Annotated in this window: 53 protein-coding genes and 2 pseudogenes (1 of these 55 running past the window's edge); 41 read left to right on the top strand and 14 right to left on the bottom strand. The window is 34.5% G+C overall.

The features are described 5' to 3' along the window. Nucleotides 1–549: the end of an MFS transporter gene (locus tag WAZ07_RS21090; RefSeq protein WP_336474002.1), read on the top strand. 726 nt of this gene lie to the left of the window's left edge; only the last 549 of its 1,275 coding nucleotides appear in the window; its start codon lies off the left edge, out of view; it ends in the stop codon at nucleotides 547–549. Between the two features lie 144 nt (nucleotides 550–693). On the opposite strand, the gene WAZ07_RS21085 is transcribed toward WAZ07_RS21090, so the two are convergent. Further along, a complete protein-coding gene (locus tag WAZ07_RS21085; RefSeq protein WP_336474001.1) occupies nucleotides 694–1,095 on the bottom strand; it encodes an SMI1/KNR4 family protein in 402 nt (133 codons plus the stop codon). 281 nt (nucleotides 1,096–1,376) lie between these two features. Here WAZ07_RS21085 and WAZ07_RS21080 point away from each other — a divergent pair, with 281 nt between their 5' ends. Together WAZ07_RS21080 and WAZ07_RS21075 are read left to right on the top strand one after the other, a co-directional pair. Beyond that, nucleotides 1,377–1,889: a protein kinase gene (locus tag WAZ07_RS21080; protein WP_336474000.1), complete on the top strand. Its 513-nt coding sequence runs from the start codon at nucleotides 1,377–1,379 to the stop codon at nucleotides 1,887–1,889. A gap of 651 nt (nucleotides 1,890–2,540) precedes the next feature. Next, nucleotides 2,541–2,981 carry a GNAT family N-acetyltransferase gene (locus WAZ07_RS21075; RefSeq protein WP_336473999.1) on the top strand — a complete coding sequence of 147 codons (441 nt, stop codon included), beginning with the start codon at nucleotides 2,541–2,543 and terminating at the stop codon, nucleotides 2,979–2,981. A gap of 296 nt (nucleotides 2,982–3,277) precedes the next feature. On the opposite strand, the gene WAZ07_RS21070 is transcribed toward WAZ07_RS21075, so the two are convergent. Both WAZ07_RS21070 and WAZ07_RS21065 read right to left on the bottom strand, forming a co-directional pair. Beyond that, nucleotides 3,278–3,742, bottom strand: coding sequence for a hypothetical protein (locus WAZ07_RS21070; protein ID WP_336473998.1), 465 nt, complete (start codon nucleotides 3,740–3,742; stop codon nucleotides 3,278–3,280). Nucleotides 3,743–4,176: 434 nt separating this feature from the next. After that, a complete protein-coding gene (locus tag WAZ07_RS21065; protein WP_336473997.1) occupies nucleotides 4,177–4,638 on the bottom strand; it encodes a hypothetical protein in 462 nt (153 codons plus the stop codon). Between the two features lie 355 nt (nucleotides 4,639–4,993). Between WAZ07_RS21065 and WAZ07_RS21060 the strand changes: the two genes are divergently transcribed. Next, nucleotides 4,994–6,046, top strand: coding sequence for a ParB/RepB/Spo0J family partition protein (locus WAZ07_RS21060; RefSeq protein WP_336473996.1), 1,053 nt, complete (start codon nucleotides 4,994–4,996; stop codon nucleotides 6,044–6,046). A gap of 377 nt (nucleotides 6,047–6,423) precedes the next feature. On the opposite strand, the gene WAZ07_RS21055 is transcribed toward WAZ07_RS21060, so the two are convergent. Beyond that, nucleotides 6,424–6,945, bottom strand: a complete 522-nt coding sequence (locus WAZ07_RS21055; RefSeq protein ID WP_336473995.1) for a DUF4367 domain-containing protein — start codon at nucleotides 6,943–6,945, stop codon at nucleotides 6,424–6,426. Between the two features lie 234 nt (nucleotides 6,946–7,179). Next, nucleotides 7,180–7,653, bottom strand: coding sequence for a hypothetical protein (locus WAZ07_RS21050; protein ID WP_336473994.1), 474 nt, complete (start codon nucleotides 7,651–7,653; stop codon nucleotides 7,180–7,182). Between the two features lie 402 nt (nucleotides 7,654–8,055). Between WAZ07_RS21050 and WAZ07_RS26315 the strand changes: the two are divergent. Then, a pseudogene (locus WAZ07_RS26315) lies at nucleotides 8,056–8,262 on the top strand (DUF3888 domain-containing protein); the annotation flags it as partial. A gap of 301 nt (nucleotides 8,263–8,563) precedes the next feature. Here WAZ07_RS26315 and WAZ07_RS21045 read toward each other — a convergent pair. Further along, the gene (locus WAZ07_RS21045; protein ID WP_336473993.1) at nucleotides 8,564–10,387 is read right to left on the bottom strand and encodes an APC family permease; all 1,824 of its coding nucleotides are present in this window, start codon (nucleotides 10,385–10,387) and stop codon (nucleotides 8,564–8,566) included. A gap of 497 nt (nucleotides 10,388–10,884) precedes the next feature. On the opposite strand from WAZ07_RS21045, the gene WAZ07_RS21040 reads away from it, so the two are divergent. From WAZ07_RS21040 to hflX, 5 genes are all read left to right on the top strand, one after another. After that, nucleotides 10,885–11,460 (top strand): RNA polymerase sigma factor, encoded by a 576-nt coding sequence (locus WAZ07_RS21040; protein WP_336473992.1) that lies wholly within the window; start codon nucleotides 10,885–10,887, stop codon nucleotides 11,458–11,460. Next, on the top strand, nucleotides 11,445–12,563 hold the full coding sequence (locus WAZ07_RS21035; RefSeq protein ID WP_336473991.1) for a DUF4179 domain-containing protein: 1,119 nt from the start codon (nucleotides 11,445–11,447) through the stop codon (nucleotides 12,561–12,563). The genes WAZ07_RS21040 and WAZ07_RS21035 overlap by 16 nt, the downstream gene beginning before the upstream one ends. Nucleotides 12,564–12,813: 250 nt before the next feature. Continuing rightward, nucleotides 12,814–13,608, top strand: a complete 795-nt coding sequence (locus tag WAZ07_RS21030) for a polyphosphate kinase 2 family protein (protein ID WP_336473990.1) — start codon at nucleotides 12,814–12,816, stop codon at nucleotides 13,606–13,608. 235 nt (nucleotides 13,609–13,843) lie between these two features. After that, complete coding sequence (locus tag WAZ07_RS21025) at nucleotides 13,844–14,395, top strand: cobalamin biosynthesis protein CbiN (protein ID WP_336473989.1); 552 nt, start codon at nucleotides 13,844–13,846, stop codon at nucleotides 14,393–14,395. 480 nt (nucleotides 14,396–14,875) lie between these two features. Further along, a complete protein-coding gene (gene hflX, locus WAZ07_RS21020; protein WP_336473988.1) occupies nucleotides 14,876–16,138 on the top strand; it encodes a GTPase HflX in 1,263 nt (420 codons plus the stop codon). Nucleotides 16,139–16,193: 55 nt separating this feature from the next. Here the strand turns inward: hflX and WAZ07_RS21015 are convergent, their stop codons facing one another. Then, nucleotides 16,194–16,754, bottom strand: coding sequence for a GNAT family N-acetyltransferase (locus WAZ07_RS21015; RefSeq protein WP_336473987.1), 561 nt, complete (start codon nucleotides 16,752–16,754; stop codon nucleotides 16,194–16,196). A gap of 258 nt (nucleotides 16,755–17,012) precedes the next feature. On the opposite strand from WAZ07_RS21015, the gene WAZ07_RS21010 reads away from it, so the two are divergent. Continuing rightward, entirely contained in the window at nucleotides 17,013–18,230 is a 1,218-nt protein-coding gene (locus tag WAZ07_RS21010; RefSeq protein WP_336473986.1) for an MFS transporter, read from the top strand. A gap of 51 nt (nucleotides 18,231–18,281) precedes the next feature. On the opposite strand, the gene WAZ07_RS21005 is transcribed toward WAZ07_RS21010, so the two are convergent. Then, nucleotides 18,282–19,916, bottom strand: coding sequence for a putative polysaccharide biosynthesis protein (locus WAZ07_RS21005; protein ID WP_090912096.1), 1,635 nt, complete (start codon nucleotides 19,914–19,916; stop codon nucleotides 18,282–18,284). Nucleotides 19,917–20,382: 466 nt separating this feature from the next. Here WAZ07_RS21005 and WAZ07_RS21000 point away from each other — a divergent pair, with 466 nt between their 5' ends. Next, nucleotides 20,383–20,646, top strand: a complete 264-nt coding sequence (locus WAZ07_RS21000) for a CD3324 family protein (protein ID WP_090912094.1) — start codon at nucleotides 20,383–20,385, stop codon at nucleotides 20,644–20,646. Nucleotides 20,647–20,791: 145 nt separating this feature from the next. Next, nucleotides 20,792–21,430 carry a FusB/FusC family EF-G-binding protein gene (locus tag WAZ07_RS20995; protein WP_336473985.1) on the top strand — a complete coding sequence of 213 codons (639 nt, stop codon included), beginning with the start codon at nucleotides 20,792–20,794 and terminating at the stop codon, nucleotides 21,428–21,430. A 71-nt stretch (nucleotides 21,431–21,501) separates the two neighbouring features. On the opposite strand, the gene msrA is transcribed toward WAZ07_RS20995, so the two are convergent. Continuing rightward, nucleotides 21,502–22,038 (bottom strand): peptide-methionine (S)-S-oxide reductase MsrA, encoded by a 537-nt coding sequence (gene msrA, locus WAZ07_RS20990; RefSeq protein ID WP_336473984.1) that lies wholly within the window; start codon nucleotides 22,036–22,038, stop codon nucleotides 21,502–21,504. A 92-nt stretch (nucleotides 22,039–22,130) separates the two neighbouring features. Continuing rightward, on the bottom strand, nucleotides 22,131–23,264 hold the full coding sequence (locus tag WAZ07_RS20985; protein WP_336473983.1) for a CapA family protein: 1,134 nt from the start codon (nucleotides 23,262–23,264) through the stop codon (nucleotides 22,131–22,133). Nucleotides 23,265–23,569: 305 nt separating this feature from the next. On the opposite strand from WAZ07_RS20985, the gene WAZ07_RS20980 reads away from it, so the two are divergent. After that, nucleotides 23,570–24,274 (top strand): CPBP family intramembrane glutamic endopeptidase, encoded by a 705-nt coding sequence (locus WAZ07_RS20980; RefSeq protein WP_336473982.1) that lies wholly within the window; start codon nucleotides 23,570–23,572, stop codon nucleotides 24,272–24,274. Between the two features lie 450 nt (nucleotides 24,275–24,724). Here the strand turns inward: WAZ07_RS20980 and WAZ07_RS20975 are convergent, their stop codons facing one another. Further along, nucleotides 24,725–25,486, bottom strand: coding sequence for a DODA-type extradiol aromatic ring-opening family dioxygenase (locus WAZ07_RS20975; RefSeq protein WP_336473981.1), 762 nt, complete (start codon nucleotides 25,484–25,486; stop codon nucleotides 24,725–24,727). A gap of 217 nt (nucleotides 25,487–25,703) precedes the next feature. On the opposite strand from WAZ07_RS20975, the gene WAZ07_RS20970 reads away from it, so the two are divergent. The 9 genes from WAZ07_RS20970 to WAZ07_RS20925 all read left to right on the top strand — a co-directional run bounded on the left by WAZ07_RS20970 (nucleotide 25,704) and on the right by WAZ07_RS20925 (nucleotide 35,791). Then, nucleotides 25,704–26,627, top strand: a complete 924-nt coding sequence (locus WAZ07_RS20970) for an alpha/beta hydrolase (RefSeq protein ID WP_336473980.1) — start codon at nucleotides 25,704–25,706, stop codon at nucleotides 26,625–26,627. A 255-nt stretch (nucleotides 26,628–26,882) separates the two neighbouring features. Continuing rightward, nucleotides 26,883–27,329, top strand: a complete 447-nt coding sequence (locus WAZ07_RS20965; RefSeq protein WP_336473979.1) for a GNAT family N-acetyltransferase — start codon at nucleotides 26,883–26,885, stop codon at nucleotides 27,327–27,329. Nucleotides 27,330–27,379: 50 nt separating this feature from the next. Next, a complete protein-coding gene (locus WAZ07_RS20960; protein WP_336473978.1) occupies nucleotides 27,380–27,727 on the top strand; it encodes a YunG family protein in 348 nt (115 codons plus the stop codon). Nucleotides 27,728–27,838: 111 nt separating this feature from the next. Next, nucleotides 27,839–29,146, top strand: a complete 1,308-nt coding sequence (locus WAZ07_RS20955; RefSeq protein WP_336473977.1) for a bifunctional S-methyl-5'-thioadenosine deaminase/S-adenosylhomocysteine deaminase — start codon at nucleotides 27,839–27,841, stop codon at nucleotides 29,144–29,146. 157 nt (nucleotides 29,147–29,303) lie between these two features. Continuing rightward, nucleotides 29,304–30,938 carry a peptide ABC transporter substrate-binding protein gene (locus tag WAZ07_RS20950; RefSeq protein WP_336473976.1) on the top strand — a complete coding sequence of 545 codons (1,635 nt, stop codon included), beginning with the start codon at nucleotides 29,304–29,306 and terminating at the stop codon, nucleotides 30,936–30,938. 351 nt (nucleotides 30,939–31,289) lie between these two features. Next, nucleotides 31,290–31,988 (top strand): response regulator transcription factor, encoded by a 699-nt coding sequence (locus WAZ07_RS20945; RefSeq protein ID WP_336473975.1) that lies wholly within the window; start codon nucleotides 31,290–31,292, stop codon nucleotides 31,986–31,988. Next, a complete protein-coding gene (locus WAZ07_RS20940; protein ID WP_461781911.1) occupies nucleotides 31,978–33,048 on the top strand; it encodes a sensor histidine kinase in 1,071 nt (356 codons plus the stop codon). Before WAZ07_RS20945 ends, WAZ07_RS20940 begins: the two co-directional genes overlap by 11 nt. Nucleotides 33,049–33,132: 84 nt before the next feature. After that, on the top strand, nucleotides 33,133–34,035 hold the full coding sequence (locus WAZ07_RS20935) for a M23 family metallopeptidase (protein WP_336473974.1): 903 nt from the start codon (nucleotides 33,133–33,135) through the stop codon (nucleotides 34,033–34,035). Between the two features lie 826 nt (nucleotides 34,036–34,861). Continuing rightward, entirely contained in the window at nucleotides 34,862–35,791 is a 930-nt protein-coding gene (locus WAZ07_RS20925) for a patatin-like phospholipase family protein (RefSeq protein WP_090912066.1), read from the top strand. Between the two features lie 376 nt (nucleotides 35,792–36,167). Here the strand turns inward: WAZ07_RS20925 and WAZ07_RS20920 are convergent, their stop codons facing one another. Further along, nucleotides 36,168–37,463 carry an Nramp family divalent metal transporter gene (locus WAZ07_RS20920; protein ID WP_336473973.1) on the bottom strand — a complete coding sequence of 432 codons (1,296 nt, stop codon included), beginning with the start codon at nucleotides 37,461–37,463 and terminating at the stop codon, nucleotides 36,168–36,170. Between the two features lie 506 nt (nucleotides 37,464–37,969). Further along, nucleotides 37,970–38,191 (bottom strand): annotated as a pseudogene (locus tag WAZ07_RS20915) (sensor histidine kinase); the annotation flags it as partial. A gap of 97 nt (nucleotides 38,192–38,288) precedes the next feature. On the opposite strand from WAZ07_RS20915, the gene WAZ07_RS20910 reads away from it, so the two are divergent. The 3 genes from WAZ07_RS20910 (at nucleotide 38,289) to WAZ07_RS20900 (ending at nucleotide 40,865) form a co-directional block, all read left to right on the top strand. Further along, the gene (locus tag WAZ07_RS20910) at nucleotides 38,289–38,492 is read left to right on the top strand and encodes a hypothetical protein (RefSeq protein WP_336474014.1); all 204 of its coding nucleotides are present in this window, start codon (nucleotides 38,289–38,291) and stop codon (nucleotides 38,490–38,492) included. Nucleotides 38,493–39,102: 610 nt separating this feature from the next. Then, entirely contained in the window at nucleotides 39,103–40,167 is a 1,065-nt protein-coding gene (locus WAZ07_RS20905; RefSeq protein ID WP_336473972.1) for an ABC transporter permease, read from the top strand. Beyond that, nucleotides 40,167–40,865, top strand: a complete 699-nt coding sequence (locus WAZ07_RS20900; RefSeq protein ID WP_336473971.1) for an ABC transporter ATP-binding protein — start codon at nucleotides 40,167–40,169, stop codon at nucleotides 40,863–40,865. Before WAZ07_RS20905 ends, WAZ07_RS20900 begins: the two co-directional genes overlap by 1 nt. Nucleotides 40,866–41,863: 998 nt before the next feature. On the opposite strand, the gene WAZ07_RS20895 is transcribed toward WAZ07_RS20900, so the two are convergent. After that, nucleotides 41,864–42,088, bottom strand: coding sequence for a hypothetical protein (locus tag WAZ07_RS20895; RefSeq protein WP_336473970.1), 225 nt, complete (start codon nucleotides 42,086–42,088; stop codon nucleotides 41,864–41,866). A gap of 212 nt (nucleotides 42,089–42,300) precedes the next feature. Here WAZ07_RS20895 and WAZ07_RS20890 point away from each other — a divergent pair, with 212 nt between their 5' ends. The 15 genes from WAZ07_RS20890 (at nucleotide 42,301) to WAZ07_RS20820 (ending at nucleotide 57,326) form a co-directional block, all read left to right on the top strand. Continuing rightward, a complete protein-coding gene (locus WAZ07_RS20890; protein ID WP_336473969.1) occupies nucleotides 42,301–42,612 on the top strand; it encodes a metal-sensing transcriptional repressor in 312 nt (103 codons plus the stop codon). 11 nt (nucleotides 42,613–42,623) lie between these two features. Continuing rightward, nucleotides 42,624–45,020, top strand: a complete 2,397-nt coding sequence (locus WAZ07_RS20885; protein ID WP_336473968.1) for a heavy metal translocating P-type ATPase — start codon at nucleotides 42,624–42,626, stop codon at nucleotides 45,018–45,020. Nucleotides 45,021–45,044: 24 nt separating this feature from the next. Continuing rightward, nucleotides 45,045–45,248: a copper chaperone CopZ gene (gene copZ, locus WAZ07_RS20880; protein WP_336473967.1), complete on the top strand. Its 204-nt coding sequence runs from the start codon at nucleotides 45,045–45,047 to the stop codon at nucleotides 45,246–45,248. Nucleotides 45,249–45,679: 431 nt separating this feature from the next. Continuing rightward, nucleotides 45,680–46,603 (top strand): CobW family GTP-binding protein, encoded by a 924-nt coding sequence (locus WAZ07_RS20875; protein ID WP_336473966.1) that lies wholly within the window; start codon nucleotides 45,680–45,682, stop codon nucleotides 46,601–46,603. A gap of 265 nt (nucleotides 46,604–46,868) precedes the next feature. Then, nucleotides 46,869–48,086, top strand: coding sequence for a substrate-binding domain-containing protein (locus WAZ07_RS20870; RefSeq protein ID WP_336474012.1), 1,218 nt, complete (start codon nucleotides 46,869–46,871; stop codon nucleotides 48,084–48,086). Between the two features lie 232 nt (nucleotides 48,087–48,318). Next, nucleotides 48,319–49,092 (top strand): ABC transporter ATP-binding protein, encoded by a 774-nt coding sequence (locus tag WAZ07_RS20865; RefSeq protein WP_336473965.1) that lies wholly within the window; start codon nucleotides 48,319–48,321, stop codon nucleotides 49,090–49,092. Continuing rightward, on the top strand, nucleotides 49,070–49,774 hold the full coding sequence (locus WAZ07_RS20860) for a branched-chain amino acid ABC transporter ATP-binding protein (RefSeq protein WP_090912042.1): 705 nt from the start codon (nucleotides 49,070–49,072) through the stop codon (nucleotides 49,772–49,774). The genes WAZ07_RS20865 and WAZ07_RS20860 overlap by 23 nt, the downstream gene beginning before the upstream one ends. Nucleotides 49,775–49,951: 177 nt before the next feature. Continuing rightward, nucleotides 49,952–50,812: a branched-chain amino acid ABC transporter permease gene (locus WAZ07_RS20855; protein ID WP_336473964.1), complete on the top strand. Its 861-nt coding sequence runs from the start codon at nucleotides 49,952–49,954 to the stop codon at nucleotides 50,810–50,812. Nucleotides 50,813–50,912: 100 nt separating this feature from the next. Continuing rightward, complete coding sequence (locus tag WAZ07_RS20850; protein WP_336474011.1) at nucleotides 50,913–51,818, top strand: branched-chain amino acid ABC transporter permease; 906 nt, start codon at nucleotides 50,913–50,915, stop codon at nucleotides 51,816–51,818. 149 nt (nucleotides 51,819–51,967) lie between these two features. Further along, a complete protein-coding gene (locus WAZ07_RS20845) occupies nucleotides 51,968–52,249 on the top strand; it encodes a YciI family protein (protein ID WP_336473963.1) in 282 nt (93 codons plus the stop codon). A 233-nt stretch (nucleotides 52,250–52,482) separates the two neighbouring features. Next, a complete protein-coding gene (locus WAZ07_RS20840) occupies nucleotides 52,483–53,430 on the top strand; it encodes a sugar-binding transcriptional regulator (protein ID WP_336473962.1) in 948 nt (315 codons plus the stop codon). 133 nt (nucleotides 53,431–53,563) lie between these two features. Further along, nucleotides 53,564–54,235: a deoxyribose-phosphate aldolase gene (deoC, locus tag WAZ07_RS20835; protein WP_336473961.1), complete on the top strand. Its 672-nt coding sequence runs from the start codon at nucleotides 53,564–53,566 to the stop codon at nucleotides 54,233–54,235. A 117-nt stretch (nucleotides 54,236–54,352) separates the two neighbouring features. Next, nucleotides 54,353–55,534, top strand: a complete 1,182-nt coding sequence (locus WAZ07_RS20830) for a NupC/NupG family nucleoside CNT transporter (protein WP_336473960.1) — start codon at nucleotides 54,353–54,355, stop codon at nucleotides 55,532–55,534. 55 nt (nucleotides 55,535–55,589) lie between these two features. Then, a complete protein-coding gene (locus WAZ07_RS20825; protein WP_336473959.1) occupies nucleotides 55,590–56,891 on the top strand; it encodes a pyrimidine-nucleoside phosphorylase in 1,302 nt (433 codons plus the stop codon). A gap of 39 nt (nucleotides 56,892–56,930) precedes the next feature. Continuing rightward, the gene (locus tag WAZ07_RS20820; RefSeq protein ID WP_336473958.1) at nucleotides 56,931–57,326 is read left to right on the top strand and encodes a cytidine deaminase; all 396 of its coding nucleotides are present in this window, start codon (nucleotides 56,931–56,933) and stop codon (nucleotides 57,324–57,326) included. Nucleotides 57,327–57,671: the final 345 nt, after the last annotated feature.

The raw sequence follows: 57,671 nt of genomic DNA, 5'->3' as shown, positions 1-57,671 counted from the left end.
GGCATTACAGTTGGGGCAATCGTTATGATACTTACGCAAGTTGTCATGGTTGCTATTATGACGATGACTCCCTTACATATGAAACACCATGGTCATGGCTTAAGTGAAGTGGGTCTTGTCATTGGGTTTCATGTAGGCGCAATGTATCTTCCATCACTCGTTACAGGAATTCTTGTTGATAAGATTGGTCGAATGGCAATGAGCATTGCTTCCGGAGTTATACTACTTAGTGCTGGGGTGTTAGCTGCTATTGCACCGAGCGATTCTTTAATACTTCTGGTTGTTGCCCTTTCTTTACTAGGATTAGGATGGAATCTCGGTTTAATAAGTGGAACGGCTCAAATTGTTGATTCAACAGAACCTGTAACACGTGCAAAGACGCAAGGAAAAGTGGACGTTTTTATTGCATTGGCAGGGGCTTCTGGTGGAGCGATGTCCGGCATGGTGGTAGCTAATTCAAGTTATGCAGCATTATCATTAGCTGGAGGAGCTTTAGCCTTATTGCTTATCCCTGTTGTGATATGGTCTAGAAAAGGTGGAGAACATTAAATAGAGTAGAGGGCCAGAAAGTTTTGTAGATGGACATAAAAAGAGAGAAGAGGCAGAGAATAAATTGGGTTAATTAAAAAGCATCTCACAAAGTTATTAGTGGAATGCTTTTTCTGTTTTAAATAAAGTGATCATTAAACGGATCTATAATTCTCTCAAAAATATTCTTTCAGCTAATTCTCTAAAACTTTTTTCGTCTCTTGGTATAATTGATAAGTCCTCATGCCAGATTTCAACAATTGACCAGTTATTTGTAGTTTGAAAGCCTATTGCATCACCAGAAAAGTTATCACCAAATAATAAAATATCTTTTATTTCTGGGTTGTCATCTGCATCATATATTTCATCAGCTTCGATTAGTCCTCCATAGAACATAAAATATCCATCAGAAACGAATCCATATCCAACTTCTTTTAAGAAGTCAATATAATCTTGGGGAATACCATCCAACATTGAGTCTTCATCAATAACGGAATCAATTAATTTATCAAATTTATAATCAGTAGGTGTATCATGGATTTTTTTTAGGATCTCTTTGTATACCACATCTCAACACTCCAAATAATTTTTTGAAAATCCCATATTATATTTCTACATGCTTTCGCTGACTTTAATTTTTCTTATAAACCACAAATATTATGTAATTTTTGTAGTTACCTATATATATTAATTCTAGAAATACAGGCTTACTATATACTTCATTTTTTCTTATAGCAACATTGACTTGTTGTTCTGATTCTCTAAAATCTGTAATTCTTAATGAACTCATCCCATTTTAAAGTTAAAATTAAATAAAGATGCGTATGAAGAATTGAAGGTGAGAAGCTTTGGATTTAGTTCAAAAATTAACCCGTATTTATGGCTTAGGGCTTTGCTGTGGGTTGTGGAGTAAAGCTGAAGTAATTCAATGGTGTGATAAAGTGATTGAAGCAAGTGACAGTCCGCCATATGAAATAATTGAGATATCCTTAATGTCTAAAGCAAAGATAGATGATATTGAAGGGAAGTTATTTGAGTTTAGTAGCACAGTTGATGAAGAATACACTGTTAAATTAACTCTTTCCGTCATTCATGAAAAACTAAAAGAAAATAAACTGACGATTGAAGAATCAATTAAATGCACCACCAGACTTTTAGTTAACAGGGGATTGTATTGGGAAGATGAATATTTTGATTTATATAGTCTGGATGATAGCTATGACTTAGCTAAAGATGGTGTTCATTTTGATTTAAGTGAAGTTATTAATACATATATTGAAACGTTAGGCGTTTACAGTAAGTATTTTAGGAGATTTGAAAAGCTGTATTTCAAAGTAATGAAAAATGAGTGGGTTAGATAAAAAGAATTGAAGAAAAATTATTTGGTAACAAGAAGGTTTGTCCGTAATCATATTAACAATGTGATGTATAGTGATTACAAAGAAAAGAAGTGCGTTTCGCGCTTCTTTTTGAGGTCTCGCCAACAAAACGTGGATTTTATACGCTAAGGATATGCATGATTTCATGTAGGCTACGAGAACGGTTTGAACTGCCAAATGCTGTTGTGACAGGGATGTATGAAATCCTGCATACAGCGGAGGGAAAGAAGGCTGGCAAACTCTTGGTATGAATGGATTTCTGGGATTTAGCTACTGCTGATAATGATGCGTCATGTTAACCGAGCATGTATAGGGTATGAAAAAAAATTTATCCCTGACTCCTTTGTTAGTGGTGATATTTAGAAAACAAGTTAGGAGGCGGGAAGGATATTGCTAAAGATTATCTTTCAGGCATTTCCCAATGCAGTCCTTGTGCTGATTGTCTTATACCTTACAGTCAAGTTTTCTTTGCCTTGGAGCATAGCAATTGTAGTTGGCATAATCGGAGGAATTATCCTTTTTGTGATAACAGAAGCAATAAAATTATTTAGATTTTGGTTTAAAAAGCGGAATTCATAACTCCCTCTGAACTGGAGGGGTTTGCTATATTTTTAGAATAGAGGAGAGATAGCCTTGGATTTTCATTATGTTGAGTTTAACGAAATTCCTGATAATAAGATATTAGATAGGATTGTAAAATTACATACAAGTATCTTTGGTCATGCAAATGATTTAATCACTCAAATGAAGAAGAAACCGCAATTACGGATTGATGCTGTATTGGATGGTCAAAAAGTGATTGCATATAAGATTGGATACGCTCTTAGTCATGAAAAATTTTATAGTTGGTTGGGTGGAGTAGATCCTGATTATAGGAATCATGGTGTTGCCTCCAAATTAATGGAGCGACAACATCGATTTTTAAAAGAACAAGAATATAAGACAGTTCAAACAAAAACAAAAAACAAATGGCGTAATATGCTAATTTTGAATATTAAAAATGGATTTGATGTCATTGGAACGTACACCGATAACAAGGGCGAACCCAAAATTATTCTTGAAAAAAGGTTATAAAGGTAATTAAATCGGACTGTACTTCCGAGAACGGGACTTACGTTAATTAAACAAACAAAGAGTCCTAATATAACGGGTTCGGTTGTGAAGTGCAAAACAGTAGTTCACAACCGAATTCGCATATCAATTCGCATATTTTTTGAAAATCAAATTAGCACAAAAAAAGGCAGTTGATTTCGAATCAAGTGCCTTTTTTTGTTTTGGTATAGAATCATATTGTTCATTAACTTTAGTCAATAACTTTAATAAATAAGAGTGTCACTATTAAAGATTACACTTAATACTTATACTCTTATTTAAGGACGTACCTTATGGTAAGAATTAATTAGTTTTATTTCTTTTTCAGATTTACCCGATTCAGGGCAAAGTGAAAGTAAATTTGCATTAATTGCATAAATAAATGTATCTGCTGCCTTTATTTCCTTTTTATCGTCAATAATTACTTTTTCATAGGGCAAGGAGACTCTTACAGTATGTGTGTGTGTTCTATCGACTGAACCTGGTTTAATTTCCTTTATCCAGATGCGGATTTTATCTGGATTTGGACCTTCCCATCCTACTGATTTTTTTGCATTATATTTTTTGTGGTAATATTCTGACATATCATGTGTCATCCATACGTGTAGTGACTGATATATAAACATCTTTGGTGCGTAATCTTTTACCTCTACTTCTTTTCCTGCCTCAATAAAATTAGAAGCATATGCATTTCCGACAATAAAGAAAAACACTATAACTAACATTAACGTTATTTTCTTCATAGGATTCACCCCATACTTTTTATATGGTTAGGGTTGCCTATATGGTATTTTTATTGCATTGCATATTTAACGATTTTTAGTATTCTTAAAAAATTGACCACTCAATTAGCACACTTTTTAACACCCATTTTCGCATTCCTTTTGGAGCTTGTCTGCTGTCCAGCAGATGCTTGCTAATTGGTATGTTAATTGCTTTGTTATTTTGCTTGATAAAACGGAGGAAACCCTTATATATCAATATAAAAAGCAGTGCCAATTCAAATGATAATTGCACTGCCAATTGTATTGTTTTTTTAGATTTTGTACTCCAAAAGAGAACCCGTTAGTCTTAATAGACCTCTTTATTTTATTCATCACTCAATAGTATTTGCAATTTGGACTAAGACTTTAGATAAAGCTTTATCTAATCCTCTACTATCAATAATCAGCATATATTACCAACCATTCCTTTCAAATGTAAGAGTATCAAGACTTGAACTTTCCCTTATACGAAATAATATTGCTTTCGATTTATCCTTCAGTGTATATACACCCTTAGTCAGTTCTTGTTTAATTGGAATTTTATACTTTAAAGGGTGGACTCTTATCATATAATGTTTCGTACCCGTATGCTCATTTATATACTCAATTTCAAAACTGTCATTTACATTATATTCACTGTTATTACAACGTCCAAATTGATGAGTAAATTCTACTGATGGTATCTTTGTCGGCAATGTAATGCCTCGTTGAAATAATTTTTCGCATTCAGTTATTGCTTCTCCGACAGGTTTATAACTAATCTTATACCAAAACTTTTCAAAAGACTGCTGTTCTTGAGCTTTAGCAGGAGTATTAATAACACTGATAATTAAAGCGAAAAGTATTGATATCAATATTTTATGTCTTTTACTCATTAATGGGTTCTCCTTAAAAATACTTGCAATATACTGTATTGTTTATCATGTCCTTTAATCTCAATATCATTTTTCACTTCCGATAACATTGAGGATAGCCCTTAAGTGTTTTGCATATAGTGAGGATGAGGTGATGATTCCCCACTTAAACTCGGAAATGAATCATACGGCACAATAAAAACTGAAGAAGCTCATTAGAAGTGTATTTTATAAAGAAGAAGGATAGTAAATCTCCTGGTTGAACAGGAGATTTTTTTATTATGTGTGGTGCAGCGTCGGCTGGTGAAGTAAGAGGTCTAGGACAATTTGAAAACTACATATTAGTAGGAAAAAGGCAAAAGGGTGGTGGGAACGAGTGGAATATAAAAAAGTTGCATTAAAAGAAATCAAGTGCGATGTAACAGCTCGAACACATCCAGATGATGAACGATTGTGTAATAGTATTGAACTAGAAGGAATAAAGGAGCCTTTGCGTGTAGAAGGACCAAATCAAGAAGGGAAATATTACATTATTGATGGGTATAGAAGATGGACTGCTTTAAAGAAATTAAAGAAAGGATCTTTTCTAGTTCCAGTCATTACTTCTGGAAAGTGTACGACTGTTCAACAACGTAATATCGCTCGTTTTAACTTACAAAATATAACGAGAAGAACGACTGGTATGGATAAGACTTTTTTAGTAGAACAAATTATGAAACAAGGAAATATGGAAGTCGAAGAAATTCGTATTGCATTAAATTTGACGAGAACACAAATGAATAAAATAAAGAAAGCGCTAGCGATTGCTGAAGAAAAGCGCCAAGCGGTAGCTAAAGTCAGGGGTAGTAACGAAGCACTAGAAATTATTGAGTCTGCGCCATTTTCAGCAGAGATTAAAGGTTGGCTATTTGATCTTTTGTTAGAGAGAGATTTAACAGGAGAAGGAGCACGAGCCATTAAAAAAATCGTTAGAATAGATATGTATAGTTTGCTATCTGAAGAACAAAAACGAAAGCTTATTGAAGATACGCTACGTTGTTATAAATTTGATGATAATAAGGCGTATTATCTTGTTATGGAAGAATTAATGAGAACAAATCCAAAACATCACAGTGAAATATTGGACGAATGGATAAATTATATTTGTTGGCAAGCAGATATATTAAATGAGCTTATCGATCCTAATTTAAAAAATATAATTAGTAGTAAGCACTTACAAAAATTACAAAAAAGCTTAAGTAAGCCGTATATAAAAGTTTATACATCAAAATCTGTGGAAGATGTATCAGAGAGAAAGCAGGATAAAACATTTGAGAAAAAAGATACATCAACAGGTTTTACGATTTATATGAATGCAGAATCTGTACGATCTTCCAAAAAACAAACAAAAATAGAAGAGAATAATCAGCAGCTTGGTTTTTGGGACTAAGCTGTTTTTTTTATTCTTGAGCTTTGTTAAAGTCTCATGCTTGAAAAGTATTAAGAAATATGACACACAAAAAGCTCAGCCAATCATACTTTTCAGCTGAGCTTTCATATGTTTGAAACAAGAGTGTCATCAAATGCGCATTTTGAATTTTAGCTAAGAAAGTTTTTCATATAACGTTTGTTATATGAGAGTTTTCCGATTTACTGACACATAAATGTTTTAGACTATAGGATAAGGTATTAGACTGTTAAAAAATAGGTGTAGATTGAAAAGGTGTTTTCTGTACGTGAAAACCCCTTTTTGTTCAATAACTAATTTTTCATGAAGCAATATGTAATTAGGGCGTTGAAAACTATGTCATAAATAAGTTTTCCATTCTATTCATTTTTATGCGCTTCCATTGAACGTGCTATTTCTAACATTTTCTCTTTCGATATCCTTGAACTATCCATTTGAATATATGTTCCTTTTTGTGTCCAGCTAAGTAAACCTCCAGTAACGAGTTCTCCTTTCTTATCTAATTCACCGCTGTTTCCCCATTCTTCAAAATATCCTTTATAACCATTGATATCTACTTGCTTCGCATGTGGATGTGTATCTTCTGTGTTCGAAGTTTTTTTTCGTTGCGCAATGCCGAGTAATAACTTCTCGTCTTTGCTATCCATATAATGCAGTCTAAAATAGGCAATGTTTTCTTTTTCTCTCCAAGGATACGTTTTAATTTCTAATGTCCAATTATTTGGTACTTGTTTTGGAACATATACCTTAAATCCTACTTTCTTTTTAATTTCAGATACAGTAATACTGTTGTGATTATATTTAATTTCTTTGGTTTGGACTAAAATTGGATTGATCGATATAAGAATGGAAGTAACTAGCAAATGCATCGGAAATTTCATGTTATCACCTCTACAGATTTTGTATTTGGATAGATAGTTTTTCCTGTCAAAATTGTTTTTAATAAGTTCCTTCAAGTTGTCTTTTCAACATGAAATCAATATATTGTATTTACTGTTTTGAATATCATACGTCCTGTGACAATGAGTTTTATTGTGATTTTTTCATTTGTTTGGAGAATACCAATAATATTATGTAACAAGGTCTAAATAAAAAGCCCTGCCTAACTGCAGAGCTTAATTTTCAGTAAATACAAATGTTTGTTTGTGCTGTTTTCCTGCGTACTCTGGATGTTTTTTGTGATTAAATTGTTTTTCTTCCCATTTTATAACCACTTCAATTTTTGTTGCCCTAACATCTATCGGAACATTTTCATGAGTGAAACGTGCTGTATGCTTAAAAAGTCCGTTTTTTGTATCACTAAAAAGGAAGTAAGATGTTTTTGCATCTGGTTCGTTTCGGTATATTTCAATAGTTGTATTTTGGACATCTTTTCCAATATTTTTTACAAATACACTATATGTGTCAAACACTCCTTTCTTAGGTTGCTGTGAACCAGGGGCAGTGTTTTTTGCTTTGTCTATTTTGACATACCATTGTTCTGAGTTCTTTACGGTCGGTAATTTTTCGAATGTAAGAGCTTGTGTTTGTAAAGGGATTCCTAATGAGAAAAACATGATACAGACTAGGATGGTTATCTTTCTTTTCATAATTTAATCTCCAATCAAATTTATTGTCATCAGCTGCTATTTTAGAACTAGTACAATTTTAATGTATCTAGAGGTATTTTTTGCGTCTTGTTAGTGAAGCATACATTCATTTGCAAACCATACACGTTTCAAAGTTTTTACCGCAACAAATTATCATATGTTATTCCACTGAGCTCCTCATTAGTTGAATAAGATTCTTTGAAAGAAGGATATTAGGTTTAGGTGATGCTTATGAAGAAAATCTTAGTTTTAATTAGCGTATCAATGTTTATTTTTTTTTCTTTTTTCTGCCCCTGTTCAAGCGAATGAAACAGAAACCACCAATGAAATGGTTAAATACGCACTAATTGTAAGCCTCGCACCTTCAATCAATAATATTTTGAAAAAAAATACAAGTATACTTCAAAGGGAGTTCCTCAATGGGGAGGATGGGAGACTGAGATTATAAATATAAAACAATTGACTGGTGTTGGATGTATTTATGAAGTAACAGTTAGAGTTCATTCTTATTATGGAGCCCATACAGGGAATGGAATTGATGAAATTACAATAAGAATTGCTCATGATGGTCAAGAAGTGACCGATTTTAAACATATTCAGGATGCTTAAAGAGATAAGGGAATTTTCCTTGTCCTGTTATCATAACCTCTTGTTCAACTAACCTAATAAAGCAGGCATTTATTTGTAAAAGCTACGCATCTCAAATGTGATGTGAAAACTAAGAAATAAGAAAAACTCACAACACTTACTCATTGATTTTACTTAGAACATTACTCCTGCTCCATATAAGGTATGAACACGGGCGGAGAAATTGAAGAATCAAATAAACAAAAACGCGACCCCTAACTTATTTATAGTTAGGGGTCGCGTCTTTATAGAGCAATAGAAACTTTTAATAGTTTCTATTGCTCTATTTTTTAAATCGATACGGAACAGTTGAAACAATAACATTCTTTTTATATAGAAGGTATATCCTTAATAAAACACTTGATTGGTTGTGTAAAAAGTTATGCCAACTTTTCTTTGTTATAAACTGCGGAATGAGAACAGTAACGGAATGATGATTTTCTTGTGCTTTCTCTTGAATCATTGCTACTAATTTTGTAATAGGTCTCATTAAGCTTCTATAAGAAGAAACAACTGTAATAAGACGAACATCAGGTTTCCATTCTTTCCATTTTTGCTGCATCTTTAATTCACTTTCTTTATCAAAGGCTACATATACAGCGATGACAGTATCACCGATAGCCTCAGCATAATTAATGGATTGTTCGACTACCTTTGTAATTCCAGCAACGGGTACGATGACAATGTTTTCTTCGATTTTGTGTGGAATTTCATTTGGATCGATACGTAGTTGTTCTCCAACTGCATCGTAATGTTTATAGATACAATGAAAGATGTACACAATAATTGGCAGGAATATCATAACAGACCATACATGTGTAAACTTTGTGATAAAGAAAATAAGTAATACAGATAATGAAATAAGTGCGCCCACTAAATTTGTTAGTAATTTCGGTAACCATCCTGCTGGCTTTTCACGCAGCCATTTTATAATCATTCCCGTTTGTGACAAGGTGAAAGGAAGAAATACACCAACTGCGTACAGCGGGATTAATTGTTCTGTTTTTCCTTGAAACGCAATAATTAAAATAATGGAAGCAATTCCTAGGGTCATAATTCCATTTGAATAGCCTAATCGATCACCGCGCATTAAAAACATGCGAGGCATATATTTATCTGATGCTAGGTTGTAAGCTAGTAATGGGAATGCGGAAAATCCCGTATTAGCAGCTAATACTAAAATAAGTGCAGTTGTTCCTTGAATAAAGTAATATACATAATTTCTTCCGAATATATCCGAAGCAATTTGAGAGACAACAGTCTCATCGTGTTTCGGAGCAATACCGTACCAATATGCTAAAAAGGTGATACCAGTAAATAAGACTGCAAGAATTGCTCCCATCATTACTAAAGTAGTGGCTGCATTTTTAGCAGCTGGCGCCTTAAAGTTAGGAATTGCATTTGAAATCGCTTCTACCCCTGTTAATGCAGAACACCCAGATGAGAATGCTTTTAATAAAAAGAATAATGTAATTCCTGGTGCTACCGTACCAATAGGTGTATGCAAAGTTGCTGGCGCTTGTCCAGTTGCAATTTTAAAGACTCCAACAGTAATTAATACGATAAGTGCTAATACGAAGAGATAGACAGGATAAGCTAGAATAGAAGCAGATTCTGTTACTCCTCTAAGATTCAGAATGGTAATAAAAATAACAAGTATTACAGCGATTAGAACGGTGTACTGATGTAAAACTGGAAATGCGGATGTAAGTGCATCTGTCCCTGCTGATACACTTACAGCCACGGTAAGAATATAATCTACCAGCAAGGATCCACCGGCAACAAGCCCAGCATTTATACCTAAATTCGTTTTGGAAACAACGTAAGCTCCTCCGCCATGTGGATAAGCATAAATAATCTGTTTGTACGATAAAATAAGTGCCGTTAACAAAACGAGAACTCCGATTGCGATTGGAATGGAATACCAAAAAGCGACCGATCCAATTGTTGCAAGAACTATTAAAATTTGTTCTGTTCCATAAGCAACAGAAGAAAGAGCATCAGATGAAAGAATGGCTAATGCCTTTAATTTATTTAATTTTTGTTCACCTAATGCATTTGATTTAAGAGGTCTACCAATTAAAAACCTTTTGAATACTGAAAACATGGATGCACCACCAATATGTAATTTTTCCAATGAAAAGAATATCACAATTGGTAGTGGGTGAATAGATATTTTTATTATGAATTCATTCTTTTTTTTTAGTAAATTGACAAAACAGTGACAGAATAACCTTTTTTACTAGATAAAAAGAATAGAAGTTTCACTTTGTTAAGTAGGGAGTTCAATGTTTCTAATCCTCATTTCTCCTGCTATTAACATGAAATCCCCCTTGTTTATTTTAAAGTGTCCATATCTAAAGAAATATGGACACTTTTTCTTGTCTTGAATAAAGGATGGTTTATCTATAAAAGGATGAATGTCTATTTCTTTGTATGGATAAAATTCACAAAAACCTTCTGGAGAATAGGGTGACAAAATGTGTTCTATTAAAATTTTAAACAAGAAGACGTAAATGTATTATGAAAAAATTGGGGAAAAGTGAACTTTTTTCTAGTTTGATGGTAATAAGTATATAGAATAAAAAATAAGGAGGGAAGAGTTTGGAGGAACAACGGTTAATTCAACAAGTCAAACAAGGAGACAAGGAGGCATTTAATCAACTACTACAACCGTATATACAAAAAGCATACCAAACATCTTATCTCATAGTGGATGATAAAGGGTTAGCGGAAGATGCGGTACAGGAATCGCTCATACAAACATATGAATCTATTCATCGTTTTAATGGAGAGATTGCTTCGTTTAAAACTTGGTTTCATCAAATTTTAATTCATACAACTTTAAAACAGAAACGAAAAAAACGTTTTGCTCTTTTGCAACCTGAAACATGGTTTCGTATAAAAGATGGGAAAACACCTGAACATAATTATCTCATACAAGAAGAGTCGCAGATGATTCTCGATGCAGTACAACAATTATCTTTCAAACATCAAATTGTTATTATTCTTTTTTACTATCAGGATATGTCTATTTTAGAAATTTCAGAAGTGTTACATGTGAAAGAAGGGACAGTAAAGTCGCGTCTTTATAAGGCGAAAGAAAAGCTAAAGGATCATTTAGCTCATACTGTTTTTTTAGACTATGATACGGAGGTGAGTCTATGGATCGACAAATAAAGAAGGCATTTCATGAGAAAGTGAATGGAACTTCATTTCCGCAGCGCGTAAATATTGAACAACTGTTATATAGTAAGAAGAACAAAATGAGCGGTTGGAAACAGCGTGTTACGATAGCCTCTGTTGCAATTTGTTTAGTGGCTACTATGTTTGGACTAACGCTTTCTGCTTCTGCGGGAAGTATTCCTGCTATAAGAGATATTTTTAGATTTTTTGATAACGAAAGATTTGAACTTCATGACGAAGTTAAAATAAATAAAGAGGAAGGAACGGGACTTCATCAAGAGTATAAGAAGTACTCGAATGAAATCAATCTTACTCAGGAGAGTAACGGAATTAAATTCACCGTACATGATGCAATTTATGATGGGAAGACAGTGTCTTTAACGTATTCTATTGAAAGTGATCAAGATTTAGGCGACAATCCATTTACTTTGGACTTTCTAAAAATAAAAGGGAGCGGATCCATGTCAGGAAGTAATGGGATTAAAAAAGTAGATGAACATAAGTATGTCGGTTTATTAACTGCTAGTAATTTGGAAGCAACTACAGAAGATAGTGTAAACATGCAATGGATAATAGATAGTATTACAATCTCAGATACGCAGAAAGAAATAAAAGGGAATTGGAACTTTGACCTCACCCTAAAGGCAACAGAGAGTAAAGAAAAATTCATTCATAGTAGTGTAGAACAAGATGGAGTAAAAGTATCTATTGAGAAGTTATCCATATCACCGATGTCATTTATCATTTCGTATAAACAAGAAGTTTCTGAGTATATGAAAAACAGGTGGGATGAAGTATATGTTGATTTGAGAATTAAAGATGATTTAGGGAATAGTTATGCTGGAGAAGGAAACGGGAGTATAAGTGATGAAGGTTCTAATATCTTGAATGGAAGTAAGACATTTCAAAAAATCAATCAGAATGCTACAAAACTTATTATAACTCCTCGTGTTATGTTAAGTAATTACAATGCTGATAACTATGGAGAAGCAGGAGGGACTGGAAGTGGAGAGAGAAAATTTAATATACTAAAAAAGATTGGTAGTCAAAAAGAAGATATCGTATTAAAAGATATTGTTATCGAATTAGAAAAATAAAATGATAATGTGAAGGACTGTTTTCTTTAAGTGAGCAGTCCTTTGTATGTTAGTAACAAGGTAGATAAGAGTGATGATGGAATACCTGGAGCCATAAGAAAAGCCTTGATTTACACAATAAAGTTCTTTTTAGATGTTATAAATAATTAAGATTATAGTTAATACGTTTTGATATTTGATATGTGTATTCGTAAAATACTGAAAATTATGTTAAAATAATTGTTAATTGTTTGAAAAGGAGGATTTTATTATGAAAAATGGTCGTCTTGCAAAAATAGATTTAACGAAAAGAATGGAATCAAAAAAAACATACAATAAGAAGCTCGAAAAATATCAAATGCGTTTACTGGCGTTGCAGCAGATTTTACGAAAAGAAAAAATAGCCGTTATTATGGCTATGGAAGGTTGGGATGCTGCTGGAAAGGGCGGAGCAATTAAACGAATTACCGAGCATCTTGATCCGCGCGGCCTGCAAGTAAATCCAATTGGTGCACCTGCTCCTCATGAAAAACGCTATCATTATATGCAACGATTTTGGCGGAAAATCCCGCAATATGGCCAAATTACTATTTTTGATCGTTCATGGTACGGTCGTGTATTGGTCGAACGCGTTGAAGGTTTCGCTATAAAGGAAGAGTGGACGAGGGCATACGATGAAATTAATGATTTTGAAAAATTATTAACAGACGATCGTTACATAGTAGCAAAATTCTTCTATCATATTAGTAAAGATGAACAGTTAGCACGATTTAAGGACCGAGAGCAAAATCCGCTTAAAAAATGGAAAATTACAGATGAAGATTGGCGCAATCGTGAAAAGTGGGATGAATATGTCGAGGCAATAGAAGATATGTTTGAAAAAACAGACAAACCAAATGCAAAGTGGCATATTATACCTGGCAATGATAAGTTGTATGCGCGTGTGAAAACATTGAGAGTGATCATTTCATTAATTGAAGATTATTTCTTAGAACATGGTATAGAACTGCCATCATATTATCATGAAATGAAAGAAGAAAAGCAAGAGAAGACAGAACAAGTATAAGATTTAAGTCGTTCCATTCGCCTGGAATGAATCTATTTTCTTTGTTTTTCTCTTAATGTTGAAGTTGGGATGCATATTACCTGGTATACAGAATAAAGTTTTTTTGAAGTGGCATGTTAGCACCTTTCTATTTTATTTATTCTTCCGAAAAGAGCAATTAAATGCATTTTGAAAAATTATTATGACTGCATCTTATATTTTTGGTGATAAGAGAATTGCGAAGGGGTAGATGGATTTGAATAGAATCATATATATTTTTGTATTTGTCATATCTTTTGGCAGTATTTTTAATTCTTTGGCACCTCATATTTATGCTTGTGACTGTAAAGGTTCAACAGTGGAGGGATCATTCGGAAAACATGATGCAGTATTTGAAGGGAAAGTAATGGAAATTCAAGAGGATAGTGAAAAGGGACAAGCTATATTATTTGAGGTGAAGGCAAATTGGAAAGGTGCAGATACATCTCAAATAATTATCTATACCAATCTAGGCTCGTGTATGGTTCCTTTTACAAAAGGAGAAAGTTATCTTGTATTTTCCTCAAAGAGGGGTACGAACGGTCAGTTGTATACGTCTGAATGTAGCGGTACGAAACAGCTGCAAAGAGCAGAGAATGATGTATCTGTTTTAAATCATATTGCGAAGGGACAAGTTCCAACGAAACAAGTGAATGTTGAACATGCTATGCCGAATAATCATAGAACAAGAAGTATCATCATGTTGGGTTTAGCTTTCTTTGTAATGGGTATAGGTGTATTGATAATAAGAAATAAACGCAAAAAATGATGAATAAAATAGAAAAATGGCGATTTTCTTTATGTTAATAAATGGAGTTTATTCTTGTATCAGCTACATAATTATGCTAAAATTTATGTAACTTTTAATGAACGGAGGGGTCTCCTTTGATCTTAATCAGATTACGTCTCAATACTTTGTGCCAATAATTGAATAGCGCTCAAAGGCTCTGTCTGTGTACAGAGTAAACGGGATTGGTCTGTCTTTTTAAAGGAACCCTATTGAACTTATATGTGAAAAGAGGGAAGGACGAATACGCCTTCTTTTTGTTTTACCTTTAAAACAGAATGATGCAATGCATGTATACAAACATTTTTTATGTTGTATGATGCTGGATTTGACGACCATTGAACACGCAAGAAGCGATGCTTTTTTATGTTTATTTGTTATGCTTTCATCCGTTTATGAAAAACACAGGCAGCAGCTTGTGTTTTTTTAGTTTGCGCGTAATCGAAATGGAGGAATAAATATATGGAACAGCTAGTACAAAGAGCAATATTAGTTGGAGTGAATTTAAATAGTGAAAGTGATTTCGAATATTCAATGGAGGAGTTAGCGAATTTAACAGAAGCGTGCGATGTTGAAGTGATAGGGAAAGTAACACAAAATTTACATCGTGTAAATCCATCTCATTATATTGGAACGGGTAAGATTGAAGAAGTGTCAGCGTTCGTAAAAGAAGCAGATGCGAATTTAGTCATTTTCAATGATGAGTTATCGCCTTCACAAATTCGAAATTTAGAAGCAGATTTAGATTGTAAAGTGATTGATCGTACGATCTTAATTTTAGATATTTTTGCGCAGCGTGCTAAGACGAAAGAGGCGCAACTACAGGTTGAAGTAGCACATTTGCAATATATGATGCCTCGTTTAATTGGCCTTCGTGAATCGTTAGGAAGACAAAGCGGTGGTGTTGGTACGAAAAACAAAGGGGTAGGGGAGAAGAAATTAGAGCTTGATCGCCGTAAGATTGAAGAGCAAATTGCTGTGTTAAATAAAGAGTTAGAAGCGCTCGTTGCACAGCGTCAAACACAGCGTAAACAGCGCAAGAAAAATGAGGTACCTGTTGTTGCGTTAGTAGGGTATACAAATGCAGGGAAATCAACAACGATGAATGCGATGCTTGAAATGTTTAACGGATCTGCAGAGAAACAAGTATTTGAAAAAGATATGTTGTTTGCGACGCTTGAAACAGCTGTGCGAAACATTCAATTGCCAGATAACAAATCGTTTTTATTAACAGATACCGTTGGATTTGTTAGTAAATTGCCGCATCATCTTGTGAAAGCGTTCCGTTCGACGTTAGAAGAAGTAGCGGAGGCGGATCTATTGATTCATGTTGTGGATTATGCAAATCCGAACTATGAGCATCTAATTGAGATTACAAATCAAACGTTAAAACAAATCGGTGTAGAAAATATTGCAACTATTTATGCCTATAATAAAGCAGATGTTATTGATATTGAAATTCCAAAAGTACAAGATAATCGCGTGTACTTATCTGCGAAACAAAAAGTAGGTATCGATGAACTTGTGCAAATGATTCGCACGCAAATTTATAAGGATTATACAAAGTGTGAAATGTTAATTCCTTATGATCAAGGACAGTTAATTTCGTATTTTAACGAGCATGCTCATGTTTTATCGACAGACTATGAAAATGAAGGTACGAAGATTACCGTGGAATGTAAAATGAGTGATTTGGAAAAGTATAAAAGGTATGTAATAAGTTAAAGAGTTCACTTGAAAGAAGAAAAGAAGAGCTGCTGGATAGTAGCTCTTCTTTTCCTTATCTTTTCGTTGCATATATACATGTATCTCTTAATTCCGTCCCATCTACTGAAACGCTGTTATTCTCTAAAATACCTTCTAATTTAAAACCTAATCTTTCAGGTATGGCACGACTTTTTACATTTTTTGAGTCACAGCGAATTTCTACTCGATTTGCTTGTAATTCATGAAAAGCGAAATTTACAATTCCTGTAACAGCTTCTGTCATGTATCCTTTTCCGCTAAAACGGGAGTCAATCCAATACCCAATTTCAAATTTCGGAATATCCCAGTTAATGCGGTGTAACCCTGAAGAGGCAACAAATTCACCTGTGTCTTTAAGGAAAATGAGTAATCGTAAATCTTCACGCGCTAAAAATTTTACGTGAGAATCTCTAATATTTGCTTCTACTTCTTGTTCCGTTTGTTCTTTTTGTGCAAAAGGCATCCAAGGTTTTAATTCTTCAATAGATTCATTGATAGCGTTATATACTTCTTTTCCATCTCCAGGTCTTGGCATCCTTATGAGAAGTCTTTCCGTATAGAACTCCGAAGGGAAATTTAATAGTAGTGGATTCATGAGAAACGCTCCTTACTTGTTATTTTATATTATGATACATGAATGGATGTATATGGTAAATGTTTTTTCTGAATTTTAATAAAAATGAAGTTTTATTAGGTTTTGGGGGTATATTCATTTTGCATGGTAGTAAGCAAAGAAGTGGAAAAAGATGAAAAAGAGGTATAGAATATATTTTGTTTAAAAAGTCAGAAAAGTAAATGTGTGTGAAACATATGCAGAGGTTGTTTTGAACACAAAAGGAGAGGAGCGTGTAGCATGCAGACAATAGCAAAGCCGAATGCGATGAATGCACCAACGATTTACCGTATTTTATTTGCGATTAGTTTAGGGCATTTTCTGAATGATTCGATGCAGGCAGTTGTACCGGCACTGTTTCCCATTTTAGAAAAGTCGATGAATTTATCCTATATGCAGGTGGGATGGATTGCCTTTGCTCTCAATATGACATCATCCATTATGCAGCCGGTGTTTGGGATGTATTCAGATAAGAAACCTTCCCCGTATTTGCTGCCACTAGGAATGTTTTCAAGCATGCTTGGGATGATTGGACTTGCGTTTGCACCGAACTTTTTTATTATCATTTTATCAGTTTTATTTATTGGACTCGGATCTGCTGTCTTTCATCCAGAAGGCGCACGTGTTGCTTATATGGCAGCGGGAGCAAAACGTGGTTTAGCACAATCCATTTATCAAGTAGGAGGAAATACAGGGAATTCGCTTGCCCCCATTTTTACGGCACTTGTATTTGTTCCGCTTGGTCAAATTGGAACAGTATGGTTTACAGGCTTTGCGATGGTTGGAATTATCTTATTATACTTTGTTTCTACATGGTATAAAGGCGAGTTAGCAAGCGGGGCTGTAAGAAGTAAGAAACGTGCTGCACTAGAAGCTGAAAGTTTAGTAATAAGCAGCCGAATTAAGTTTGTCATTGTTTTACTTGTATTTTTAACATTTGTTCGCTCGTGGTACGGAGCAGGGATTGGAAACTTTTATCAGTTTTATTTAATTGAGCATTATGGATTATCTATTAAGAATGCACAGTTTTACGTATTTGCTTTCATGATTGCTGGCGTACTTGGAACGTTTTTTGGCGGGCCATTAGCAGATCGGTTTGGAAAGCGAAATATTATTGTTTTTTCCATGCTCGGTTCAGCACCTCTAGCGCTATTATTGCCACACGTTTCGCTCGTCTGGGTTGTTCCATTGTTTCTTTGTATTGGATTTATTAGTTCTAGTAGCTTCAGTGTGATTGTTGTGTATGCACAGGAGCTTGTTCCAGGAAAAGTTGGTATGGTATCTGGATTAATTGTCGGACTTGCATTTGGACTTGGGGCGCTAGGAGCAGTTGTACTTGGAAAATTGGCAGATATATATAGCCTTAACTTTATTATGATATTATGCAGCACTCTGCCGTTAATTGGCTTATCATCATGGTTATTGCCAAATGACCGTAAAACGATGAAAAGACTGTAGTCAGCGTATAAAAAGGTGTAACTTGACATATAAGTTACACCTTTTTAATATCTATAGTTTTAATTTTTTCAATAATGGTAGTCGATTGATACGATCGCCAAGAATGTCAGAAGCAAGGCCGCTTGTAAATACAAAAGCGAAGTAAACAAGTCCGCCAAGGGCACCGCATACGACCACAATTAATAATGACTCCATATATGACTGGCCAGGAATTAACCATTTTAATAACGTTTTTACGCCAACTACTATAGCAGACATCGCAGCCGAGTAAATGGTAATAAGTAATATTGTTTTACCAGTTTTTACGATGTTAAACTTTGTATATTTCACAATGCAGTATAACATGATTACATCAGAAACGAGGTAACCAAGTATAGTTCCTAATACAGCGCCGTGTCCACCGAGTAGGTATAGAAGCGGCGTGTTGACAATAACTTTTACAATAATACCAACAGTAAAAGCAATCATTGTTTTACGCTGATAATCAATACCTTGTAAAATAGCAGCTGATACGGTGAAGATTGCACTCATTACAGCGGATGGTGCATATGAGATTAAATATTGTGAACCATCTAATGCTGTATTGTGATCAAAATATACCATGCGAAATGCATCGTATGCGATGCTCGCAAGTCCAAATGATGCTGGAATTGTGAAAAATAATAAGACTGTGAAAATCTTTTCAATTTGGTTTTGCAACTCTTCTAATTTACCACCCGTAAATGACTGTGTAATTGCCGGGATGATTGTAAGTGAAAAGCCTGTTGCTAGTGATGCTGGTATCATAATTAATTTTTGAGCATAGTTCGTAATGTAAGCGAACACAGCGTTTGCTTTATCAAGCGGTGTACCGATTGCCCGCAGTGCATCGGCAACTGTATATTGATCCACTAATGTATAAAGTGGAATGGCAATACCTACAAAGACAATTGGAATCGCATACCGAAGCAGTTCCATATAAATCTTTGTTAAGGAGAATGAAGAAGAGCGGGTTTTTAGTTCTCCTTCTGGCGGACGAAGCCCATTGTATTTTCTCCAGTACATAATGAGCATGGAAACACTAGCAATTGCTCCAATAACAGCGCCAAATGTTGCAACTGCTACAGAAGATGCTACTGATCCGCCTAATAGTTTAGAAACGATAAAGCTTCCAACTAAAATAAAAATAACACGAGCAATTTGTTCCACAACTTGTGAAACAGCACTTGGTTTCATATATTGAAAACCTTGGAAATAACCGCGGGTAACACTCATTGCTGGCACAATAATAAGTGCAAAACTTAGCGCACGCATTGTTAATGTTACATTTTCGACAAATCCAGGTTCAGGTGTTTTAGATCGGATAATTAATTCCGATACGTATGGTGCACCGAAAAATAAAATTAAGAAACCAAGGAATCCCATAAACATCATTACTTTTAAGCTGGAATTGTATAATTTTTTACTTGTACTGTAATCTCCTAAAGCGTTATATTTGGCAACAAATTTGGAAACGGCGATAGGAATACCTGCCGTTGAAAAGCTTAGTAAAATTCCATACCAGGAGTACGCATAAGAATATAAAGCAACTCCTTCACTTCCAACTAAAGCTTGAAATGGGAAGAAATAAATAAAACCTAAAATACGTGAAATCATTGTCGCACCGCTTAGCAGGGCAGTGCCTTTTAATACTTTTGAAGTAGACAAAATACTTCCTCCTACTCTGGTTGCTTAAGAATCATCTTTTTCTACTATAAACTTGTCTTGGTATTTTATAAAGTAAAATACTAAATTTAGTATTAAATAATTTTTACAAAGCGTGTTTTTTTTGCGAAATTTTAGTAGGGAATTGTAATTTTGAGGGAAGTGTGATAATTTAGATTATTCTTGATGACACAATTATTAAAAAGACATGAAGATGCAATTAGGAAAAATTTATCATATAATAAGATTGATTCAAAAGAGATATTGGGAGGTGTTGATATGGCGATTACAATGAAATTGCTAGATACTGCAGCGTCTCATGCAAAGCCAAGTATGGAAACGGCGATACTTTGCATGAGGTAGACAAATAATCTAACATACAATCGCCTAAATGGACTTGTATCATTTCTCTTATATTTGGCTTTGCACCTTATTTAGATGAAACATAAAAAATAAGGGGCGAGCGGAAATGAAATATGTAAAAGCAGCGACTGTTTTACCTGAAAAGTTGATTATAGAAATTCAAAAGTATGTGCAAGGCGAAACGATTTATATTCCAAAACAAGAAAATGCTTATCATAAGTGGGGCACGCGCTCTGGAGGGAGAAAGCAACTTGATGATCGAAATAAAGCAATTAAAGATGCTTTTAAAAACGGAACATCAATTTGTCAATTAGCTGAAGAATATTTTCTCTCCATTGAAACTATAAAAAAAATAGTATACTCCAAATAAAGATAAAAGCACTGAGTTTTTTTATATAAAATGCTCAGTGTTTTTGTATGTAAAGTTTGTTTCTAAATTATCTTCTGCATTTTATAAAGCAAATGCATTGTATAAAATAAAAAATAGATAAACAATTTTGTATGGAGTGATAGAAATGAATGCTTTTATTAGAAGTGATCAATACAACTTTATAAAATCACAAGCTTATATTCTAGTGAATGGACATGCAACTGCGAATGATAGGGGAGTTATTGCTGCACTGAAATCTCTGGCGATAGAAAAAGTACTACATCTGTTTGAAGATCTGACAGATGAACAAAAAGAATTAATGGATATGATTTTGACGATTCAAAATAGAGAGGATGCAGAATCATTTTTGCTCAAGTTATCGCCATATGTCATACCGTTTCAAGAAATGTCACAGCAAACATTAAAAAAATTATTTCCTAAGGCTAAAAAGCTTAAACTGCCTGAAATGGAAGAAATCAATATGAAAGAGACATCTTATCTAAGTTGGATTGATAAAGGATCAAACAGAAAGTTCATAATAGCTCGTAAAGATAATAAGCTTGTAGGTGTGCAAGGTACATTTCAAAGTATAAATAAAAAAAGCATTTGTTCATTGTGCCATAAACATGAAGAAGTGGGAATGTTTCTTGTTGAAATAAAAGGTGATGTACCTGGTACCTTTGTTAAAAAGGGAAACTATATTTGCAAAGATAGTATAGTGTGTAATCAGAATATGACTTCACTTGATAAATTAGATGATTTTATTGAGAGATTGAGAAAATAAGTGATGGATACAGTTGTGAATAGGGAAAAGAAAAAGGACACTGCTATTTGTGTCCTTTTTTCTTTATTGTATTATTTCTTTTGCCAGTTTGCTTTAATAAAGTCTTCACGACCAGATTCTTTCCGCTCTTGTGCATATTTTTCTGGATTCTTTTTATAAAAATGTTGATGATATTCTTCAGCCACGTAAAAAGGAGCAGCTGGGCGAATCTCTGTTACAATTGGGTCTTTAAACATACCGCTTTCGGCTAATGCTAACTTTGATTTTTCAGCAAGCGCTTTTTGTACTTCATTATGATAAAAAATTGCTGTACGGTAAGATGGGCCGCGGTCGAAAAATTGTCCGCCGTCATCTGTTGGATCGATTTGCGGCCAATATAAATCTAATAACTTTTGATAAGGAAATATAGTAGGATCAAATGTAATTTGAACGACCTCTAAATGTCCAGATTCTCCCGATTTTACTTCCTCATATGTTGGATTTTCAACATGTCCTCCTGCATAACCTGAAAGGACTTTATGTATACCAGGCAGTTCATCAAATGGTTTGACCATACACCAAAAGCAGCCGCCAGCAAAAGTTGCAAGTTCATATTGTTTTTCTTCCATCGTATTTAATCCTCCTAAATTGATATGTTTTATACAGTATCGTATATGTTTTGAATCATCGCAAGAGAAAAGTCAGGAAGAATAATAAAAATTTATTGTGTTCGTTTATTCATAATGTCTCCATTTTGATTAATTTGTACATCGTTTGAAATAGATTGTAAATATTGCAGCATGTTTTGTTTTTCTGTACCTTGAAGCGGTGTAATTTGGTTATTGCGAATCATATAAGGATTAAATGACATGCGGACGTCGTTTCCTTTAAATTTAATCGTTAGAACTCCAGTTTCTGCACTATGACCTTTTACATAATCAGGGAAGAGGAAGTTTCCAAGTGAGTATGCAACAGGAACTTTATCGTAATATTCAAATCCTTGTAACCAATGGGGATGACTTCCAACAATCGCATTTGCACCTGCTTCTACCATTTTTTGAACATATTCTTTTTGATAAGCAGCAGGGCGATTTGTTTTTTCGACTCCCCAATGCATATACACGATCATATAATCGGCATCTTTCTTTTGTTCTTTAATTGTTTTTGTGACTAGGTTTAAATCGTAACCATTTGCAATACCAGGTTTGTTATCTGTAGCTGCCCATGCAGCGTCAGGCATAAAACGAACGAAAGAGAGAAATTTGAATTTTTTACCTTTAATTGTAACTTCTCTCGATGTATATGCATCTTTTGTATTTTTTCCTGCACCGATATACGGAAATCCCATTTTTTCAACATGGGAAATTGTATCCAATAAGCCTTCTTGATAATAATCGAGAGTATGATTATTTCCGATATTAACAATATCATAGCCTGTATTTTTAATAGCTTTTAGTGTAGAAGGGTCGCTTTTAATCCAAAACAGTTGGCCAGGATATTTTTTCTCGTGAGTTGTAAACGCAGATTCTAGATTTACAAATGAGTAGTCTGCTTTTTCTATTTCCGGTTTTACATGCTGAAATGGATAATCAGCACCTTTACTTTGAATAACAGGTCGCAATTGCCAATCAAACATTGTATCACCCGAGAATGTAAGGGTAATCTCAGGATCTTCTTTCGGTTTTTTTGTTTGTTCTTTTCCTTTTGCTTTTTCTGTTTGTTTATTTTTTACTCCTGTATTTTGCTCATTTTTCGTTTCTGAATTTAGCGCATAGTTGATTAATAAGATTATCGGGGTGAAAAGTACGGCTAATACTATAGTACGTTTTAGTAATGTTCGTTTGCGAATTTTCATAAGTAGTCCTTTCCATATAAAATTAGTAGTATGTAGGGATATTAATTTTAAAAAATATTCAAATATCGAATTTTGATGATTTCAATATTAAGGTAACTCGAGAGGTTTAATTAGAGCAATGAGGGTGGTTAATAAACTAGATGTTTATAAATCTATAATTCTACTTATAACTTTATATGAAAATGGATTTGAAGGAAAGTAAGAAAATTGAATTTTTAGTAAAATATCAAAAAATGAAGGTTGTAAGTGACGTTACGTCATCTATTATAGTTAGGATATAGAATACAAAGAAAGAGGAATGGTAAATGAAGAAAAGCGATATGGATTGGAAGGAGCAAGACCATTGGGGATTAAAAGAATTTTTATTAATGATGCTACTTGAATTTGTATTTGTTATAGGATGCATAAAATTCTTAGTAAAGCCTATTTATTCTCAGTGGTTTGATAATGAGTTATATTCAGGAACTTTAATAGGGTTAACAATAGCGATTGTTTTAGTTTTAGGTGTATATTTTATCGTTCTTCGTCCAAAGAAGCTTTCTTGGAGTGAAGTAGGAATCAGGTCATTGTCTATGAAGGATTGGAAAATTATTGTTTTACTAACTATTATATTAATGGTTGGTGATGTAATAGTGATGGCACTTACTAGCTTTATTGGGAATACTTATGAGAACAGCAAAACTGAGGCTATGCAGCAAAATGTAAATTTCTTTACAGTTCTTATTGCCTTTACTTCTGCGGCGGTCATTTCACCAATATATGAGGAAATATTTTATCGTGGTTTTTTATATCGATGGCTACGTACACGCTTAGGTATGATAGTGGCTATTTTTCTAAGCTCAGTAATCTTTACAATTATCCACATTCCAACTTATAACGCGATGCCTGTAAACTTCTTGAGTGGTATAGTCTTTGCATGGGCGTATGAACGAACCAATTCAATTTGGGCACCAGTCATCATTCATGGTCTAACTAATGGAATTATGGTGCTGCTGACAACGATGGGATAGTAAAAGTTGTTGTAAGCAGGTGAAGTATCCAATGCTACTTTATACATGCTTTTAAAGCATCCTATTTTCACTTTAGATAGTGAACTATATTCAAAATCAACTATCGGGGAGTTTTAGTTGAGTAAAAATAATCAAACTTTTTTTATAAAGTACTATACTAATTGATAAGCAAAGAAACCATTTTAATCAAACTTTTTTCAAAATGGTTTCTTTTTATTTATCATAAATTAAGGGTTTATGAGGTGTTTTTAATCAAACTTTATTCCAAACTTATATCAACACATAAGTCGCTGCTATGCAGAATACATTTTGACCGTTACTTGCTTACTCCTTTTGTTTTAAATATGGCATGTGGTAGGAAAAGGACCTGACCGCTTCTATACGCGGCCAGATGCTCTTGCCCTCCCAAAAGAAAGAGAGTCTGTCGGTTTTTACTTTTAAAAATAGTAATTAGAATTGTAAACAAAGATAACTTAAAGTTCCGAATTCATAGCTTCGATGAATTACTTTTGGCTTGGCATTACCACTTCCCATTGCAATGAAAAGAGGTACAAAGTGTTCTGCCCTTGGAACAGCTAAACGTGCATGGGGAGCTTCAGCTTCCCAGTTGAATAGGGTGTCTGTACTGTTATTCTGAATTTGATCAATGAGCCATTCATCAAATTCAACAGCCCATGGTTCAGGTGTAGTTTGTTCCCATTTTAACATTCGCAAATTGTGCACGGTAACACCGCTGCCAATAACTAAAATATTTTCTTCTCCAAGTCCTTGAAGAGCTTTTCCAATTTCATATTGTTCTCTTGCAGGAAGGAAAGGGTTTACTGAGATTTGAACAACAGGTATATTAGCTTTTGGATACATACGGTGCAGGAGTGTCCAAGAGCCATGATCTAATCCGCGTGTTGTATCTTTTTGAACCGCAATTCCGCGATTTTTAAATTTTTCTTCTAGCATTGCTGCAATAGATGACGAACCTTTTGCTGCATATTTTATTTCATATAGTTCAGGAGGAAAACCGCCAAAATCATAAATTGTTTCATATGCACTGTCTGAAGAAGAAATAGTTAAAATCTCACTTTCCCAATGAGCTGTAAAAATGACAATTGCTTTTGGTTTGTATGTTTCACCAAGTGTTTGTAAAAAACTCGTATAGTCTGTATCTTCAATGGCTAGCATAGGAGAACCATGTGCTAAAAATAATGATGGCATCATAATTATTACCTCCAATAATTTAATTACTTTATGTAAGTAACTATATAACTATATGTTTGTTTCGTCAAGAATAAAGTGGCAGAAATAAAAATCTCATGATTTGTAATAAGAAAAGCTTTTACATATAATTTATAGGAAGAAAAATGAATCATAGTTCATTTTGTGGGGGATAGATTCATATTGTTGTGAAATAGATTATAGGCTTGGGGGAGTCAAAATGAATAGACAAGAAGGATTCGTAATGACATCGGATGAATCAGAAATTTATTTACGTCAATGGTTGCCAAAAAATGAACCTCGTGGAATTGTTCAAATTGCACATGGTATGGCAGAACATGTTGGTGCATATACGGAATGTATCGAAGCGTTATTGAAAGCTGGATATGGAGTATATGCTTATGATCATCGCGGACATGGAAAAACCGTACAGCAGGAAGAAGATTATGGTCATTTTGAGCCGAATGTGGGTTGGGATCAAGCTGTTTCTGATGTGATTTTCGTTTCAGAGCTTATTCGTAAGAAGCATACTTGTCCGCTTTTCTTATTAGGACATAGTATGGGTTCTTTCTTATCAAGACGTGCCGTGCAGCTTCGCGGTGAGCTATATAATGGACTTCTTATTTCAGGAACAGGAGGGAATCCAGGACTTTTAGGAGTCATTGGCCATAAAGTGGCAACGATTGAAATGAAGCTTCGCGGAGCAAAAATGAAAAGTCCAATGCTAAACTTCTTATCATTTGGTAATTTTAACTCACACTTTAAGCCAAACCGTACGAAGTTTGATTGGTTGTCTTCAGATACGAAGCAAGTTGATAGATATATAGAAGACTCATTATGTGGATTTATTTGTACAACGAGTTTTTACCGTGAATTATTTAACGGTGTGCTGATGGTGAACAAACTTGAAGCATATAAGAAAACACCAAAAGAACTTCCTATTCATATTTTTTCGGGGGACCGTGATCCAGTTGGAAACATGGGGAAAGGGGTTCAAGAAGTATATGAAATGTATAAAAAATGTGGTGTTAAAGATGTTACCATCCGTTTATATGAGAACGGACGGCATGAAATGTTCCATGAGGTAAACAGACAGGAAGTGTTCCAGGATGTGATTTCTTGGTTAGACGAGCATGTTGTGTAAGAGAGGAACTTACCTAAGCAATTTGCTATGAAAGATATCCTATATTTCAAATAAAGTCGCCTTAACAGAAATGGCGACTTTTGTACTGGAAAATAGTGTGTTATTTTACGCTTTTCACCTCACAAGTAAACCCGTTATTTATATAGGTGGGGTTTCTTTTTTGGAATGGGAATAGAAAATAATATTAAAATTAATATTCAGAAATAAAAGAATTTTATCCTCTGTGTGTATAAAAGAAAAAAGGGAGATGAATCAATGATTGTTAGAAAAGCGCTATTAGAAGAAGCAAACGAGCTAAGTAACCTCGCATTATCCTCAAAAGCAACTTGGAATTATAGTGAAGAATTTATATTAGCATGTAAGGAAGACTTAACAATTACAGAACAATATATTAAGAATAATTATGTTTATATTTTAGAAGAAAATCAAGAAATGATTGGCTTTCTTTCCTTTCAGAGAAAAGAAGTAGACAGTCTTGATTTTCTATACCTACATCCAACTTACAAAGGGAAAGGCTATGGCAGAATTCTTTGGGAAAGTGTTGTTCAAAAAGCAGTTGAATTAAATATGAAGAGTTTTACGATTGATAGTGATCCAAATGCGAAAGGGTATTACATAAAAATGGGAGCGAAATTAATAGGAGAAACACCTTCTACTGTTTTTAAAAATCGCCTATTACCACTTTTGCAGTATGATGTGTAAATTGAGCCAGTTTAATCGGATATTTTGAATTCAGTTAGGAGATGCTAAGTATGATGTATATGGAAATAGAACAGATGAGAGAGGTTTTGTTTCAATCTTGGTCAAAAGAGACAAGTTCAAAATGGACACTAGACAATCCAGCGAAAGGGCAATGTGGTGTAACGGCTTTAGTAGTTCATGATTTATTTGAGGGCGAAATTATGAAGACAAAGGTTTCGGAAGGCTGGCACTTTTACAACTTCATCAATGGTAAAAGATATGATTTTACAGCACCACAATTTTTAGAAGAGATTATATATATGGACATGTCTTCTAATAGAAAAGAAGCATTTGCAGATACAAATGAGATGCAATATGATGCTTTAAAACAAAACGTTCGTATCCATATAAAGGAATAAACCTTGTATTAATTTATCTTTTGACTCTTATCGGTAAATAAGTTACTATAACGGTAGTAACTTATTTGAGAAGAATATTTATTTCTAAAAGAGTCGAGAGGGGAAATATTTATGAAAACAGCATATGTAAGCGCTACAATCGTGACTTTGAATGAAAAAAATGAAGTGTTGAAAAATGGATATATCATTGTAGAAGATGATCAAATTATAGAAGTACAATCAGGAGACTTACCGAGCGGAAAAGAAGTGGATCAAATTATTAATCTTCATGGAAAGTGGGTATTGCCAGGTTTGGTGAATGCGCATACGCATGTCTTGATGAGCATTTTACGTGGAATAGGTGACGACATGCTTTTAAAGCCATGGCTTGAAACGAGAATTTGGCCGCTTGAGAGTCAATTTACACCAGAGCTTGCTGTTGCTAGCACAGAGCTTGGTTTATTAGAAATGGTGAAAAGCGGAACAACAACATTTTCTGATATGTTTAATCCAATTGGAGTAGATCAGGATTCTATTATGGAAGCTGTTCGTAAAAGTGGCATGCGCGCTGCTGTTTCTCGAACATTATTTAGCTTCGGAACGAAAGAAGATGAAAAGAAGGCAATTCAGGAAGCAGAGAAGTATGTGAAGCGTTATGCCAATAAGGATGGTATGTTAACAACGATGGTTGCTCCTCATAGTCCGTATGCATGTTCTACGGAAATGTTAGAAGAGTGTGCGCGAATTGCAGTGGAAAATAAGACGATGGTTCATATTCATCTTTCCGAAACAGACCGTGAAGTTCAAGATATTGAAGCGCAATATGGAAAACGTCCAGTAGAGTATGTAGCAGATTGTGGATTGTTCCAGAGACCGACAGTAATTGCTCACGGTGTTGTGCTAAATGATAATGAGCGCATTTTCTTAGCAGAACATGATGTGCGCGTTGCTCATAATCCGATTAGTAATTTAAAATTAGGATCGGGTATTGCAAACGTTCGCGCGATGTTAGAGAGCGGCATAAAAGTCGGAATTGCAACAGATAGTGTTGCTTCTAATAACAATTTAGATATGTTTGAAGAAATGCGCATTGCGACTTTATTGCAAAAAGGTGTTCATAAGGACGCGACAACATTACCTGTTGAAACACTTCTCACATTAGCAACAAAAGTAGGGGCAGAGGTAATCGGGATGAACCAAACAGGTTCATTAGAAGTAGGCAAGTGTGCTGACTTTATTACAATTGATCCATCTAAAAAGCCACATTTACAACCTGCAGAAGAAGTATTATCACATCTTGTATACGCAGCAAGTGGGAAAGATGTTTCAGATGTTGTTATTAATGGAAAACACATTGTTTGGAACGGTGAGTGTAAAACGTTAGATGAAGAACGTATTATTTTTGAAGCGAGCCGTTATAAACAAGGATTGAATATGTAAGTAATAAGAGAACGCTATACTTTCATCAAGTGAAAGGTAGCGTTCTTGTTTATGTTTGAAAAAAATAAAAATTCGGTGGAATGTAACACTTTTAAGATAACTATTCTGTTATAATATAAAACGTTTTATAAATTATTTGAATTAAAGGAGCCGATTTATGAAGCAGCATGAACGATTACTGATAGGAATTATACTTGCCACCTCTTTATTGATTTCAGCTTGTAGCAATAATTCGAGTAAAGCGAAGGGGGAAAGTGAAGAACAAGTATTAAATGTAACGATATCAGAAGAAATTCCGTCCTTAGATACTGCAAAATCCATGAACGGTACATCAGCGCATGTCATGCAAAATATATTTGAAGGATTATATGTACTTGATGAGAAAGATAATCCAGTGCCTGGTGTTGCAAAATCTTTTGAGAAAAGTACAGATGGAAAAACATATATATTTCATTTGCGTAAAGATGCAAAATGGTCGAATGGAGATGCTGTAACAGCGCATGACTTTGTTTATTCATGGCAGCGCACAGTGAAACCGGAAACAGCATCACAATCTGCATACATGTTATTTTATATAAAAAATGCAGAAACAATAAATAAAGGAACGTTATCTGCAGATCAACTAGGTGTAAAAGCTATTGATGATGTTACATTAGAGGTACAGTTAGAGAAACCAATCCCTTACTTCATTCATTTATTGCCACTTCCTATTTATTTACCACAGCACAAATCGTTTGTTGAGGGAAAAGGAAGCAAGTATGGACTAGAACCAGAACATATGATTTACAATGGTCCATTTGTATTATCGGAATGGAAACATGAACAAGAATTTAAGTTGAAGAGAAATGATACATATTGGGATAAAAATAACGTGAAATTAAAAGAAATTAATTTTCATATTGTAAAAGATACAGCGACAGCCGTTAATTTGTATGAAACTAATGGCATCGATCGTACTCCAATTAATTCTTCATTTGTTGATAAATATAAAGGGAAAAGAGATTTTCATACAACGAAAGATTCTGCTATAGCTATGTTGCGTTTTAATCAAAAGAATTCTGTACTGGCAAATATAAAAATACGACAATCACTTTCTATGGCTTTAAATAAAGAGGCAGTAGTAAATCATTTTCTAAACAACGGTGCAACAGCGGCTCAAGGACTTGTACCGGAAGGATATAAAAATGAAAAAGATGGAAAAGATTTTAGAAAAGAAAACGGTGATCTTGCCGTATATAATGTTGAAAAGGCAAAGAATCTTTGGGAAGATGCGAAAAAAGAGCTTGGTGTAGAACATATTACACTTGAATTTTTAACGTTTGAACAGGACCAAGCGAAGCAAACAGCGGAATATATGAAAGAAGAACTTGAAAAGAATTTACAAGGATTAACAATAAAAATAAAACAGCAACCATTTAAACAAAAATTACAACTTGAACAAACAGGGCAGTATGATATGTCGATGGTTGTATGGGGACCTGATTACAAAGATCCTATTAGTTATTTAGAATTATTTACGACAGATAATCCAAATAATAAAATGAGTTATTCTAATCAGCATTATGATGAGCTTATAAATAATGCGAAAAATGATCTTGTATTGGAGGACCAGAAACGCTGGAAAGCTATGCAAGAAGCAGAGAAAATCTTATTAGAAGGTGCTGCTATTGCACCGCTTTACCATACCGGGTCAGCATACGTTCAAAAGGAATATGTAAAAGGTATTGAAAAACATCAATTTGGCGGTGTTTATACGTATAAACATGCTTATATAAATCAAAAAGAGAAATAGATAAATGATTAAGTAGCTAAGAGCTTTAGATAAGCCTTAGCTATTTTTTTTATCAAGTATAGAAATGTAAATTGAAACAATAACCTAAAAACCTTTTTCTTTTTAGGAGGGCGAGGGCATCTGGCCATGCATAGAAGCGGGCAGGGTCATTTCCTGCCACGTGCAAGGATGAAAACAGAGAGAGAAAGCGAGTGTAGGTCCTGTTTTGCTCTGCATAGCAGCGACTTATATGTTGATCAAAATGGATATAGATTGTTTGGAGTTTAGAATATTTAGAAGTTTTTATGTTATGAACATGATACTATGAAATTGTGGGAAATATTTCAAATATAAATAAAAAGAGGATGGAGTATGACACAACAATCTATATTAGTCGTAGACGATGATAAGGATATTGTTCAAATGATTGAAGTGTATTTGCAGCAAGAAGGCTACAAAGTTGTAAAAGCTTATGACGGAAAACAAGCATTACAGTTATTTTTGGAACATGATATTGAACTGGCGATCCTTGATATTATGATGCCGATTATGGATGGAATTGAAGTGTGTAGGAGAATACGAGAGAATGATAATATTCCTGTTATGTTCTTGAGTGCGAAATCAACAGATGTAGATAAAGTCATCGGATTAAGTACAGGGGCAGACGATTATATCGGGAAGCCATTTAGTGTAATTGAACTGATAGCACGAGTAAAAGCGCAGTTAAGAAGATATAGGTATTTAAATCAATCTTCAAAACAAGTGCATGAGAAGAAGATACAAATTAGGGGATTAGAAATAGATGAGGCTTCTAGAAAGGTAATGTTATATGGAGAACATATTAATCTTACAAAGACGGAGTATGAGATTTTATATCTGATGGTAACGCATCTAAACCGCGTATTTACGCTAGAAGAAATTTATGAAAGTGTTTGGCGAGAAACAGCCTATGAAAGCAATAATACTGTGATGGTCCATCTAGCAAGACTAAGAGGGAAGATAGAAGCGAATCCAAGAGAATCAAAATTCATCCAAAACGTATGGGGAGTAGGATATAAAATTGAGAGCTAAATTATTTCAAGGAATAAGAATGAGGTTTTTTTTCATTTTTATATGCAGTATTGTATTAGCGACCTTATGTATTGTATTCTTTCAAAGTGCTATTAGTCATGTATATGGAAATACAGCGGAATTAGAGGAGAAGTATTCTTTTCTATATTTTGTTATTTTTCTTATCTTCATTTCATTCTTTTTCTTTCTATTATCAAAGAATATGATAACAAGATTAGAACAAATTAATCAGAATGTGAAAGAAATTAGCAAGGGAAATTTAGACGTACAGATACAAACAATGAAAAACGATGAAATAGGACAACTTGCAACAAATATTAATAAAATGACAAATAGTTTGAAAAAGTCAATTGAAAAGGAGAAGTTAGCACAAAAGATGAAAAATGAGATGATTAGTAATATTTCTCATGATCTGCGGACGCCAGTAACATCGTTAATTGGTTATGTGGATTTAATAGAACGTAATTTTGATGTAAATAAAGAGAATTGTCAGCAATATGTAAGAGTTGTAAAACGTAAAAGCCGTGAATTGAAAAATCAAGTAGATGATTTACTTGAGTATTGTCATATTAATTATAGAGAAATTCAGTTACATAAAGAAATAGTAGGAGTAAAACAATTAGTGGAACAAGTTATGATTGATTTTATTCCCCAATTAGAAGCAGTACAAATGAAATTTCATATAGAGTGTAATCAAGACTTACAAATAGAAGCTGATATCAGTTTATTAGTAAGATTAATGCAAAATGTAATTAGCAACAGCATTTCGTATGGAAAATCCGGAAAGATCATTGATATACAAATTTTTCAGGAAAATAGAAATGTTAAGATAAACATTAAAAATTACGGGAAGAAAATTTTACAAGAAGATATCCCTTATATATTTGAAAAATTTTATCGGGGAGAAAAGTCACGAAGTGCTCATACTGGTGGAAAAGGAATGGGACTTGCTATTGCTAAGAGCATTGCCAATATACATAAAGGTGATATTACAGTATACAGCGATGACAAGGAAACAATATTTACACTCATTTTGCCGCAATATTCAACGAAACCGTAAGAAAGTTGTAAGTATTTCTTTCAAATGTCGTAATTATTATTTTGTACGATCTTAATATAAGACATTACAAATGGAGGGAATACAATGTGGAAGAAATGGATAATGATCATGTTTATTACAATATTGGCAGTAGGTTGGGGTTCTGTTTATTTAGCTACTGGTATTGTGTCTGCTTTAGCTTGGTGGGGAATGCAAGCTTTTAGTATAGTAGGTTTCATTAGTGTAATAATTACGTTATGTGTAATAGTAGGTAAATTGTTTTCTAGAAGTAAAATACATAAAACAACCGTTACGATGTTTATTCTATCCACAGCAGCTGCTTGGCCAGCATGTTGGTTTGTTGGAATTGGACAAATTGCTTATCCAGTAAATGTTAATTCAGCTACACCGAAAGTAACAATTCGACTTCCGTTTAATGAAACTGTTCGGGTAGGATGGGGAGGAGAGCAACTTCAAACAAATTACCATGCTATCGAACCAAATCAACGCTGGGCGTATGATTTTATTGCTCCGCAAAAAGAAATAACAAATTCACAATTAGAGGATTATGGCATATACGGAGTGGAGGTAATAGCGCCTGCATCAGGAACAGTTATATCTGTGGAAGATTCAGAAGCTGATTTAACACCAGGAAATGATAATTTTAAGTCTATGGTAGGTAACCATATTTATATACGCTTAGATGAGACGGGAACATATCTTGTCCTTGCTCATCTAAAACAGGGATCTGTCAAAGTGGAGGTAGGACAACACATAGAAGAAGGAGCAGTAATTGCTCGTGTTGGCAACTCTGGAAATTCTAGTGAGCCGCATTTACACATTCATCACCAACGGCAAGATCCATCTAAGACGAGTATGTTTCTTTCTGAAGGATTACCGTTATATTTTCGTGATATAGACGGACCATCTATGCCAAAAGGGGGAAATCGTATAGAAGATGGAAGGGATGTACCGACAGGGGAGGTCATTTCACCAAATAAAAAATAATAAATTCATAATTGTATGGTTTGTCCCGCTCCAGTGGCTAGAATGTTCGGTGGCTTCGTTTCTTCCTACGAGGTAAAAAACCCTCTACGTCAGAAGCTCCATCCCCCTCACATTCTGAACGAGCGACTTCCGCTTTTCTTAAGAAGTTAGGTGGGAGATAAACTGCTGGCATGCGCCCGATTGGGAGGGCTAATAATCAGTGGGGGATGAAGAAAACCCACACTGATTAAAGTTTCACTTTATGTGTATTAGCATTATAGGAAAAAGAATCTTCGTCACTGTACAAAGGTTCTTTTTCCTATAGAGTAAAAATTAAAAACATAATTGCTAACAAGAAACAGCAAAAAGAGAAAGGGTTATTTTCTGTTTTTACATAAGTGTAGATTTATTAAACAAAGGAGGTCCTATCAGTTCCTACTGATAGGACCTCCAACCTCTCACTATCTTTTAGAACGTTAGATAAGTGAGTTCGTTATCATTTAAAGAAAACAAATAACTCGTGGCGAGTCGATGAAATGTATAGTAAAAGTAAAGTACTGTACTTCTACCAGGGGTTTTGAAAGAAATACAATTAATTTTTTGTTTAGCAGTTTTTCATAGTGGATAAGAATCCTATGCTAAAACGATAGAAGAATTAGTAGAATTTTATAACAAGAGTATATAAAGGTATTTTTGACACCATTACAGAACAGGCTTCTACTACAACTGACTTGAAGTAAAGGGCATATACATAAGGAATGCTCTAATATATGTATAAACATTTATTTTATCGACACTCTACATAAATGAATACACTATTAAACCTGAAAGGAAAGTTTAACATAAAATGAAACTTGATGGCATCTTTGAAGGTGGAGGAGTCAGAGGCATTGGACATGTTGGTGCTGTTTGTGCATTAGAAGAAGAAGGATATGAATGGACACGTTTAGCAGGAACCTCTGCTGGTGCCATTATTGCTGCATTTCTGGCATGTGGTTACAATGGAAAAGAATTAAAAGAAATCATTGGTAATTTAGATTATACAAAATTTATAAGCAAAACATGGATATATAATATTCCTCTAATTGGAAGAGGATTAAGCCTCTTTCTTCAAAATGGTTTATATAAGAATGATTATGAAGAGGAATGGATAGAATCTTTATTGTTAAAAAAAGGATTTCGTTATTTTAACGATCTAGGTGATGATGGGAAATTAAAGATTATTGTTTCGGACATTAGTAATGGGAAAATGGTAGTAATACCTGACGATTTACCGCAATATGGACTAACACATAAAGATATCACAATAGCTCAAGCAGTAAGGATGAGTGGAACTATCCCTTTCTTCTTTCAACCAGTAAAATTAAAGATTCCTAAATCAAAATATCCTTGTTATATTGTTGACGGTGGAATTCTCAGTAATTTTCCTATATGGATTTTTGATGACCATCCAGAATGGCCTACATTTGGATTTCGCCTAGTAAAAGACGAAATTATTGGAAAACCTATTGAGGATAGCAATCCTATTTCTTTGTATAAAGCTATGTTTAAAACAATGATGCAAGCTCATGATCTTCGGCATCTTACACCTGAAGCTAATGCGCGTACCATCAAAATTCCTACCGGGAAAATTGTAAGTACCAATTTTCATTTAACTCCTAGAGAAAGAGAACAACTTTATTTATTTGGTTATCAAGCTGCTAAAAGTTTTCTTGAAAAATGGGATTTTGAGGAGTATAAGAAGAAATATGTAATGAATCATAACTTTTCAACCTAAAAAGCTTCCACACATTCTTTATTAGCGTACCCAGCTAAGTTGTGTATTGCTTACTGGTATGTTTTCTGCAACTAAAAAAGGGTTCTTCTGTTCTTTTGATGATGATTCAAAAGTTGTATGTATTAAAGAAAAGTTGGAGTGTTACTTGAAATCATTTTCACTCTGAGGTTTTATCAAAATAAACGATTATATTACAAGCTAAAAAATTTCGGTTGTTTCACTAAATATGCTTAAGAACAACTTTTATTAAAATGCAAGGTTTTTTTAGAAATTGTGTAATAAAAATCCAAAATATAATTCCTAACAGGCAACGATAAATAGCGAAAAAAAAGAGAATGCCCTATACATTTAGCTTTGTATAAGGCATTCTCTTTTTTTAACCAACAAATGTTTGATACAACAAAAATATATTTAAAGCGATAATTAATGCGGCAATTACCCATGCAAGAGCTGTTGTAAAGTGATGATTCACAAGACCACCCATAATGCTCTTTTTACTTGTAAAGACAATGAGTGGAATTAATGCAAATGCAATTCCAAATGATAAAACGACTTGACTCATCACGAGGGCGTGAGTTGGATTCACACCTAATGCAATAATAACAAGCGGTGGAACCATTGTAATAAATCGTCGTACATATAAAGGGATGTGCATACGGACGAATCCTTGCATAATAATATCACCGGACATCGTACCGACGGAAGAACTGGATAAACCGGCAGCTAGTAAACCAATTCCAAAAAGAGCTGCTGATACAGGTCCGACTAAATGGCCAAATTCATGAAAAGCGACATCTAAATCTTCGACATGTAGTCCGTTTTTGAAGAATAGGGAAGCTGCTACAATTAACATACTTGCATTAATTGCTCCGGCAATGACCATTGCAATTACAATATCGATAAATTCAAAGCGGAAAATTTGTTTTCGCTCTGCATCTGTTGTTCCTACTACGCGTCGCTGTGTTAAGGCAGAATGTAAAAAAATTGCATGTGGCATGACGGTTGCACCTAAAATTCCTGCTGCAAGTAAAATACTATCTACACCTTGAAAATGAGGAACGAAAAGCCCCGATAAAAGAGGACTTAGTTCTGGTTTTGCGTAAAACACTTGGACACCAAAAGCAATAACGACGATAAAGACCATGCCGGTAATGACTGCTTCAAGTGGACGAAATCCTCTGCGTTGAAACTCTAGAATAATGAATGAACCTACTGCTGTAATGAATGCAGCGGGCAGCAGTGGAATATGAAATAATAAATTTAATCCTAAAGCAGCCCCGATAAACTCAGCAAGGTCAGTTGCCATAATGACTAATTCACCTTGTATCCATAAACCGATGGAAACAGGTTTTGGAAAATGCTCCCGAGCAACTTCCGGAAGGTTTTTTCCGGTAGCAATTCCTAATTTGGCTGATAAGGATTGAATTAACACTGCCATTAAATTTGAAATAAGGATTACCCAAAGTAGTAAATAACCGTACTGAGATCCTGCCGCGATATTCGTGGCAAAATTACCTGGATCAATATAAGCAACAGATGCGATAAAAGCGGGTCCTAAAAAAGGTAATAATCGTTTTAGTCCTTTTGTTTCACCGCTTAAAGCTAACTGTGCGGATTGCATCGTCCGATTATTTGGTGGAAGATGTTCACGTTCTTTTGTGTTTTCTGTCATGTTTTGTTTCCCCTTTTGCTTGTTAACTTGATGCAATTTGTTTTATTTTTGTTATTGATTTTATCCCGCATTAACGGGCAGTAAGACCCCCACCTCAAGATTCAGAGAGAAACGAGGAAGATAGGTGGGGGATAACTGCCCGTAAAAGCCCGATTGGTTCAACTAACCATCAGTGGGAGATAAAAAAACTCTCCACTGATGGAAGTTTCACTTTATTAAATACATAAATTTTATTTCTTTTATTTGAACATAAATTTTTCCTTTGTGCAAATTATATTACATTAGGAAAAAATGGTGCTAGTTTATTCATGCATATAATGATAAATCAAATATTTACAGAGCGTGGAAGGAATAGAGTGTTTTGCCATGATTATTTAAAATATCAGCAATAACGTTTACTGTTTATAGAATAGTTGTGATTGCTTCGCAGAGTATTTATTTTTGTTTATCGCTATTAATGGACGTGAAAAAAAGATGGCTCCGGTACAAACCGAAACCATCTTTTTTTATTTTTTTAAATAGATAGTAAAAATAGTCCCGCGGCCTAATTCATTTGTTACAGAAATACTACCGCCGTGCAATTCAACAATTTCTTTTACAATTGCAAGGCCTAAACCAGTTCCGCCTGTTGCACGAGTTCGAGATTTATCAATTCGATAAAACCGTTCGAAAATATGAGATAAATGGTGCTTTGGGATGCCTTCACCTTCTATTGTAATCGTAATATTTCCTTTGTTTTCACCCTTGCGTGTGTTGCTTTGGAATAATGTTTGTACAAATCAATACCAATAACCTTGATAAACGAACAAAAAGAAAAAGCGTGTTTTGAAAAAAATTAATCAAAACACGCTCTTAAAATATTTTAATGTATCACTCTTTTATAAAAAAGTTTTAATCATTAAGGGTATCAAAGATGCTCATAGAACGGACTACAGGCCAAAAGTTCAACTTTTGCAAACAAAAGATGATACTGAAAATGGAGACATAGTAAATTTTAAACAAGTTAGATATACAGCTGAAAAAGATTAGGTTTATAGTTATTTAATTTCAATTTGATGAACAAAAAAACCAATCCATTCGTGAATTGGTTTTTTTAGGGGTATCGTTCCATTGCTATCAAGTTAAGAAATTTGTTATTCCTCAAAAGAAAAATCAGCTTTCCATTGACAATTGACTTTTTAAAAATGTGAAAAGAGAGGTTGGCTTGCCACCTCTCTTTTTTTATCATGCAAAGGAAATTCTATATGAAAATAATTATGTTCCCAAATATAGGAATTGTAGTATGATAGAAAAGAAGAACAAGAAAACGGAGGTAACAATATGATTACGTCGCAATAGATGTTGGAGCATTATATACATATATATGAACGATTAAAATTACACCATTTCAAGTGGGGAACATTTTCTTAGCGAGCCGTTTAGTGAACGCATACATATAAGGCGGATTGGGGCGTTACATTTATAACGGAGAAGAAAAAAGATGCATTATAATTGGACAAGTTATTTCTGCGGCTGAATTGTGGGCTATTTTTCTGTTCCTATTTATAATTAAATACAGTCTATGGCCCGTTTTTACATGTATCTCGGCTACTCTCTTTATAATTAAGAACATAGTAGGAAACAAGGAGGAACGAACCTAATGTTTTTAGCACTTAAAGAATTAAAAAAATCGAAATTACGATACGGATTAGTTGGTATAATTATGATATTGTTATCATTTCTTGTACTTATCATATCAGGTTTAGCAAATGGTTTATCTCATGATAGTGCTTCTTCTATTATTGAAATGAAGGCAGACAGATTTATATTATCCGATGATGCCGAGGGTAAATTGTTGCGTTCTCAAATGAAAAAAGAAGATGTTGATAACATATTGGCGCAGGTTGATGAAAAAGATGCAGTTCCAATGTACATGAAAGTGTCAACACTTGAAAAAGAAGGAAGTTCAAAAAAAGTTGATGTTGCTATTTTTTCAAGTAAACCAGATTCATTTATTGCTCCAAAAGTAATTGAAGGGAAACATAACTCTTTAGAAAACAATGAAATCATTGCGGATAAATCTATCAAAGAAAAAGGAGTAAATCTTGGAGACGAACTTGTAGAACCTATTTCTAATAAAGTGTTCAAAGTTGTCGGATTTACAGAAAATCAAATGTTTAGCCATTCACCTGTTGTTCGCATGAATGAAGAGGTATGGGATAGCATTGCAATGCCACATCAAAAAGATTATAACGTAATCGCTTTAAATACGGATAAGGAAATTAAGAATGCAAAAGTTGTGGATAAAAAAGAAGTATTGAAAGGTATTCCAGGTCATAAAGAACAACAAGGGACATTAACGATGATTATTGCGTTTTTAATTGTCATTGCAGCATTATTAATTGGCGTTTTTTTCTATGTCATTACATTACAAAAAACACACCAACTAGGTGTATTAAAAGCAATTGGAACAAAAAATTCATATTTAGTAAAGGCTTTAGTTGTACAAGCTGTATTTTTAACTAGCATTTCCCTTGTAATCAGCATCAGTTTAGTCCTTGCAGTACGGACTGTTTTGCCAGCTGGTATGCCGTTTTTATTAACAGCAACAACAATCGCGCAATTTTCAGGTATTTTTATTGTAATTAGTATATTAGGTACATTGTTCTCTCTATATCATGTATTGAAAATAGATGCATTAGAAGCAATTGGAGGTGGCATGTAATGGTAACGGGAGTGAAATGGGAAAATGCATCATCATTATTAAAGCTCGAACAAGTAAGTAAAGTATATGGAGAAAGAGATACAGAAGTAACAGCTTTACACCCAATTACATTGGATGTAAAGGAAGGAGAATTCATTGGCATTGTTGGTCCATCTGGTTCAGGAAAAAGTACTTTGCTTTCCATTGCAGGTGCACTGCTCTCTCCTTCGAAAGGAAATGTTTATATTTCTGATCAAAACATAACGAAATTATCACAAAAAGAGATGACAGATATTCGCTTAAGAAAAATCGGATTTATATTCCAATTCGCAAACCTCGTACCTTTCTTAACGGTGAAGGAACAACTTCTGTATATCGCTAAATTAAAGGGAAAAGATAAAAAAGAAGCTGGTAAATTTGCAGAAAAATTACTGGAAACATTTGGATTATCAAACCGAATAAATCATTATCCAAATCAACTTTCAGGTGGGGAAAAACAACGTGTAGCTATTGCTCGTGCGTTCATGAATAACCCAGATTTAATCTTAGCTGATGAACCTACTGCTAGCCTTGATTCAAAACGTGGAAGAGAAGTCGTTGAATTAATGAAACAAGAAGTGAAGAAAAATAAAAAAGCAGCGATTATGATTACACACGATGAAAAAATGCTTGATGTATGTGATCGAATTTTAACACTTCGTGATGGAAAACTACTATGAGAAAACGAAGTGTACAATAATAGTGAAGTGACCCCATAATGTTAGACATAGGTTATTTCGTTAGGTAGCTGATAAGGTCTGAGTCGGTGTTGTACCTGACTCAGGTCTTTTAGGTTTGCCTTAATCCGTTTGTATTTATAAGTAAGCGTCAAATATTCCCCACCTGCCATTTATAAATAACCCATGAGATAATCTCCTTACATACTACATGTGGAGGTTTTTTTTGATGATAATTTGTGTTGTATCCCCTTTTTCTACAACTTTTTCAATCTTAATGTTACTATTCTTATGTTCATTACCAATTGCTAATGCAAAGGTTTTTCCACGACCTTCAAACCCTGGATATGTATCATATCCTTTGAGTTATGAAACTATTTTTGAAGATCCTTGAAAAATGTTTATTGGTAAATAATATATTGCTGTGATCTAGTTTTACACGTATATCAGCTGACCCCCAATTAGCAGCAACCTATATAAATCCAACTTGAATTTCTAACACACAAGTCGCCGCCATGCTGAACAAAAAATAATCTGCTACTTTCTTTCTCTCTCTTTGTTTGAACTTCTCACGTGGCAGAAGAGGGCCCTGACCGTTTCTACGCATGGCCAGACGCTCTCGACCACCTAAAAAGAAAAGGGGTTTATGTCAGGCTTTTAATTTGGATTTATATATATGTCGGAAAATTAAAATGGATCGTATGTATTAAATGTAAAATATGTTTTATGTATATGCATATATGAAACAAAAGGAACTCTTTAAATGAACTGTACCCCAATTGTTAGACGTAACTAATAATTGGGGTACAGTATTTTATTTTTTAACAGCATGAAGATAATGAATGGTTTCAAAAGCTGATATTAACGAAGTTAAATTGCCTCATCTTTTTTCAAGCAAACACACTCCTTTATTCTTAGGGCAAAAAAAATAGGATTCCCCTGGCCAGGAGAATCCTATTATATAATTTAAAAATACAAAATTAAATTATTGCATAAATAAATTAACTCCCGTTAGCAAAATAAGAACCATATCTAAGAAGGAGAAAACTTGCTAACCATAAAAAAATTGCAATTTGAGATATTATATAAATTGCAGATTCAAAGAAGGAAAGTTTTCTTTCTCGCCTTATTTTTTTGAACTGTCGAACATAAAAAAATGAACATAATAGTAGTATTGCTATTGATATTTTATATATGTTTTCCAAGAGGCTAATCAAAAGAATCATCTCCTTACATTGATGGTATGAACCTTCTTATTTAAGTATTCTGCCCTTTTCTTTACTATTGCAACTTTTAAACTATTGAGAATGCTTTATAAAAAAATCTATATGTTGTTCAAAAAAATTTCCAAAATATACTTATAACCAGTTGCCTTTTATACCCCCTACCCGTATAATGTATACAAAGATTGATAATGACAATACATGAGGTGATAGCAATGGATCATTGTGAAGGAAATCATATAGATCAAAAAATGGTTCCTCGAACAGAAGAGGAAATTCAAAGTGTGATGAAACGTTTGAAGCGTATTGAAGGGCAAGTACGTGGTGTACAAAAGATGGTAGAAGATAACCGTTACTGTGTTGATATTTTAATTCAAATTTCAGCGATTAACGCAGCGTTAAATAAGGTAGGTTTTTCTTTATTGGAGCGCCATACAAAGCATTGCGTTGCAAAGGCAATTCATGAGGGGAATGGGGAAGAATCGATTCAAGAATTAATGAATGTAATTAAGCAGTTTTCAAAATAGGAGGGAGTAAAATGGAGAATCAAAAACATGTTACGCTTGGAGTAACAGGAATGACATGTGCCGCTTGTGCTACTCGTATTGAAAAAGTGCTAAATAAAATGGATGGGGTAGAAGCTAACGTCAACTTAGCAATGGAAAAAGCAAGTATTAAATATGACCCGTCTCAGCAAGAAATTTCGAATATAAAAGAGAGAATTGAGAAGTTAGGGTATAGTGTATCAGCAGAAAAAGTTACCCTTGATATTGAAGGGATGACATGTGCCGCTTGTACTACTCGAATTGAAAAAGTATTAAGTAAAATGGAAGGCGTTTCGCATGCCACTGTTAATTTAGCTACGAATAGCGCCATTGTAGAATATAATGAAGGTTTAGTTTCTACAGAAAGTATTTTAGAAAAAATAAAGAAAATTGGATATAAAGGGCAAATACGTAACGAAAATGCAGAGCGTTCGGAAAGAAAACAAGAAATGATTAAGGAGAAAAAGCGTCAACTTATTATTTCGATTCTTTTGTCCTTGCCTTTACTTTATACAATGCTTGGACATATGCCATTTGATACCGGATTACCAATGCCGCATATTCTTATGAATCCATGGTTTCAAATTTTATTAGCAACACCAGTTCAGTTTTATATTGGGGGACACTTCTATGTAGGAGCTTATCGTGCTCTTCGAAATAAAAGTGCCAATATGGACGTGTTAATCGCCTTAGGAACATCAGCAGCTTATTTCTACAGTCTATATGAAACATTGAAAACAGTAGGGAATCCTGAATATGTTCCTGATCTATATTTTGAAACAAGTGCAGTGTTAATTACGTTAATTTTAGTCGGGAAGTATTTTGAAACAATGGCAAAAGGACGGACAACGGAAGCGATTTCTAAATTACTTAGTTTACAGGCGAAAGATGCGCTTGTTGTGCGGAATGGTCAAGAAGTAAGAGTATCGCTTGAAGATGTCGTGATTGGAGATAGGATTATTGTAAAGCCAGGGGAGAAAATACCCGTAGATGGTATTGTAATTTCGGGGGTATCTTCTGTCGATGAATCTATGATTACTGGAGAGTCTATTCCGGTAGATAAAAAAGAAGGAGATTCAGTCATCGGCGCGACTATTAATGCAAACGGATTGCTGACGATTCAAGCTGAAAAAGTTGGAAAAGACACAGCATTGGCCGGCATTATTAAAATTGTTGAAGAAGCACAAGGTTCTAAAGCACCAATTCAACGGTTAGCAGATATTATTTCGGGTATTTTTGTTCCGATCGTTGTCGCAATTGCTTTCATAGCTTTCTTAGTATGGTATTTCTTTATCACACCGGGAGATTTGTCAAAAGCATTGGAAGTAGGAATTGCGATTTTAGTAATCGCCTGTCCGTGTGCATTAGGGCTTGCTACACCAACTTCGATTATGGTTGGTACAGGAAAAGGAGCAGAAAAAGGGATTCTTTTTAAAGGAGGTGAATATCTAGAAGGAACACATAAAGTAAATGCAGTCTTATTAGATAAAACAGGAACTGTAACGAAAGGGAAACCAGAAGTTACAGACGTGTTACAATTTCAAGAAGGCATGGTCCATTATGCGATTTCGGCTGAAAGTGCCTCCGAGCATCCATTAGCGCATGCAATTGTTGAGTATGGAAAACAGCATGAGATAGAATTAAAAGAACTGCAGCATTTTTCAGCAATTCCGGGTCATGGCATTGAAGCAAACATTGAAGGCAAGAAGGTTCTTGTAGGTACACGCAAGTTGATGAATGAACAATTAGTAGAAATCTCACAACATGAAGAAATGATGAAAGAACTAGAGCTTCAAGGTAAAACAGCGATGCTTGTCGCAATTGATGGAGAACTTGCTGGAATAATCGCTGTGGCTGATACAGTAAAAGAAAGTTCAAAGACCGCAATTCAAACACTTAAACAAATGGGAATTGAAGTATACATGGTAACGGGTGATAATAAACGTACCGCTGAAGCAATTGCAAAGCAAGTTGGTATTGACCATGTATTTGCGGAAGTATTACCAGAAGATAAAGCTAAAATTGTAGAGGATTTACAAAAACAAGGAAAGTATGTCGCGATGGTGGGTGACGGTATTAATGATGCCCCGGCTCTTGCGAAATCTAATATTGGTATGGCGATTGGAACGGGTGCAGATGTCGCAATTGAAACTGCAGATGTTACTTTAGTTGGCGGTGATTTATCACATATACCAAAAGCAATTGAGTTAAGTCGTCAGACAATGAAAAATATTCGTCAAAACTTGTTTTGGGCTTTATTCTATAACGCAATCGGTATTCCAGTGGCAGCATGCGGGTTACTAGAGCCTTGGGTAGCCGGAGCAGCGATGGCATTTAGCTCTGTATCTGTTGTGACGAACGCACTTCGTTTGAAACGCGTTAAAATATAAATGAATGAAATGGAGGAATTTAATATGACTATTACATTAAACGTACAAGGAATGACTTGTAATCATTGCAAAATGGCAGTAACAAATGTACTTTCAGAGTTAGCAGGGGTACAACATGTAGAAGTACACTTGCAAGAAGGAACTGTAAACGTAGAATATGATGAAGCAAAAGTAAATGTGGAACAAATGAAAGAAGCTATTGAAGATCAAGGATATGACGTACAGTAAATAGGGATATTCAATTATTCTCAATAAACAGAAAAGGTCACTTCATTAAAAGTGGCCTTTTCTGCTGTTAAAGTATAATTAATAATGATAATAAATGGTATCGTTAAATTTGATAGGCAGCGAATAGGCTTAATCCGTTACAGGAATAATTGTGTGTTGTCTACAAATAAAATTGAATTTACTAGAATAATAAAACGTGATAATTTTGCTGTAGACGGTGATGTAAAGTATATAAGTCGCTGCTATGTAAACAAAAAGTGACTCGCACTCGTTTTCACGCTTTGTTTTACCACCGTACGTGGCAGGAAAAGGACTTGACCGTTTCTATGCATGGCCAGATCCTCTCGCCTACTTTAAAAAGAAAGGGTTTTATGTCTGTTTTTCAACTTGTATGTATATAGTTAAAAACAAAGAAATGGAGAGTTAATCATATGAACAAAGTAGAAATTCATATTTTAGGTGGGTTTTTAGGGAGCGGGAAATCAACGCTGCTTCAAAATCTATTATTAGCGGAAAAGAAGAAAAATCGAAAAGTTGCAGTACTAATGAATGAAATAGGTGAATACTCCGTAGATACAGATATTGTAGGACGAGAAAATGTTTTAAGAGAACTTTTAAAAGGTTGTATTTGCTGCACGATGAAAGATGAATTAGAAATTCAGCTACATTCCTTATATCAAGAGGAGAGACCGGATGTAGTTTATATAGAAACAACTGGAGTTGCTCATCCGATTGAGGTATTAGACGCTTGTCTCTCACCTATTTTAGCTCCCTATATTGAGGTGAAGTCAATTATTGTTGTATTAGATGCAATCAGGTGGTTAAACCTTGAAACATTAAGTAAAAGCGTACAACAACTTTTAAACGAACAAATGAAGTATGGAAGTCATATTCTTATCAATAAATCAGATTTGCTTAAGGGTGAAGATAAGAAACGGATTGTTGAGGAAGTAGCGTTAATAAATAGACATGCAAAATTATACGAAACACAGTATTGTAATATATCCTTAGAGGATTTCGAAGAGGTAAAGCTAGCAAGTAGCCAAAATCATGAAAAGTTACATGTGAAACAGCATTTACATATTCAAACTATGACCTATTCATTTACAAAATCAATTGATCAGGACAATTTGTACGAGTGGCTTTCTAATCTACCTGAGGGAATTTATCGTGTAAAAGGGTTTGTGAAATTTCATGGTGATAAATACCCAACCTTGCTGCAATACTCATTTGGTGTGCCATCTTTATTGGAACAGGATTTTGGTTTCCCTACAAACCTTGTAATTATTGGAGAGAATTTAGATAAGACGACACTGAAGAAAGAGCTAGAGAGTTTGGAACAAGTTGAGTTGTAAGGTTTATGTACGAGTGTTTTCAGAAGAATATTTTAATAGAGAGGGAATGACTAATTTTTTGGTCATTCCTTTTTTATTTAAGATATAACTTTTTCTTAGTAAATATTTATCAATGAACTGGAAGGTATTTGGGAAAAGTTAGAGAAGTTAGAGATACTTTAAGAAATTTGATTTCATGGTAGCAGTTGATAAATGTCATTATTACGAGTGTTTCGCTTCAGTGTATTCAATTCTCTAGGAAGGTAAATGATAGGGGGGAATTATGATGTTAGTGAAAAAACGTAAGTGGCTAAAGATGGTGTGTACAGGTTGTATACTTGGTTCACTGCTTGTGTCAGCTGGGTGCTCTGGCAAGAAAGCAAGTACAAATAATGAGGAAACAGTTAAGGTAGGTGTTCTTGCCTCGTTAACTGGACCGCTTGAATCGTATGGAAAGCAAACAGTAAATGGATTTGAACTTGGCTTGGATTATGCAACAGGTGGAACAGGAAAAGTAGAAGGGAAAAAGATTAAGTTTGTTGTAGAAGATACGGAAACAAAAGCAGATGTAGCTGTTAAGAAGGCTACGAAACTATTAGAAGAAGATAAAGTAGATTTTTTAGTTGGTTCATCTAGTTCAAGTGATACGTTAGCAGTTTTACCATTGGCTGAAGAATATGAAAAAATAATGGTTGTTGAGCCAGCTGTAGCTGATAGTATTACGGGAAAGAACTGGAATAAATATATTTTTAGAACAGGACGAAATTCATCTCAAGATGCAATTGCTGGTGCAGCATCAATTGCTAAGAAAGATGTAAAGATTGCGACGCTAGCACAAGACAATGCATTCGGAAGAGAAGGGATTGCGGCATTTAAAGATGCAGCAAAGAAGTTAGGCGCAAACATTGTAAATGAGCAATATGCTGATGCGAACTCTACTGATTTTACGGCAAATATTCAAAATATTATAAGCTCAAAACCAGATTATTTATTTATTGTTTGGGCAGGTTCAAATTCCCCATGGAAGCAATTAAAAGATATGAATGTGGAGCAGCAAGGCATTAAAATTTCAACGGGTGCACCTGATATTTCAGCGTTAAAAACGATGGATGTGTTAGTTGGCATGCAAGGATTTTCAGTGTATTATCATACGCTTCCAAAAAATAAAGTAAATGATTGGTTAGTAGAAGAACATAAAAAACGATTTCATGGTGCTGTTCCAGACTTGTTTACAGCTGGTGGGATGTCAGCTGCTATTTCAATCGTTGAGGCCTTAAAGAAAACAAAAGGTGATACTGATGTCGATACGCTCATTAAGAAAATGGAAGGAATGGAATTTGAAACACCAAAAGGTATAATGAAATTCCGTGCGAAAGATCATCAAGCTTTGCAAACGCTTTATTCGATTACATTGAAAAAACAAGATGGGATCGATTATCCGGTTCCAGTTTTAGAGCGGGAATTAAAAATGACAGAAACAGAACCGCCAATTCGTAATAAATAATCAGAATAATTAGAAAAAATCAGAGATATACAAATTATCTAGTAGAGTCAATTGATTATAAAGGAATGGATAGCTTCTTATCTTGTGTAAGATTTAGAGGAAAAGAAGAAATATGGGAGATAATAGCTAGTATATCTCTGAGTGATGAATGAAACATCCACTGAGGGTTTTTTATGTCATTTTTTCAATTTGTATTTATATATACAGGAATCCTTTGTGAGGAGGACATAATGTGGAGAAATTGTTAGAGACTCGCAATCTTTATGTTTCGTTTGGAGAACATCATGTTATTAAAGATGTAAATTTGGTGATATCAAAAGGAAAGTTTATTTCCATTATCGGGCCAAATGGAGCAGGAAAAACCACCCTTTTTAATTTGTTAAGTGGTCAACTTTCTCCGACAAAAGGAGAGATTTATTTTAAGGAACGTGACATTACAAAACTATCGATTCCAGATCGAACAAGTCTTGGTATGGGACGTTCTTTTCAGCTTACAAACATTTTTCCAGAATTAACGGTTCTTGAAAATGTTCGGCTCGGTGTACAGTCTTATGCGAAAGATTATTATCGTTTCTTCCCGCGGCCTTCTCGATATAAGCAACAACAAGAAGAAGCACGCCATTTACTTGAGGCTGTGTTGCTGAATGAAAAGGAAGAAGTACTTGCAAAAGATTTAGCTCATGGAGAAAAGAGAAAATTGGAACTTGCAATGCTTTTAGCACTAAAAACTGATCTGTTGTTGTTAGATGAACCGACAGCTGGTATTTCTATTGAAGAAGTTCCCGCTATTCTACAAGTGATTGAAAATATAAAAAATGATCGTAAAAAAACGATTGTATTAATTGAGCACAAAATGGATATGGTTCTTCGTTTATCTGATCATCTCGTTGTGTTATTTCAGGGAGAGTTATTAGCTGAAGGATTACCAGAAGAGATTATGAAGGATGAACGTGTGCAGACTGCCTATTTAGGGGGATTATACAGTGACACTATTAAAAGTGGATAATATCGAAACATATTTAGATCAGTTTCATATTTTACAAGGTGTTTCTTTTGGAGTAGAGGAAGGGACAATTACAGTTTTATTTGGAAGAAATGGAGCAGGGAAAACGACAACGCTGCGCTCTATAATGGGATTTCATACAATTTCTAACGGAGCTGTTTATTTTGGCGGTGAGAAAGTAAACGGGCTATCAACACATATGGTTTCGCGAAAAGGTATGGGGTATGTACCGGAAAATCAAGGGATATTTTACGACTTAACGGTTGAAGAAACATTTGCTCTTGCTCAAACGAAAAAAAATGAAGAAACAGATGAAAAAGTGGAATGGATGCTGGATCTTTTTCCAGACTTAAAACAATTTTGGCAGAAAAAGAGTGGGTTATTAAGTGGAGGACAAAAGCAAATGCTCGCTATCGCAAGAGCCTACATTAATGGCGAAGGACTACTGCTTATTGATGAGCCTAGTAAAGGTTTGTCACCAATCATGATCGAGAAGTTGATGATCTCAATTTTGAAAATGAAGGAAAAAACAACTGTTTTACTTGTCGAACAAAACTTTATGATGGCCAGTCAAATTGGTGATTATTTTTACATTATGGATAATGGGAAAATTGTGCATAATGGTCCGATGAGTGAGCTGAAGGAAAATAAGGAAACGTGTCATAAATATTTAGGGATTTCTTAACCTTTATCCCGCATTAATGGACAGTAAGACCCCACCTCAAGATTTTGAGAAGCGCGAAGAAGATAGGTGGGGGGATAACTGTCCGTAAAAGCCCGATTCGTTCAACTAACCATCAGTGGGGGATGAAGAAAACCCCCACTGATGGAAGTTTCACTTTATATGGGAGAGGTGAAAAACGTGGATGTGTTAGTTAATTTATTTGTAAATGGTGTTTCGACAGGTGTACTTATTTTTTTATTAGCATCTGGCTTAACACTTATTTTCGGTTTAATGGACGTTCTTAATTTCGCTCATGGCGGGCTATTTGCATGGGGCGCCTTTACTGGGGTGTGGTTGTTTCAAGTAACAGGTAGTTTCATGTTTGCATTACTTGGTGCGATTGTAGTTGGTATGTTCCTTGGCTTGATATTAGAAAGATTTCTCATTCGTCCTGTTTATGGAAATCATGTTCGTCAGCTGCTCGTTACACTTGGTGGCATGCTCGTGTTGAGTGAGTGTATAAAAGTATTTTGGGGACCAAATCCGATAGGAGCTAAATTACCGAATTGGTTACAAGGAAGTTTTACATTTGATGGAATCATATTAATCAAGTATCGCTTATTTGTTATTGTAATCGGTTTATTGGTTTACATCGGATTTGTATTGTTACTTCGGAAAACGAAAATTGGGCTTATGATTCGTGCGGGTGTAATGGATAAAGAGATGGTTCAAGCGCTTGGAATTAATGTGAAGGCCATCTTTTCTTTCGTATTTTTATTAGGAGCTGGAATGGCGGCGTTAGGTGGGTTTCTTCTCGCACCATATTCGGGCGTTATTTTTGCCGAAATGGGGATGCAGTATGCTATTTTAGCTTTTATCGTTGTAATCATTGGTGGATTAGGTAGTGTACAAGGCTCGGTAATCGCATCCTTAATCGTTGGATTAGCAGGAGCTTTTACAGCGTATTATGTCCCTGATTTATCGCTTGCGATAAACATGTTGATGCTGTTATTCGTCTTATTAGTTAAGCCGACAGGAATTGTTGGTGAAAAGGGGTGAGATTGTTATGAACACATTATCTAATCGAATTAGTTTGTATTTTGGAGGTGCAGTTCTTTTCTTTTTTATCATATTTCCTTTTTTAAACGATTCAAGGAGTATGTTAATCTTGTTTACACAAATTTTCATCTTCGCAATATTCGCGATGAGCTTTGATATTCTATTAGGTTATACAGGAATTGTTTCATTTGGACATTGTATGTTCTTTGGAATTGGCGCATATTGTGTCGCACTCTTATTCGATCGACAAGAGGCATCGATATCAAGTTTTTTAATAGGGATTATAGTAGCAGTCACTTTATCAGCGGTTATTAGTTATATAATTGGTATGCTTTCCTTACGATTAAAAAGTCATTTTTATGCGATGCTAACACTTGCAATTTCTCAATTATTCTTTGTGCTCGCTGAAAAGTGGAGAACCGTCACGCATGGGGGAGATGGTTTTACATTCCGTGTACCTGATATATTTCGAGATCGCTTCACATTTTACTATATTACATTAATAAGTTTAGTGATTATTTTTTTATTACTACAATTGTTTACGAAATCTTCAATTGGAAAAGTATTGAAAGCGATTTCGCAAAATGAACAACGTGTGGAAGCACTTGGTTATAAAATCCTTCACTATAAAGTAATTGCGAGTGTTGTAGCTGGAATTGTAGCATCTGTGAGCGGCGCCTTATTTGTTATTACACTTCGCTTTGTAAATACGACCGTTTTCTCAATTGACATGACATTGAATGCCTTATTAATGACAACAATTGGTGGCATTGGGACATTAGTAGGGGGGATAATAGGGGCAGGAATCATTGAATCGTTGAAATACTATTTGTCAGAGCTTGCTGCGCAGTATCCAATCTTTGAACGATGGACAATTTTTCTTGGTTTATTGTATATCATTGTCTTATTAGGGCTTCCAACAGGTATGTTAGGAACAGTTAGGAAACTGGTGAACTGGAAACGACATAAGAAAAAAATAAAGAAGCAAATCGAGCATGGTGCTTAATATAATTAAAAATGTAATTAGACATTTGGACACGGTGTTAATAATTAAAGAACCAATATGAATAACTTACAAACGCATCTAGGGAATTCGAAGAACTCATCTTCTAACGTGTTCTTAAATTTACTCTAATAATAGAGGAGCGTATAAAAATGAACTATTTTGCTATTTTGTTTACACAAGGAGAAAATTGGGAGAAAGGAAAACACATTTGGGAACAGGATTTAGAAGAACATAAAGTATATTGGACCCAGCACAGAAAGGAAAAGGTGATAGCTGGAGGTCCGTTCATGGATGATACAGGAGGTCTGATTATCGTGGAAGTGGAGAGTCTTGAAGAAGCTAAAGAGTTAGCGAGTTATGATCCTGCTGTTTCTAATAAGATATTTCATGCCAATGTTCACCCATGGCGTCTAGTTTCAAAGAAATTTTAGTAATGTAGTAGAAACATGCAATTGTATTCTTAATGGTGCAGTTGCATGTTTTTTATTTTGAATTTAACATATTTAAACTAAAATAATGAAGTGACATAAAAGCGCGGTTTTGGATTTTTGTAGTGATAAGAGGTATATTTATTTCTAACTTTAGATAGTCGAATTTTACAACATGAAATGTTATGATGCCATTAAGATAGAATAAGTTTGGAAGGGGTATAGAAATAACGAATATGGATAAAGAAAAACAACAATTGAGCGTTGAAGTTGCAAGGTTATATTACCAGTCCGATTATAGTCAACAAGAAATTGCTAATAAATTGAATATCTCCAGACCAACCATTTCAAGACTGTTAAAATATGCGAAAGAAAAAGGGTTTGTTCAAATTCATATAGCGGATCCATTTGCTGATTTAGATAATGTAGGTAACCTACTTAAAGAAAAATATAATTTATTAGAAGCGCATGTCGTATTTTCCCCTGTACCAGAGTACACGGCCATTACGGAGTATATTAGTAAGTATGCTGCTGAGTATATGGAGAAGACAGTTACAAATGGTGATATTGTTGGTGTGAGCTGGGGGACGACTATGTATGAAGTTTCTAGAAAAATTATTCCTCAGCATGTGAAGGGGGTGGAAGTTGTCCAATTAAAAGGAGGCATTAGCCATTCAAGTGTAAATACGTATGCGAATGAAACAATAACCTTATTTGCAGATGCCTTCCAAACAACTCCAAGAAACCTCCCACTTCCAGTAATATTTGATAATGCAGTTACAAAGGAATTAGTAGAGCAAGATAGACATATTCATCATATTATTGAGATGGGAAAACAAGCTAATATAGCTATTTTTACTGTCGGAACTGTTAGGGATGAGGCTTTATTATTCCGATTAGGCTACTTAAATCAAAATGAGATGAACATATTAAAAGCAAAAGCAGTTGGTGACATTTGTTCACGTTTCTTTGATGGAAATGGGAATATTTGTAGTGAAGAAATAAATAAACGTACAATTGGCATTGATTTAGAGGAACTGCGCTTAAAAGAGCGTTCAATTCTAGTTGCAGGAGGGGCTAGAAAAGTAAAGGCAATCGACGGTGCGTTAAGAGGCGGATATGCGAATGTGTTGATTATTGATCAACATACTGCAAAAGAATTGTTGCATTATCAAAAAGATTAGGAACAAAAGATCTCTCAAAAATTCATTTGAGAGATCTTTTTTAAGAGTTATGAACAAAATTTCAAAAGTATGTTTACATTTGTTCAAACAAGAGTTAGAATGAAGGTGTTAAAAGATATAAGGAGTGAAGAACATGAACATTGCAAAATTAATTGATCATACAATCTTGAAACCGGATACGACGAAAGAAGATGTTTTAAAAGTTTTAGAAGAAGCAAAGAAATATAATTTCGCTTCTGTTTGTATTAATCCTACATGGGTGAAATTAGCAGCTGAAGAATTAGCAGGACATGATGTAGATGTTTGCACAGTAATTGGTTTCCCTTTAGGTGCAAACACAACTGAAACAAAAGTATTTGAAACAAAAGATGTAATTGCAAAAGGTGCAACTGAAGTAGACATGGTAATCAATGTCGGTGCTTTAAAAGATGGAGATAATGAATTCGTGGAAAAGGATATTTATGAAGTTGTGCAAGCTGCAAAAGGAAAAGCACTTGTAAAAGTTATTATTGAAACTTGCTTATTAACAGATGAAGAAAAAGTTCGTGCATGTGAATTAGCTGTAAAAGCTGGTGCTGATTTTGTAAAAACTTCAACTGGATTCTCAACTGGCGGAGCAACTGCGGAAGATATTGCATTAATGCGCAAAACTGTTGGGGAAAACGTTGGTGTAAAAGCATCTGGTGGAGTTCGTACAAGAGAAGATGCAGAGAAAATGGTGGAAGCTGGTGCTTCTAGAATTGGAGCAAGTGCTAGTGTTGCAATTGTGCTAAATGACACAAACGGCGGTACAGGTAATTATTAATCGATAAACAGTTGCAAGTAATAGATACACAGATTGTTGAAAAAGCATAGTGTATCTATTGCTGTAACTTTAATAAAACAAAATATGTAAGCGGATACGAAAAGGAGGGAGAATGTTATGAAGTACATAATTGGTATTCTAGGTCTCATTATTATTTTAGGTATCGCATGGCTTGCTAGTAATAATCGAAGTAAAGTGAAATTCCGTCCTATTGTAACGATGATTGTTCTGCAGTTTATTTTAGGGTTTTTGCTATTAAATACAAGTGCAGGGAACATCCTAATAAGCGGTATCGCAGACGGATTTGGACAATTGTTAAAGTACGCTGCTGATGGTGTCAATTTTGTATTTGGCGGTTTAGTAAATAAAAATGAGTTTTCATTCTTTTTAGGTGTATTAATGCCAATTGTATTTATCTCAGCTTTAATTGGTATTTTACAACATATTAAGGTATTGCCATTCATTGTGAAATACATAGGTCTCGTTTTAAGTAAAGTAAATGGAATGGGAAAGCTTGAATCATATAACGCTGTAGCTTCAGCGATTTTAGGACAATCAGAGGTATTCATTTCTGTTAAGAAACAGTTAGGCTTATTGAGTGAAAGAAGATTATATACTCTATGTGCGTCTGCGATGTCAACGGTGTCTATGTCTATAGTGGGATCATATATGGTGTTATTAAAACCGGAGTATGTTGTAACCGCTTTAGTGCTGAACTTGTTTGGCGGATTTATTATTGCTTCTATTATTAATCCTTATGAGGTTACTGAGGAAGAAGACATTTTAGAAGTACAAGAAGAAGAGAAAAAAACCTTTTTTGAAGTGTTAGGGGAATATATAATAGATGGTTTTAAAGTTGCGATTACAGTAGCTGCTATGCTAATTGGATTCGTTGCTTTAATCACTTTCATTAATGCTATTTTTAAAGGAGCAATCGGAATCTCATTCCAAGAAATTCTTGGATATGTATTTGCCCCATTTGCTTTTATTGTAGGGATTCCATGGCATGAAGCTGTTGACGCTGGTAGTATTATGGCAACAAAACTTGTATCGAATGAATTTGTAGCAATGACAAATTTAGCTCAAGGAAATTTTCATTTTACAGGAAGAACAACTGCTATCTTGTCAGTATTTCTTGTTTCGTTTGCAAACTTTTCTTCTATCGGCATTATCGCTGGGGCTGTTAAAAGTTTACATGAAAAACAAGGAAATGTTGTCGCAAGATTTGGTTTGAAATTACTGTTCGGGGCAACACTAGTAAGCTTTTTATCAGCGGCTATTGTTGGCTTAATATATTAAGAGTTTAACAGGATTTATTTTTAATAATTAAAAATAAAAAGGATTGGTGATCAAGATGAGAATGGTAGATATCATTGCGAAAAAACGTGACGGTAAAGAACTAACAACAGAAGAAATTCAATTTTTTATTAAAGGATATACAGATGGAACAATTCCTGATTATCAAGTGAGTGCACTGGCGATGGCTATCTTTTTCCAAGATATGTCTGACCGTGAACGTGCAGATTTAACAATGGCAATGGTTGAATCTGGAGAAACGATTGATTTATCAGAGATTGAAGGGGTTAAAGTAGATAAACATTCAACTGGCGGTGTTGGTGATACAACAACATTAGTTTTAGGGCCGTTAGTGGCAGCTTTAGATGTACCTGTTGCGAAAATGTCTGGGCGCGGTTTAGGACATACAGGTGGAACAATTGATAAATTAGAAGCAGTAGAAGGTTTCCATGTTGAAATTACGAAAGAACAATTCATTGACATCGTAAACCGTGATAAAGTTGCAGTTATTGGACAAACTGGAAATTTAACACCTGCTGATAAAAAAATATATGCTTTGCGTGATGTGACAGGAACGGTAAACTCAATTCCATTAATCGCAAGTTCTATTATGAGTAAAAAAATCGCAGCTGGTGCTGATGCGATTGTCCTTGATGTAAAAACAGGTGCCGGTGCATTTATGAAAACAGAAGAAGATGCAATTGAATTAGCTCATGCAATGGTGCGAATCGGAAACAATGTTGGTCGTCAAACAATGGCTGTTATCTCTGATATGTCACAACCTCTTGGCTTTGCAATTGGTAATGCGCTTGAAGTGAAAGAAGCAATTGATACATTAAAAGGAGAAGGGCCAGCAGATTTAACAGAATTGGTACTAGTATTAGGAAGTCAAATGGTTGTACTTGCTAAAAAAGCAAATACGTTAGAAGAAGCACGTGAAATGTTGAAAGAAGTCATGAAAAATGGAAAAGCAATTGAAAAGTTCAAACAATTCTTAAGTAATCAAGGCGGAGACAGTTCGATTGTTGATCAGCCAGAAAAATTACCACAAGCGAAATATGTAATTGATGTTCCAGCTAGAACTTCAGGTGTTGTATCTAACATTGTTGCAGACGAATTTGGTATTGCTGCGATGCTTCTAGGTGCAGGGCGAGCAACAAAAGAAGATGAAATTGACTTAGCTGTTGGCTTAATGTTACGTAAAAAAGTTGGTGACGCTGTAAAAGAAGGGGAGCCATTAGTTACGATTTATGCAAATCGTGAAGATGTTGAAGAGGTAAAAGCGAAAATCTATGAAAATATTTCTATTTCAGAAAAAGCTGAAGCTCCAAAATTAATCCATACTGTTATCACTGATTAATACTAAATAGAATCGCATTTACTTTGAGGAGGAAATGATATGGATAAACAAAAATATATTGAAGAAGCTACAAAGATGTTATCAAAAGCTTATATTCCGTATTCAAAGTTCCCTGTTGGAGCGGCACTCGTTACGAAAGATGGTAAAATTTATACAGGTTGTAACATAGAAAATGCATCTTATGGTTTATGTAATTGTGCCGAGAGAACAGCGATATTTAAAGCAGTGTCAGAAGGAGAACGTGATTTCAGTTATTTGGTGATCACAGGTAATACGGATGGACCTATTTCACCATGCGGAGCTTGCAGACAAGTTATTGCAGAATTTTGTGATCCGCAAATGCCAGTATTATTGACGAATCAAAAAGGCGATGAAAAAGAAGTAACAGTTGAACAATTGTTGCCAGGTGCATTTTCGATAGATGATTTAAAATAAGTATTGTATGATTTGAAAATTATAAACGAAATTTTTTTCTAATTAAACTATACCTCGAGTCGTGGACGCTTAAAAGTCTATGGTTCGGGGTTTTTGTATTTTCATAGCTTCGCTTTATTTTGTATTAACGGGTTATCAAAATGGTGAGGCATTCTTCATAATAAACTAGTTCCTTTAGTGGTAAGTTTATATATTCATTGCTTTCAAAATAATAATATAAATAATTATTCTGTGAAAAAATAGATTATTACAGTGTAAATTACGCCCTATTTTTATGCAATTTTACATACCCAAATATAGGGAACCTTTATACAGAATAGTATTTTGTTATATCAAAAACATTTT

Origin of the sequence: Bacillus bruguierae (assembly GCF_037104725.1) — a bacterium.
Lineage (GTDB): Bacteria > Bacillota > Bacilli > Bacillales > Bacillaceae_G > Bacillus_A > Bacillus_A bruguierae.
Note: the sequence above shows the minus strand (reverse complement) of the source record. Positions and strands in the feature narration are given on the sequence as shown.

Excerpts from the sequence above, each read along its gene's own strand:
- WAZ07_RS21010 (WP_336473986.1), top strand. The coding sequence starts at position 17,013 with ATGCAGACAATAGCAAAGCCGAATGCGATGAATGCACCAACGATTTAC.
- WAZ07_RS20885 (WP_336473968.1), top strand. The coding sequence starts at position 42,624 with ATGGAGAATCAAAAACATGTTACGCTTGGAGTAACAGGAATGACATGT.
- WAZ07_RS20825 (WP_336473959.1), top strand. The coding sequence starts at position 55,590 with ATGAGAATGGTAGATATCATTGCGAAAAAACGTGACGGTAAAGAACTA.
- deoC (WP_336473961.1), top strand. The coding sequence starts at position 53,564 with ATGAACATTGCAAAATTAATTGATCATACAATCTTGAAACCGGATACG.
- WAZ07_RS20900 (WP_336473971.1), top strand. The coding sequence starts at position 40,167 with ATGGTAACGGGAGTGAAATGGGAAAATGCATCATCATTATTAAAGCTC.
- WAZ07_RS20935 (WP_336473974.1), top strand. The coding sequence starts at position 33,133 with ATGTGGAAGAAATGGATAATGATCATGTTTATTACAATATTGGCAGTA.
- WAZ07_RS20830 (WP_336473960.1), top strand. The coding sequence starts at position 54,353 with ATGAAGTACATAATTGGTATTCTAGGTCTCATTATTATTTTAGGTATC.
- WAZ07_RS21045 (WP_336473993.1), bottom strand. The coding sequence starts at position 10,387 with ATGTTTTCAGTATTCAAAAGGTTTTTAATTGGTAGACCTCTTAAATCA.
- WAZ07_RS21000 (WP_090912094.1), top strand. The coding sequence starts at position 20,383 with ATGAAATATGTAAAAGCAGCGACTGTTTTACCTGAAAAGTTGATTATA.
- WAZ07_RS21055 (WP_336473995.1), bottom strand. The coding sequence starts at position 6,945 with ATGAAATTTCCGATGCATTTGCTAGTTACTTCCATTCTTATATCGATC.
- WAZ07_RS21030 (WP_336473990.1), top strand. The coding sequence starts at position 12,814 with ATGAAAAATGGTCGTCTTGCAAAAATAGATTTAACGAAAAGAATGGAA.
- WAZ07_RS20955 (WP_336473977.1), top strand. The coding sequence starts at position 27,839 with ATGAAAACAGCATATGTAAGCGCTACAATCGTGACTTTGAATGAAAAA.
- WAZ07_RS20850 (WP_336474011.1), top strand. The coding sequence starts at position 50,913 with ATGTTAATCTTGTTTACACAAATTTTCATCTTCGCAATATTCGCGATG.
- WAZ07_RS21015 (WP_336473987.1), bottom strand. The coding sequence starts at position 16,754 with ATGAATCCACTACTATTAAATTTCCCTTCGGAGTTCTATACGGAAAGA.
- WAZ07_RS20845 (WP_336473963.1), top strand. The coding sequence starts at position 51,968 with ATGAACTATTTTGCTATTTTGTTTACACAAGGAGAAAATTGGGAGAAA.
- WAZ07_RS21065 (WP_336473997.1), bottom strand. The coding sequence starts at position 4,638 with ATGAGTAAAAGACATAAAATATTGATATCAATACTTTTCGCTTTAATT.
- WAZ07_RS20875 (WP_336473966.1), top strand. The coding sequence starts at position 45,680 with ATGAACAAAGTAGAAATTCATATTTTAGGTGGGTTTTTAGGGAGCGGG.
- WAZ07_RS20975 (WP_336473981.1), bottom strand. The coding sequence starts at position 25,486 with ATGATGCCATCATTATTTTTAGCACATGGTTCTCCTATGCTAGCCATT.
- WAZ07_RS20980 (WP_336473982.1), top strand. The coding sequence starts at position 23,570 with ATGAAGAAAAGCGATATGGATTGGAAGGAGCAAGACCATTGGGGATTA.
- copZ (WP_336473967.1), top strand. The coding sequence starts at position 45,045 with ATGACTATTACATTAAACGTACAAGGAATGACTTGTAATCATTGCAAA.
- hflX (WP_336473988.1), top strand. The coding sequence starts at position 14,876 with ATGGAACAGCTAGTACAAAGAGCAATATTAGTTGGAGTGAATTTAAAT.
- WAZ07_RS20960 (WP_336473978.1), top strand. The coding sequence starts at position 27,380 with ATGATGTATATGGAAATAGAACAGATGAGAGAGGTTTTGTTTCAATCT.
- WAZ07_RS20905 (WP_336473972.1), top strand. The coding sequence starts at position 39,103 with ATGTTTTTAGCACTTAAAGAATTAAAAAAATCGAAATTACGATACGGA.
- WAZ07_RS20985 (WP_336473983.1), bottom strand. The coding sequence starts at position 23,264 with ATGAAAATTCGCAAACGAACATTACTAAAACGTACTATAGTATTAGCC.
- WAZ07_RS20870 (WP_336474012.1), top strand. The coding sequence starts at position 46,869 with ATGTTAGTGAAAAAACGTAAGTGGCTAAAGATGGTGTGTACAGGTTGT.
- WAZ07_RS21050 (WP_336473994.1), bottom strand. The coding sequence starts at position 7,653 with ATGAAAAGAAAGATAACCATCCTAGTCTGTATCATGTTTTTCTCATTA.
- WAZ07_RS20895 (WP_336473970.1), bottom strand. The coding sequence starts at position 42,088 with ATGATTCTTTTGATTAGCCTCTTGGAAAACATATATAAAATATCAATA.
- WAZ07_RS20820 (WP_336473958.1), top strand. The coding sequence starts at position 56,931 with ATGGATAAACAAAAATATATTGAAGAAGCTACAAAGATGTTATCAAAA.
- WAZ07_RS20920 (WP_336473973.1), bottom strand. The coding sequence starts at position 37,463 with ATGACAGAAAACACAAAAGAACGTGAACATCTTCCACCAAATAATCGG.
- WAZ07_RS20950 (WP_336473976.1), top strand. The coding sequence starts at position 29,304 with ATGAAGCAGCATGAACGATTACTGATAGGAATTATACTTGCCACCTCT.
- msrA (WP_336473984.1), bottom strand. The coding sequence starts at position 22,038 with ATGGAAGAAAAACAATATGAACTTGCAACTTTTGCTGGCGGCTGCTTT.
- WAZ07_RS20945 (WP_336473975.1), top strand. The coding sequence starts at position 31,290 with ATGACACAACAATCTATATTAGTCGTAGACGATGATAAGGATATTGTT.
- WAZ07_RS20970 (WP_336473980.1), top strand. The coding sequence starts at position 25,704 with ATGAATAGACAAGAAGGATTCGTAATGACATCGGATGAATCAGAAATT.
- WAZ07_RS20840 (WP_336473962.1), top strand. The coding sequence starts at position 52,483 with ATGGATAAAGAAAAACAACAATTGAGCGTTGAAGTTGCAAGGTTATAT.
- WAZ07_RS20925 (WP_090912066.1), top strand. The coding sequence starts at position 34,862 with ATGAAACTTGATGGCATCTTTGAAGGTGGAGGAGTCAGAGGCATTGGA.
- WAZ07_RS20995 (WP_336473985.1), top strand. The coding sequence starts at position 20,792 with ATGAATGCTTTTATTAGAAGTGATCAATACAACTTTATAAAATCACAA.
- WAZ07_RS20965 (WP_336473979.1), top strand. The coding sequence starts at position 26,883 with ATGATTGTTAGAAAAGCGCTATTAGAAGAAGCAAACGAGCTAAGTAAC.
- WAZ07_RS21070 (WP_336473998.1), bottom strand. The coding sequence starts at position 3,742 with ATGAAGAAAATAACGTTAATGTTAGTTATAGTGTTTTTCTTTATTGTC.
- WAZ07_RS21035 (WP_336473991.1), top strand. The coding sequence starts at position 11,445 with ATGGATCGACAAATAAAGAAGGCATTTCATGAGAAAGTGAATGGAACT.
- WAZ07_RS20890 (WP_336473969.1), top strand. The coding sequence starts at position 42,301 with ATGGATCATTGTGAAGGAAATCATATAGATCAAAAAATGGTTCCTCGA.